The sequence below is a fragment of the Pseudonocardia parietis genome (genome assembly GCF_017876315.1).
Classification (GTDB): domain Bacteria; phylum Actinomycetota; class Actinomycetes; order Mycobacteriales; family Pseudonocardiaceae; genus Pseudonocardia; species Pseudonocardia parietis.
On the sequence record NZ_JAGINU010000001.1, the window covers coordinates 7,172,500 to 7,228,646 of the forward strand.

Below are 56,147 nucleotides of genomic sequence, written 5' to 3' on the forward strand. Positions count from 1 at the left end.
GCCTCGACCTGCAGCTTGTCCCCGACCTGGACCTTCTTGTCCAGGTACTCGGAGAACAGGCCGTCCGAGTAGATCTTGATGACGAACTCGTAGATGCCGTCCCGGTTCGGGGGGTTGGCCATGGAGAACGAGCGCGTCTCCTCGGTCCCCGGGACGACGAAGTCCATGTACTGGCCCGGGAAGAACTTGATCTCGGCCGGCTCCACCAGCTTGACCGTGAGGTGGCGCATGTCGTGGGTGACCGGTTCGTTGGACACGACCTCGACCGTGCCCTTGGTGAGCGGCAGGCCGGACCGGATGATCTCCTCGTCGTAGTTGAGGAGCTCGATCACCAGGTCCTCGTAGGCGTGCGCCCGGCAGAGGAGCGTCGAGCCCTCCTCCTTCTCGTAGTCGGGGAGCGCGAACGTCGAGTAGCTGTCGTACTCGATGTCCTCACCCTCGAGGACGAAGGACTTGCAGGCCGCGCACTGACCCTCCTTGCAGCCGTGCATGAGCTGCACGCCCTGCTCGGCGGCGGCGCGGAGAATGTTCTGGTCCTCGTCGACCTCGATCTCGATGCCGACCGGCTCGAACCGCACGACGTGTTTGTCACCCACGGTCTACGAACCACCTCTCTGACGAAGAGCACCGTGCAACCGGCGCGATAAAAGCGACTTATCGGGCAATCCCGGCCACACGTGTCCCGGATTCAGTGACGGGAGGGCGGGGTGACCCGGCCGGGGAGACGACCCCCCGGCCGGGCCGCGGGAGAAGGGCCCCGTCATGGGATGACGGGAGCCCCTCCCCCTCGCCTGACCCGCGCTCAGGCGTCGGTGGGCGCGGGCCGACCGGCCGGCCCCTGGCGGACGTAGTCCGCCGCGAACGCCGCGCGCTCGGAGTCGCTCATCTCGTTGAGCACCACGTTCGGGCTCGCCAAGGCGGGCATCCGCCGCAAGTGGTCCAGGTTCCACATCTTCTTCGGGTCCAGGTCCAGGTGCGGCTGGGCGGTCAGCGTGTGACCGTCGTCGCGCACGTGGCCCATGTCCTTGACGACGTCGGCCCAGTTCCAGCCGTGGTAGAGCGTCTCCCACTCGCGGTGACCCACGAGCTTGCCCATGTTCGGGGTCTCACGACCCTGGTAGGTGGGCCGGAAAGCCACGGCATCGGTCCAGTGGCACATCTCGTGGCAGTACGTGCGCCACTGGCCGTCCACCTCGTCCATGACCATGTCCTCACGCACCAGACACGGGACCATGCAGGTCCAGCAACGGTGCGGATAGACGTAGTCGACGTCCTCGGCCACGATCGCGTGGTGACCGTTCGGCTTGGCGAGGCGGTTGTAGTTCTCCCACCACTTGCCGTAGCGGTCGTACCAGCCCGGGTACTTGTACTCGAACCACTCGAAGTCGTCGTCGGTCATGCCGTCGATCCGCCAGTAGTTGGCGAGCCAACCGGTGGCGAAGAACTGCGCGACCTCGTGGACGTAGCCCTTGTTCCAGATCTGGTTCCAGGACTCCTCGACCAGATCGTGCGGGATGACCAGGCCGTACTTCTCCAGCGGCAGCAGGTACGAGCGGTAGTAGTCGTCGTAGATCCAGCGACGCCACATCTCCGCGTAGGACTCGCGGTCCTTGCGGCGGTCCTTCGTGCCGTACTCGATGAAGGTACCGACCGCGGCGTCGACCACGCGGTGGTTGTTCCACCACGCGTAGCGCAGGTCGCGCTCGAGCAGCAGCCGGTTGTCCTCGTCGGACAGGGCCATCAGCAGGGTCGCGTAGCCGTTCGAGATGTGGCGCGACTCGTCGGACTGCACCGAGTGGAACACCGTCGGCAGCAGGTAGTCACCGTTCGCGGCGGCCTCCGCCGGCATCGCCACGAACAGCGTGTTGGTGAACGCCGTCTCGGCGACGATGGTCAGGTAGACCGACGCCGCGGTGATCGCGTCACCGGTGATGAACCCCTCGGCGAACTGGCGGCCGATGCTGCCGCAGTAGTCCGTCTGGAAGTTCTTCAGCGAGTTGTTGAAGCCCGCCGGGTCGATGTAGTTGTTCATGTACAGGCGCTTGAGGTTCTGCTGGATCGTGCTGTGCCGAACCTCGTCGATCATCTGGATCGCCTGGCCGTTGTGCAGCTCCGGGTTCGGAACCGCCTGGAACAGCATCGGCATCGAGCGCGCCGCCGAGATCTCCGGCAACGGGATGATCGACAGGAAGAACTTCTGCCACTCCAGCCAGCGCTCCTGCACCTGCCGGAACATGTTGCCGCGGATGGCACCGTCCTGCGCGCCGTAGACGCGGTTGTCCTTCTCTTCCTCCATCGGGAAGTAGGAGCGGAGAACCTGCTTGAGCGGGTCCTTCTTCGCTGCCTTCCGGAAGGTGTAGTCGGTTCCGTACTTCATGTACGGCTCGTGGTACAGCGGCTCCCAGGAGAGTTCTTGGATCTTCTGGTGAGCCTTTGCCAAGCTCTGCCGACTCACGTCGTCTCCTCACGGTGGTGGGTGGTGGTCGGATTCAGCCCAACCGGTCGTGCGTCGTGCGCGGACCCCGGCCGTCGTGCCGCCGGGGGCCACCTCGCCCGACCGCCGGACCACGGGGCGAGCGCGGGTGCCCCGGGTTGGTGATCGGTTGCAGGTCCGATCGGTGCAGCGAAGACGCGCGAGTGGATCCCGCGGCTCCGCCTCCGTCGTTCCGTGCTGGGAATCACACCGGTTGGGCGCGGCGCCGGAGGTCTCAATATGAGACGCTCCCGACCCGTCACGTCTGGTGATCTTGCTCTCACGGCGCGTACCGTCGCCGTCACACCGACATCCGCGGCAGGTCACCGCTGCTCAGGTACCGGATGCGGGGTGTGGTTCCCGATCTCGACGCAGGCGAGGAGGCCGTGTGTGAGACACCTGTCCGACGGTGTGCGGGGCGGCTCCGGGCCGGACGGGCCACCGGGCCCGCGACACCCGGTGGACGGCCCCACCAGCGATCTTCTGACGGGCTCCACCACGTCGACCGCCACGGCGGAGCGGATCGCTGCCGCCCGCGAGGCCTTCCTGCACCGTGACGACGTCACCCCCGAGACCGTCCGCCCGCCGATCCTGGCCTCCTGGATCCGCTCCCGGGACATGGACGTCCCGGCGAACTCGATCGACCTGCCCGAGCTAGAGTGGGAGACCGACAGCCAGCTGGTGCGTGCGGCCGAGCCCATCCTGTCCGAGCTGTGCGACCAGTTCATCACCGAGCCGATGAGCCTGATCCTCTGCGACCACGAGGGCGTCGTGCTGGACCGGCGCACCGGCGACTCCGGGCTGCGCCAGCACCTGGACCGGGTCTGGCTCGCCCCCGGCTTCTCCTACGCCGAGCGGCACGTCGGCACGAACGGCATCGGCACCGCCCTGGAGGGCCGCCGGCCGACCGAGGTGTTCGGGCACGAGCACTTCGTCGAACACCTCGAGGACCTGGCCTGCGCCGGCGCCCCGATCCGGCACCCGGTCACGGGCAAGATCCTCGGCGTCATCGACCTGACCGGCTGGCGGCGGGAGGCGAGCGCGCTGATGATGGCCACCGCGGCGACCACCGCCCGGCGGATCGAGGAGGCGCTGCTGGCGGCGTCCGGCCGGCGCGAGCTGACCCTGTTGCACGACTACCTCGCCGCCGTGCAGCGCGCCGGGAACACCGCGGTGCTCGCCGTCGGCGACGACCTGGTGATGATGAACGACCGGGCACGCGAGCTCATCCCGCCCGGCGACCAGGTCACCCTGCTGTCCGGCGCCGCGGACGCGCTGCGCGCCGGGCGCGGCCGGCAGCTGGTGATGGACCTGCCCAGCGGCTCGACCGCGCGGGTCCAGTGCCGCCCGAGCTGGAACGAGCCCGGGTCCGCGGGCGGCGTGGTGCTGGTGACGCTGACCCATCGCGAGACGGTGGGCCGAACGTTGTCGGCCCCGACGATCACCACCGCGCTCCCCACCGCCGTCGGCTCGGGTGCGCTGTGGACCAAGTGCGCCCAGGTGGTGGACCGGAACTTCCGCAAGAACGAGTGGGTGGTGCTGCAGGGTGAGCCCGGCTCGGGCCGGACCACCCTGGCCAGGGCCACCCACCACCTGCACTCCCCCGCCGGGCACGTGCGGGTGCTGGACTCGGCGGACTTCTGTCCTCGCTGGCTGAGCGAGGTCTCCGACGAGCTGGCCGGCCGCGGCGGGACGCTGATCCTGCGCGACGTCGAGAAGCTCGCCGCGCCGGCCGCGACCGCACTCGCCGACGCCCTGGAACCGATGCGCGAGTCCACCGACCACGAGCGGCCGTGGGTGGTCGCGACCCGGTCGGCGGCACCGGACGGGACGGACCCGCTCGACGCCCCGGAGGTCACGGCGCTGCTGCGTGCGTTCCCGCGCACGATCGAGGTTCCGCCACTGCGGCACCACGTGGAGGACGTCGGCGAGCTCGTGCCGTACCTGCTGGCCCGCCTGACCCGGGGCGACCTGACCTGCTCGCCGGAGGCGCTGCGGGTGCTGATGCGCAACCGCTGGCCGGGCAACGTGGACCAGCTCTACCAGGTGCTCCGCAAGGTCGTGGCCCGCCGCCGGACCGGGATCATCCGGATCGAGGACCTGCCGCCGGAGACCCGGGCACTGACCCGCCGGGTGCTGACGCCGCTGGAGTCGATCGAGTGCGACGCCATCGTCGACGCCCTGCTCGACGCCGACGGCAACAAGGCCGAGGCGGCCCGGCGGCTCGGGATGAGCCGGGCGACGATCTACCGCAAGATCCGCGGCTACGGGATCACGGTGCCGGAGGGATCCGCCGCCTCCGGGTAGCGTGCGGGGCGTGTCCGACCCGGCCCGCCGCACCTGGCTCGTGCGGATGCTGTCGTTCCCGGAGGACATGCCGCGCCCGCTGCTGGTCCTGATCGCGGTGAGCAGCTCGCTGGTCGGGGTGTTCTTCGTACCGCTGCTGCTGCCCGAGGGCTCGCCCGCGTGGGTGCACGCGATCGCCGCCGCGCTCGTGGTCTTCGGGCTGATGGTGGTGACGGCGGCGCTGCTGCGCCGGGCACACGCCCGGGGCCGGGAGCGTCGCTGACCCGTCCGGCGCGCGCCGACCCGGTGCGCCGGGGTGGTGCGGACCGCGGGCCGTCCGCCTACCGTGCCTGCGCATGCCACCGGACACGTCGCCGCCCTGGCCGGACCCGCTGTTCCCGGCCGCCCCGTACCCGGGATCGCGGCCCGGGGCGTCGTTCGTCCACGACGGCGCCGGATCCGGCGGGCTCAGCATGCCCCTCGACGCCGACCGGTCGGCGCCGTCCGGGTGGCGGATCGGCGACCGCTGTCTCGACGACCGGCTGGCCGAGCGGGGTGCGGCCCCGCTGGCGGGCCGGGTGCCGGTGCTGGCGTACGGGTCGAACGCGTGCCCGTCCAAGATCTCCTGGATGCGGGCCGAGCGCGGCCTGACCGGCCCGGTCGTCGTGCTGCGGGTCCGGGTCGAGGGACTGTCCGCGGTGTGGGCGGCGGGTCTGCGGGTGGTGGACGACCAGCGCCCCGCCACCCTGGCCGCCGTCCCCGGCGCGGTCGAGGAGCACGCCGTGTGGCTCGCCGAACCGGGCCAGTTCGCCGCGCTCGACGCCGTCGAGGGCCGCCACACGGACCCGCCCCGCTACCGGCAGGCGCGGGTCGCGACCGGCCGCGTGACCCTGGTCGACGGCGACGGGGTGATCGACCGGCCCTACGCCTACGTCGCGCCCGCCGGGCCCCCCGGTGACGAGCGCACCGACCGCCGCCCGCTCCTGGTCGACGGGGCGCCGGTGCCGTGTGCCTCGCTCGGCCAGGACGCCGCGCGTGCCCTCGCCGGGATCCCGGGCCCCGACGGGCTCGACGTCGAGGCCCGCGACGCCGCCGACGGTGCGCCGCACCCGGACGCCTGGCCGTCGAGGGTGTTCGTCTACGGATCACTGATGCCGGGGCAGCCGGCCTGGCCGCTGATCCGGGAGCACGCCGACCCGCGTGTCCTGCCGCAGCCGGTGTTCCTGCCGGTCGGGACCGTCTCCGACACCGGTGACGGCTACCCGGCGCTGACCCTGGACCCCGGCGGTCGTATCCCGGGACATGACGGGCCGGGACGTGACGGCGTACCGGGCTACGTCGTCGAGCTGGCCGATCCGGTCGCGGCGCTGCCGGCGCTGGATGCCTACGAGGGCCCCGAGTACGAGCGGATCCGGGTCGTCCAGCAGGACGGCGCCATCTGCTGGGCGTGGCTGTGGACGGCGCCGCGGGACGGGCTCACCCCGCTACCCGGCGGCTGGGCCGCCCGCCGCTGATCCACCCCCGCAGACACTGACCGGGCCCGCCTCCACAGCGTGGAGACGGGCCCGGCCGGCGTGCGGCGACGGTCAGGTGCGTGCCTTGGCCGCCAGCTTCGCCTGGTGCTCGGCGAGGCCCGGGATCTGCCTGCCCTTGATCGACACGCCCTTCGTCTCGATGACGAAGTACAGCGCGATCATGCCGATCACACAGGCCCCCATCATGTAGTACGCGGGGAACAGCACGTCCCCGGTCGCCTCGACGACCGCCTCGTTCACCAGCGGCGCGGTCCCGCCGAACGCGGCCGTGGCCACGTTGTAGGAGATCGCCATACCGGCGAACCGGACGTGCGTCGGGAACATCGACGGGAACGTCGCCGAGATCGTGCCCAGCTGCAGCAGGTAGATCAGGCCGAGCACGGTGAATCCGAGGATCGCCCAGCCCAGGCCCTGCGCCATCAGCATGTACATCGGTATCGCCAGCACGAAGATACCGACCAGCGATATCCACCAGCACGGCTTGCGGCCGATCCGGTCGGACAGCGCGCCCGCGAACGGGACGAGCAACATCATGATCACCTGCCCGACGATGGCCAGGGTGTCGGCGGCCGACGACTCCATCCCGATCGTGGTGTTCAGGTAGGTCGGCATGTACGTCAGCAGCGTGTAGTTGATGACGTTCAGCGCGATCACCAGGCCGAACAGCGCCAGGATCGGCTGCCAGTAGCGGACGAGCAGGTCCCTCAGGGCCCCGGTCGCCGCCTGCTCGGACTCGCCGGAGGCCTCCAGCTCCCGGAAGACTGGGGTGTCCTCCAGCTTGGTCCGGATGTAGAGGCCGATCATCGCCATCGGCAGCGCGATCATGAACGGGATACGCCAGCCGTAGTCGAGCATGGCCTGCTCGCCGATCGCGGTCTCCAGGAGGAAGACCACCAGGACCGCCAGGGTGAAGCCGGCGAGGGTGCCGAACTCCAGGAAGCTGCCCCAGAAGCCGCGCTTCTTGTCCGGGGCGTACTCGGCCATGAAGGTCGCGGCGCCGCCGTACTCACCGCCGGTGGAGAAGCCCTGAATGATCCGGAGCAGGAACAGCAGCGCGGGAGCCGCCCAGCCGATCGTCTCGTAGGACGGGATCACGCCGATCAGGAACGTGGCGACACCCATCAGGATGATCGTCATCGAGAGCACCCGCTGGCGCCCGATCCGGTCGCCCAGCGGCCCCCACACGAACCCGCCGAGCGGGCGCAGGACGAAGGAGATCGCGAAACCGAGAAGCGTTCCCAGGTAGCCCAGCTCGCCGGGGAAGAACGCGTTCGTGAGCTCGACCGTCAGGTAGGCGTAGATGCCGTAGTCGAACCATTCAGTGGCATTACCGATCGCCGACGCGGCGACCGCTCTCCGCAGGACCGACGGTTCGACCTCGTCGTCCGCTCCCTGCTGGCCGGAACCGGCCGGGACCGATGTCATTCGGCACACCCCCCATTCGCGCAATGCGACCGCGCAAGCGGTAACGCATTTTCGTTACACGATCGACATTTTCCCCACGCCATTCCGATCAACGGAGCGTACAGAGCACCGCAGCCGACTGCTACCCCGCGCAACGGTCGGTTCCCGGTGCGCAGCACGGGCTCCGTGTAGCGTCGGCCGGGTGCTGGCGATCGAGGGGCTCGCCAAGCGGTTCGGCACCGCGACGGCCCTGGCCGGAGTGACCTTCCAGGTCCGGCCGGGTGAGGTGTTCGGCTTCGTCGGCGGCAACGGGGCAGGCAAGACGACGACGATGCGGATCGTCCTGGGCGTCCTGGACGCCGACGCCGGGACCGTCTCGTGGCGGGGTTCCCCGGTGGACGCCGAGATGCGCCGCCGGATCGGCTACCTGCCCGAGGAGCGCGGGCTCTACCCGAAGATGCGGGTCACCGAACAGCTGGTCTACCTGGCGCGGCTGCACGGGATGTCCCGATCGGCCGCGAACCGGGCGGTGGACCACTGGACCGGGCGGGTCGGGCTCGCCGGGCGCCGGGGCGACGAGGTGCAGAAGCTCTCCCTGGGCAACCAGCAGCGGGTCCAGCTCTGTGCTGCCCTGGCCCACGACCCGGACGTCCTCGTCCTCGACGAGCCGTTCTCCGGGCTGGACCCGACCGCGGTCGACACCATGAGCGAGGTCCTGCGCGAGCGGGCCGCCGCCGGGATCCCGGTGATCTTCTCCTCGCACCAGCTGGAGCTGGTGGAGCGGCTGTGCGACCGGGTGGGGATCATCTCGGCCGGCCGGATGGTCGCCGTCGGGACGGTCGAGGAGCTCCGGGCCGGGTCCGCGGAGCGCTACGACGTCACCGGACCGCCGACCGGCTGGGCCGACGGGCTGCCGGGGGTCCGGGTGCTGGCCACCGACGGCGGGTGGACCCGGGTGGAGCTCGACCCCGGTACCGACGACCAGAAGCTGCTGGCCGCCGCTCTGGCGGCCGGGCCGGTGTACGCCTTCGGACCGCACCGGCCCCCGCTGACCGAGCTGTACCGCGACGCCGTCGCCGACCGTCCCACCGAGGTGACGCCGTGAAGCGGGCGGCCACCACGATCGCACTGGTCGCCCGGCGCGAGGTGACCACCCAGATCCGCTCACGGACCTTCCTCATCGGGCTGCTCCTGATGCTGGTCGTCTTCGGCGGGTACGGCGCGGTGTTCGCGTTCGTGGGGGCGCAGACCTCGGAGTCCTCGCTCGTGCTGGACGGGCAGGCCCGCGAGCTGCGCCCGGCGCTGCAGTCCGCCGCCGACCGCCGCGGCACCGAGCTGACGCTCACCGAGGCCGGCAACCGGGCCACCGCGGAGTCGATGGTCCGCGCCGGCGAGGCGGACGCGCTGCTCACCGGCGGACCCGGCACCTTCCAGCTGATCGGGCGCGACGACGTCGGCGCCGGGCTGCGTTCGCTGGTGACCGAGGTCGTCGAGCAACAGGCGGTGACCGACGCCCTGACCGCGGCCGGTGCCGACCCCGGGCAGGTCAGTGCCCTGTCGGGGGTGGGGATCCGCACCCTCGAACCGGCCGACCCGGAACGCGGGCAACGGGTCGCGCTCGCCCTGGCGGTGACGTTCCTGCTGTTCTTCTCGGTCACCGCCTACGGCGCCGCCGTCGCCCAGGGCGTGGTCGAGGAGAAGTCCGGCCGGGTCGTCGAGCTGCTGTTGTCCACGATCCCGGCGACCCAGCTGCTGGCGGGCAAGATCCTGGGTCTGGGGCTGGTCGGGCTGCTGCAGCTGCTGATCCTCGGCGGGGTGGGGACGGTGGTCGCGCTGGCCACCGGGCTGCTCGCCGTGCCCGCGGTGCTGCTGGGCACGCTGGCCTCGGCGGTCGTCTGGTACCTGGTCGGGTTCTTCCTCTTCGCGACGCTCTACGCCGCGGCCGGTGCGCTGGTGTCCCGGCAGGAGGAGCTGCAGTCGGTGACCGCGCCGGTCGCGGTCCCGCTGCTCGTACCGTTCCTGCTGGCCGTCGCGATCCTGCCGACCGATCCGCGCAACACCGTGACCACGGTGCTGTCGTTCGTGCCGTTCCTCTCCCAGACGCTGATGCCGGCCCGGGTCGCACTCGGCGTCGCGGCCTGGTGGGAGGTGCTGATCGCGCTGGCCCTGGCGCTCGCCGCGCTGGCGGGCATGGTCCTGTTCGCGGCGCGGGTCTACCGGAACTCGGTGCTGCGGACCGGGGCCCGGGTGAGCTGGCGCGAGGCGCTCAGGGGCGACGGGCGCGCTTGACGGCGTCGTAGCGGTCCAGCGCCTCCTGCCGCTCGGTCCTGTGGTCCACCATCGGCTCCGGGTAGCCCTGCGGGATCCCGTCGCGCAGCTTCCACGGCTGGTGCACGGCCTTGCCCGGCACCCCGGCGAGCTCGGGCACCCAGCGCCGCACGTAGTCGCCGCCAGGGTCGAACCGCTCCCCCTGGGTGATCGGGTTGAAGATCCGGAAGTACGGCGACGCGTCGGTGCCGGAGCCGGCCGTCCACTGCCAGCCGTGCTGGTTGGAGGCCAGGTCGCCGTCCACCAGCAGCTCCATGAAGTGCCGCGCACCCCACCACCACGGCAGGTGCAGGTCCTTGACCAGGAACGACGCGACGACCATCCGCAGCCGGTTGTGCATCCAGGCCTCGGCGCGCAGCTGGCGCATGCCGGCGTCGACGATCGGGAAGCCGGTGCGCCCCTGCTTCCAGCGGTCCAGGTCGGCGTAGGCGTCGTCGCCGGTGCGCAGCGGGAGGTGGTCGAAGGCCGTGTCGTAGTTCTCCCGGGCCGAGTCCGGGCGCCGGTACAGGACGTCGGCGTAGAACTCCCGCCAGGCGATCTCGGTGCGGTAGGCCTTGGTCGAGTCCTTGGTCGAGTCCTTGGTCGAGTCACAGTGGCGCCGGGCGATGTCGGCGAGGACGGTGCGCGGGTGGATGCAGCCGTACTTGAGGTATGGCGACATCCCCGAGGTGCCGAGCTTCGCGGGCATGTCGCGGTTCGACCCGTACTCCATGACGCCCTCGTCGAGGAAGTCCTTCCAGCGGCGCAGCGCCGCCTTCTCCCCCGCCTCGGGAAGCTCGGCCTCGACTTCCTCGTCGTCGGGGATCGGTACCGCGCGGGGGCCGCCGTCCTTCGTGGAAGGGTCGATCCAGCTGCAGGTCGACGCGGACGTCCCGGCCGGGGCCCGCCACCCGTGGTCGGCCCAGGCCCGGCTGAACGGGGTGAACACCCGGAACGGGCCGCCCTCGCCCTTCTCGACCCGGCCGGGGGCGACGGCGTACGGCGAGCCGGTCCGGATCAGCTCCGCTCCGGTCGCGGCGAGTCCGGTCGCCACGTTCTCGTCGCGCCGCGATCCGTACGGACCGAAGTCGGCCGCCACGTGCACGGTCCGTGCGCCGACGGCCGTCGCCACCCGTGGCACGACGTCCACCGGGTCGCCCCGCACGACCAGCAACCTTCCGTCGAGCGCCGAGTCGAGCTCACGCAGGCAGCCGTGGAGGAAGGTCTTCCGGGCAGCGCCGGCGGGACCGAGCAGGTGCGGGTCCAGCACGAACAGCGCCAGGGCCCGGTCCGCGGCGTCGGCCGCGGCGAGGAAGGTGGGCTGGTCCGCGACCCGCAGGTCGCGCCGGAACCAGACGACGGCGGTGCTCGGACTCATGTCGCCCGACGCTAACGACGCACTGCACCATCCGCTCGCCGGCTACGTCCGGACGACGGACGGCCCCGCCTTCCGGCGGGGCCGTCGGCGTGCGCGGCTACGCGGCGCTCAGCGCCGGCCCACCGGAACGTACAGCCGCTCGGCGGAGCCGGTGTACAGCTGACGCGGACGGCCGATCTTGTTCTGCGGGTCGTTCATCATCTCGCGCCAGTGCGCGATCCAGCCGGGGAGCCGGCCGAGCGCGAACAGCACGGTGAACATCTTCACCGGGAAGCCCATCGCCCGGTAGATGACGCCGGTGTAGAAGTCGACGTTCGGGTAGAGCTTGCGCTCGACGAAGTAGTCGTCGGCCAGCGCCTTCTCCTCGAGCGTCATGGCGATGTCGAGCAGCGGGTCGTTGACGCCGAGCTTCTTCAGGATCGTCTCGGCCTGTTCCTTGACGATCTTCGCGCGCGGGTCGTAGTTCTTGTAGACCCGGTGCCCGAAGCCCATCAGCTTCGCGCCCTGCTCCTTGTTCTTCACCCGGTCGACGAACGCGTCGACGTTGCCGCCCTCGACGTCCTTGATCCGGGTCAGCATCTCCAGCACGGCCTGGTTGGCGCCGCCGTGCAGCGGGCCGAACAGCGCGTTCACCCCGGCGGAGATCGAGGCGAACAGGTTCGCCTGGCTCGAACCGACGAGCCGCACCGTCGACGTCGAGCAGTTCTGCTCGTGGTCGGCGTGCAGGATCAGCAGGGTGTCGAGCGCCTTGGCCATGTCCGGGTCGATCTCGTAGGGCTCGGCCGGGAACCCGAAGGTCATCCGCAGGAAGTTCTCGACCAGGCCCAGCGAGTTGTCCGGGTACAGGAACGGCTGGCCGACCGACTTCTTGTAGGCATAGGCGGCGATCGTGAAGACCTTCGCCATCAGCCGGACGGTGGAGAGCTCGACGGCCTCCTCGTCGAACGGGTCCAGGGCGTCCTGGTAGAAGGTCGACAGCGCGCTGACCGCGGACGACAGCACCGGCATCGGGTGCGCGTCACGCGGGAAGCCGTCGAAGAAGCGCTTCAGGTCCTCGTGCAGCAGGGTGTGCCGGCTGATCCGGTTGGTGAACCCGTCCAGCTGCTGCTGGGTCGGCAGCTCACCGTAGATGAGCAGGTAGCTGACCTCGAGGAACGTCGAGTTCGTGGCCAGCTGGTCGATCGGGTACCCGCGGTAGCGGAGGATCCCGGCGTCGCCGTCGATGTAGGTGATCGCGGACGAGCAGGCGGCGGTGCTGGTGAAGCCGGGGTCGTAGGTGACCAGGCCGGTCTTGCCGAGCAGCTTGCTGACGTCGACGGCCTGCGACCCCTCGGTCGGGGTGTGCACCGCCATCTCGAACTCGCCACCGGAATGCTTGAGTACGGCGGAGTCGGCTCTGGCGGCGGTCTCGTCGGACATGTGGAGGTTCCCTCTCACAGCTGGAATCAATCGGGTCTCGGGCACACGCTAGCCCGCCGGATCCGATCCGCAGAACGCGGCGACGAGAGTCACCCCGGCGGATGCCCCGCGACCGGCGCCCGGTACCGCAGGAACTCCGGGAACCGCCAGATGACGATCAGCGTGCCGGCGATCACGGCCAGTCCGCCGAGTGTGGTGGTGAGCCCCGGTCCGATCAACTCGGCCGACGGTCCGTGCCACATGTCGGCGAGCCGCGGGCCACCGGCGACGACGACGATGAACACGCCCTGCATCCGGCCGCGCATCTCGTCGGTGGCCACCGTCTGCAGCATCGACGACCGGTACACCGAGCTGACCAGGTCGCCTGCGCCGGCGACGGCCAGCGCCAGTACCGCGAGGAACAGCGAGCCGGTGAGCCCGAATACAGCGATGCCGCCGCCCCACACGCAGATGGCGGCGACGACGGCGACGCCCTGGCGTTGCACCTTCTGCAGCCAGCCCGACAGCACCCCGCCGGCGACCATGCCCAGCGGGATCGCCGCGAACAGCAGACCCTGCTCGATGCCTCCCGCCGCCGATCCGCCGAACGTCGTGGCAGCCATCTCCGGGAACACCACCCGCGGCATCCCGAAGCCCATCGCGATCACGTCGACCAGGAACGAGACCAGCAGGATGCGGTGCATGCCGATGTAGCGGAAGCCGTCGACCACGGCCCGCAGACCGACCTTCTGCTTGCCGCCGTCGCCGGTCCGGGCGGAGCTGGGCAACGACGGCAGCCGCCACGTCGCCCACAGCGTCGCGAGCAGCGCGATCGCGTCCAGCAGGTAGAGCGTGGACAGGCCGATGAGCGGGATCAGTCCTCCCGCGAGCAGCGGCCCGAGCACCGCCCCGACCTGCACGACGGTCATGTTCAGCGCGTTCGCCGCCGGCAACTGCTCGGCGGGGATCAGCCGTGGGATGATGGCGCTGCGGGTCGGCTGGTTCATCGCGAGCATCGCCGACTGGAACGCGAACAACACCAGGATGAACCAGACGTTGCCGGCGCCGGTCGCCGACACCACCCACAGCGCCAGCGAGGTCAGCGCGATGCCGGACCCGGTGAACAGCAGCATCACCCGGCGGTCGACGGCGTCGGCGATCGCGCCGCCCCACAACCCGAACACCACGAGCGGGACCAGGCCGAACAGCCCGGTCAGGCCGACGTACGCCGAGGACCCGGTGAGCTGGTAGATCTGGATCGGGACCGCGACGACCGAGAGCTGGGCCCCGATCACGGTGACGATCCCGGCCGTCCACAACCGCCGGTAGGCGGGCGTGCGCAGCGGGGTCGTGTCGGCGAACGCCGACCGGAACAGACCGGTCACCCGGGATGTCGCCGACCGGGTCCGCGCGGTCGGGGCGCCGGCGGTGCTCTCGTCGGGGACCGGTCGTGTCGGCGACTCCCGGTCCGGGCCCGGCACGGGCTGCGTCGGCCCGTCACCAGGATCGTTGCGCGTGCTCACGGGGCCAGGTGTACACGGCGGGACGGTCCTGTCGCCTCGGGGTTCCCCCTACGGGGCCAGGCGGCGCACCGACCAGTTGTCGTCGCGGCCGGCGTCGAACCGCAGCCGGTCGTGCATCCGGTCCTCCCGGCCCTGCCAGAACTCGACCTGCCACGGCACGACCCGCCAGCCGCCCCAGTGCGGCGGCCGGGGGATCTCATCGACGCCGTCGAACCGGCTCGCGATGCCGGCCAGTGCCTGGTCGAGGACGTTGCGCCCGGCCACGACCGTCGACTGGGCGGACGCCCACGCCCCGAGCTGGGCGCCGCGCGGCCGCAGCGACCAGTAGGCGTCGGACTGGGCGTCGGAGCAGCGCTCCACCCGGCCGGACAGCTGGACCTGGCGGTGCAGGTCGTACCAGGGGAAGGTCGCCGCGGCGACCCGCGTGCGGTTCAGGTCGTGGCTCTTGGACGACGTGTAGTTGGTGTAGAAGACCAGCCCGCCCGCGTCCAGGCCCTTGCAGAGCACCGTGCGCGACGACGGCGCGCCGTCGGGGTCGGCGGTGGCCAGCACCATCGCGTTCGGCTCGGCGAGACCGGCCTCGCGGGCCTCCTCGAGCCACCTGGCGAGTTGCTCGTGCCAGCTCGGGGCGAGGTCCTCGACATCGAACGGCCGACTCGTGTAGTCGGTCCGCATCCTCGCCAGTGCCGGCGCGTCGGTCATGGTTCCCCTTCCGAGCTGGGTATTGCCCCGCCCGACCGTATGCGGCACCCCGTCGGACGTACACCCGCCGAACGGTCGGCGTGGCCCGCCCGGTCCCGGGGCCCGTGACCGATCACACCGGCCGGGCTCGTTGCCCGGTGCGGCCGCCGGGAGCAGGGTGACCTGCGATACCGAGCCGAAGGAGACGCGGTGACCGAATCCCTCGCCCACGAGATCCCTCCGCCCCCGCCGGGCTTCAAGTCCGGACTGGAGGGTCACGTCGCGTTCCGCACCGAGATCGCCGAGCCGGACAAGGACGGCGGCGCGCTGCGCTACCGCGGTGTCGACATCTCCGATCTCGCCGGCACGGTCACCTTCGGCGACGTCTGGGCGCTGCTGGTGGACGGCCGGTTCGGGCAGGGCCTGCCGCCTGCCGAGCCGTTCCCGATCCCGGTGCACACCGGGGACGTCCGGGTCGACGTGCAGGCCGCGCTCGCCATGCTGGCGCCCTACTGGGGCTATCGCCCGCTGCTCGACATCGACGAGGCCGAGGCCCGCGACAACCTCGCCCGCGCGTCGGTGATGGCGCTGTCCTACGTGGCGCAGTCCGCCCGCGGCATCGGCGTCCCGGCCGTGCCGCAGTCCCGGATCGACGAGTCCGCGACGATCACCGAGCGGTTCATGACCCGCTGGCGCGGTGAGCCGGACCCGCGCCACGTCGCCGCCGTCGACGCCTACTGGGTCTCCGCCGCCGAGCACGGTATGAACGCCTCCACCTTCACCGCCCGGGTCATCGCCTCCACCGGGGCGGACGCCGCCGCGTCGCTGTCCGGTGCGATCGGCGCCATGTCCGGCCCGCTGCACGGCGGTGCCCCGGCCCGGGTGCTGCCGATGATCGACGAGGTCGAGCGGACCGGGGACGCCGAGGCGCTGGTGAAGGGCATCCTGGACCGCAAGGAGAAGCTGATGGGCTTCGGCCACCGGGTGTACCGGGCCGAGGACCCGCGGGCCCGCGTGCTGCGCGACACCTGCCGTGCGCTGAACGCGCCGCGTTTCGAGGTCGCCGCCGAGCTGGAGCAGGCGGCGCTGACGGTCCTGCGGGAGCGCCGTCCGGACCGCCCGATCGAGACGAACGTCGAGTTCTGGGCCGCGGTCGTCCTCGACTTCGCCGAGGTGCCGCCGCACATGATGCCCGCGATGTTCACCTCGGCCCGGACCGCGGGCTGGTCGGCGCACGTGCTGGAGCAGAAGCGGGAGGGCAAGCTCGTGCGCCCGTCCGCGCAGTACATCGGGCCGGGCCCGCGCCGCCCCGAGGACGTCGAGGGCTGGGCCACGGTCACGAGCTGAGCGGGCTCCCCGTGGGTGCGTGGGTGCGCCGGATCGCCATCGACAGCCCGGCGGCGACCAGGCACAGCACCGCACCGCCGTACCACGCCGCGTCATAGCTGCCCAGCGCGTCGCGGATCACCCCGGCGGTCAGCGCCGCGAACGCCGCCCCGATCTGGTGCGAGGCGAAGATCCAGCCGAACACCACGGCCGACCGGGTCCCGAACGCCTCGCGGGCCAGCGCCATCGTCGGCGGCACGGTGGCCACCCAGTCCAGGCCGTAGAACACGACGAACGCGAGCATGCTGGCGTTCAGGTCGGTGCCGAACAGCGGCGGCAACGCGAACAGTGACACCCCGCGCAGCGTGTAGTAGGCGCCCAGCAGGTAACGCGGGTCGATCCGGTCGGTGAGCCAGCCGGAGAAGACCGTGCCGACCAGGTCGAAGATCCCGACCACGGCCAGCAGGGACGCGGCCGTCGTCGCGGGCATGCCGTGGTCGTGCGCCGCCGGCACGAAGTGCGACTGGACCAGCCCCGCAGTCGTCGCGCCGCAGATGAAGAATCCGGCGGCGAGCAGCCAGAACGTGCGGGTGCGGGCGGCATCGAGCAGCGCGCGGACGGCGAGCGCGGCGGCCCCCGACCGCCGAGGCACCACGACGTCGGCCTCGCTCCCGCCGTACGGGAGCACCCCGGCGTCGGCCGGATGGTCGCGCAGGAACAGCAGCACCACCGGCACGACGGCGAGCGCCGCCCCCGCCGTGACCAGCGCGGCCGGGCGCCACCCGCCGGACTCGACGACCGCGGCCACCAGTGGGAGGAACACCAGCTGCCCGGTCGCGGTCGCCGCGGTCAGGATCCCGGACACCAGCCCGCGCCGGGCCACGAACCAGCGGTTCACGATCGTCGCGACCAGTGCCATCGCCATCGACCCGGTACCTAGCCCGACGACCACACCCCACAACAGCACCAGCTGCCAGACGGCCGTCATGAACACGGTCGCCCCGGCGCCGACCGCGACGAGCAGCAGCGCGCAGCTCACCACCCGCCGCACGCCGAAGCGTTCCATCAGCGCGGCGGCGAACGGCGCCGTGACCCCGAACAGTGTGAGGTTCACGGCGAGGGCGAACGAGATCGTCCCGATCGACCAGCCGAACTCGGTGTGCAACGGTTCGACCAGGACGCCCGGGGTGGACCGGAACCCGGCCGCCCCGAGCAGCGCGAGGAAGGTCGCCCCGGCTGCCCACCAGGCCGGGTGCACCCGGCGTCCCCGTCCCGCCGCGCGCGGGGGTGCTTGCGTCATGCACCGAGCCTGCACCGGGCCGGCGATCGGTGACAGTGGCCGACAAGCCGATATGTGCAAAAATTCGGCCATGCCCACCGCGCCGCACCGGGTCGGAGTACTCGCCGTCGACGGGGTGATCGCCTTCGAGGCCGCGACCCCGGAGCGGATCCTCGGCACGGCGACAGCGCCCGACGACAGACGGCTCTACGACGTCCGGCTCGCCTCGCTCGACGGCGGGCCGGTCCGTACCAGCTCCGGCTACCGGCTGCTGCCCGAACACGGCCGGGAGGCGCTCGACGACGCGCAGACGCTCGTGGTCCCGGCGGTCGCAGCGGGTGGGCCGGGTCCGGCGGGGCGGCCGGAGCGTGAACCGGACCCGCGGGTGCTCGACCTGGTCCGCGCGGCCGCGTCGCGCGGGAGGGTGGTGGCGATCTGCACCGGGGCGTTCGTGCTCGCCGCCGCCGGGGTGCTCGACGGTCGCCGCGCGACCACCCACTGGGCGCACGCGAACCGCTTCCGGCGGAGGTTCCCGCAGGTCGTGCTCGAACCCGACGTCCTGTTCGTCGACGAGGGTGACGTGCTGACCTCGGCCGGTGTCGCCGCCGGGATCGACCTGTGCCTGCACCTGGTGCGCCGCGACCACGGCGCGGAGATCGCCGCCGCCACCGCGCGGCGCAACGTCGTCGCGCCGTGGCGGGAGGGCGGGCAGGCCCAGTTCGTCGAACACCGGCTGCCGGAGCCGCCCGGACCGGCCACCGCCACGGTCCGGGCCTGGGCCGTGGCACACCTCGATCGCCCGCTCGGCGTGGAGGAGCTGGCCGGACGGGCGTCGATGAGCGTCCGGACGTTCACCCGCAGGTTCCGCTCCGAGACCGGGACCAGCCCCGGCCGCTGGCTCACCGCGCGGCGGCTCGACCTCGTGCGACGGCTCCTGGAGGCCACCGATCTGCCGGTCGAGCAGGTCGCCGCCCGGTCCGGGTTCGGCACCACCGCGGCGCTGCGGCAGCGGTTGCACGCCGAGATCGGGATGGCCCCGCTGGCGTACCGGCGTTCGCACCGCGCCCCACGTCCCGAGGTGTGGCCCGGGGCACCGTCGGGTCCGCGGTGACCGGCCGTGCTGCGACACTGGGCGCCGTGACCTCTTCTGCCGACCTGAAGATTCCCGCTGATCTCCTGCCGTCGGACGGCCGCTTCGGATGCGGCCCCTCCAAGGTGCGCACCGAGCAGCTCTCCGCCCTCGCGGCGACCGGCGACTCGCTGCTGGGCACCTCGCACCGGCAGAAGCCGGTGAAGAACCTGGTGGGACGCGTGCGGGCCGGCCTCTCCGAGCTGTTCTCGCTGCCCGAGGGCTACGAGGTCGTCCTGGGCAACGGCGGATCCACCGCCTTCTGGGACGCTGCGGCGTTCGGGCTGGTCCGGGAGCGTTCGCTGCACCTGACCTACGGCGAGTTCTCGCAGAAGTTCGCCGACACCACGAAGGGCGCGCCGTTCCTGGCCGACCCGGTGGTCGTCTCCGCCGAGCCGGGCAGCGCGCCGGCCCCGGTGACCGACCCGTCCGTGGACGCGATCGCGTGGGCGCACAACGAGACCTCGACCGGCGTCGCGGTGCCGGTGGACCGGCCGGCGGGCACGACCGGGGACCAGCTCGTCCTGATCGACGCGACCTCCGGGGCCGGCGGCCTGCCGGTCGACGTGTCGCAGTCCGACGTCTACTACTTCGCCCCGCAGAAGGGCTTCGCCTCCGACGGCGGCCTGTTCATCGCCCTGATGAGCCCGAAGGCCCTGGAGCGGGTCGCGGAGCTGAACGCCTCCGACCGCTGGATCCCGCCGTTCCTGTCCCTGGCCACCGCCGTCGACAACTCGGCGAAGGACCAGACGTACAACACCCCGTCGCTGGCCACCCTGTTCCTGCTCGCCGACCAGATCGACTGGATGAACGGGCTCGGCGGGCTGGACGGCTGTGTCGCGCGCACCCGCGACTCGTCGGAGCGGCTGTACTCGTGGGCGGAGAAGAGCTCGTTCGCGCGGCCGTTCGTGACCGACCCGGCGCACCGCAGCCTGGTCGTCGGCACGGTCGACTTCGACGACACCGTGGACGCCGCCGCCGTCGCGAAGGTGCTGCGGGCGAACGGGATCGTCGACACCGACCCGTACCGGAAGCTGGGCCGCAACCAGCTGCGGGTCGGGATGTTCCCGGCGGTCGAGCCGGCCGACGTCTCGGCGCTGACCGCGAGCATCGACTGGGTCGTGGAGCAGCTCGCGACCTGAGTCCTCGTCGCCCCCGACGGCCGGGCCCGCCTACCCGCGGGCCCGGCCGTCGTGCGTTCGGCACCTGTTCCCCGGCGTGGGTTGCTTTCCGTTCCGTTGTTGTTGCGTGATTGGTAGCAACTTTTCGTAGTCACAGCAGTAACATCAGCCCCAGCTCTCCCTTGAGAAACGATTTGTGCGATCCTGCGCACGGTGAGTGACGTCGCTCGCGCGTCCCACAGCCAGGTGGCACTCACCGACCAGGCGGAACTCGCCCGGCGCGCCTCACCCGAGACGCCGCCGCGGGGATCTACCGTCACCCGGACGGGGACGACAGCAGGAGGATTGATCGATGCGCGCGTTGCGGGTCGTGGGGGTGACCGGGGACGGCTCGGTCGTCCTCGAGGACTCGGGACGTCGAGAGCGCTACACCGTGCCGGCCGACGAGCAGCTACGCGCTGCGGCGCGTGGTGACGTGACCCGGCTCGGCCAGATCGCGATCGAGTTGGAGAGCCAGTTGCGCCCACGCGAGATCCAGGCCCGCATCCGGGGCGGCGCATCGGTGGACGAGGTCGCCGCCGCGGCCGGCGTGCCGACCCAGAAGATCGAGCGCTTCGCCTATCCGGTCCTCCTCGAACGCTCCCGCACCGCCGAGCTCGCCCAGAGCGCGCACCCGCAGCGGGCCGACGGCCCCGACATGCGCACGCTCGGCGAGACCGTCGCGCACACCTTCGGGCTGCGCAGCCAGGACTACACGAGCGCCGGGTGGGACTCCTGGAAGGGCGAGGACGGCAAGTGGGTCGTCGTCCTCACCTGGCAGACCGGGCGCTCCGACAACGCCGCGCACTGGGCGTTCCAGCCCGGTGCCCACGGCGGCACCGTCGTCCCGCTGGACGAGCACGCCTCCGACCTGGTCGAAGGCCTGCCCGCGCGGCCGTTGCGCCCGCTCGGCGCCGTCGTCGACATGGCCCGGGACGACGATCAGACCCCCTCCGAGCCCGCCGCCGCGGCCCCCGCCCGGGCCGTCGCCGGTGGCCAGGCACCCTCGTCCGCCGAGTCGTGGGCCGGGCGCGGGATCACTCCCGAGCAGCGCCGGTCGAGCCCGTCGCGACCGCGAGTGGAGCCGCCCGCCCGCGGGCCGATGTCGCGCCCCGAGGAGACCCGTGCGCCGGCCGCCGACGCGCCCGTGATCCCGCGGGTGGCGAAGCCCGTCGAGGACCCGGTCGACGAGGCAGCAGACGAGGTCGTGGATGCCGCGGTGACCGACATGCCGGCGAGCGATCGGGACCCGGTCGACGCAGGGCGTGCGTCCGGCTCGGGCACCGACACCGCACCGGACATCGACTCCGCACCGGGTATCGGCTCCGCACCGGGCACCGTCGAGCTGCCGGAGACCGGCACCGCGGCGACCTCGGGGACGGTGTCGGACATCGGCGCCGCGTCGAGCGCCGGAACCGCGTCGGGCACCGGGACCGCATCGAGCACCGGGACCGCGCGGGACAACGGCAGCACGTCGAGCACGGGCACCGCATCGGACGGCCGGCCGGCATCGGACAGCGCCCCGGCCGCGGGGAGCAGCACGGCATCCGGTGGTACCTCGGTCGCCGGCGCCACGCCGGACGGTGGCCCGGACCCCGGCGCCACGTCCGGCGGCGATGCCGCAGCGACCACGGACGCCACACCGGCCACGGGCGTCGGGACCGACACCGCCCCGGAGCAGCGCACGTCCCCGCAACGTGACGGCGGCGGCGCCGCAGCATCGGGCGGGAGCACCGAGCAGATCGGGAACACTGAGCAGGCCGGGAGCACGACCCCGGCCGCGGCGACCGAGACGTCCACAGATGCGGGCACGGCAGGTCGCACCGCGAGCCACGCCGGCCAGGACGGCTCCGGGACGACGGACAGGGCGGCGACCGCACCTGCCCCGGCGGACGGAACCAGCGCCGAGCCGGCCGACACCGACGAGGACGACCCCGCCCGCCCGGCATCCTCGACCCCGGACGAGTCGTCGAAGCAGGATGCGGACGAGCCCGCCACACGCCAGCGCGGGAGCGCCGCATCCCGGCGGACGAAGAAGGGCAAGCCGGTGATGCCGTCCTGGGACGAGGTCCTGCTCGGCGTCCGCGGCCAACGCTGACCCGGTCTGTCCGGCCGTCGGCGCGTACCCCGTCAGAATCCTGGCCCCGCACCGCGTTCGAGGCCCGGTCCCGTGCGGTACCTCGGACCTCGTGCGGGAACGGGGGGTCGTCAGCCGCCGCCGGTCACGGCGTGGAAAGCAACCGCGGCTGCCGTGGCTACGTTCAGCGAGTCCACGCCCGTCGCCATCGGGATCCGCACCCGCCGGTCGGCGGCGGCCAGGGCCTCCTCGGTGAGGCCGGGGCCCTCTGCCCCGAGCAACAGTGCGACCTTCTCCCCCGCCAGGCCCGCCGTGGCCAGCGGCTCGGCGTCCGCCGCCGGCGTCAACGCGACCACGGTGAACCCCTCGTCACGCAGCGTGTCCAGCGACGCGGGCCAGGGACCGTCCAGCCGGGTGAACGGCACCCGCAGCACATGCCCCATCGAGACCCGGACGCTGCGCCGGTAGAGCGGATCGGAACAGCCCGGCCCCAGCAGGAGCCCGTCCATCCTCAGGGCCGCCGCGTTGCGGAACAACGAACCGAGGTTCTCGTGGTCACCGACCCCCTCGCACACCACGACGGCGCGGGCACCTGCGAGGAGTCCCGCGACGTCGGGCGCGGCGGCCCGGTCGGCCACCGCGAGCACACCCCGGTTGAGGTGGAAACCCACCGCACGGGCCATGGTGTCGGCGTCGGTGGAGTAGGCGGGCACGTCCAGCCGGACCAGGTCGTCCGAGAGCTCGTCGAGGCGCCGCGGCACCCCCAGCAGCGACCGAACCGGGTACGCCGACTCCAGCAGCCGCCGTACGACGACGACACCCTCCGCGATCACCAGCCCGCGCCCGCCCGGGCGGTCCGGACGGCGATCGGCGGTGGTGAGATCCCGGAAGTCGTCGATGCGGGGGTCATTCGGGTCGTCGACCGCGGTGAGGATGGCCACGACCACCGATCGTCCCATGTCACTGACCGTTCAACGCTCCTGGTCGCCCTTTCAGCCGGTACCGCCCGGACCGGGGATATGACACCGTGTATTGCCGCCCTCCGATCAGGCCCCCCGGCCGGGTGAGGAGGCGCTCCCCGTTTGATGGAGGTCGGTTCTCGCATGGGTCAGGTTGTCGACCGGACGACGTTCACCCGGCGCGACCGCCAGCGGTACCGGATCAAGGTGCAACGATGCCTGGACTCGTTCGAGGACCTGCTCCGCAGCTACCCGTTCCCGGACACCGAGCCGATGACCGGTATGGAGATCGAGTTCAACCTCGTCGACCCGAAGCTGGCGCCCTCCCTCAACGGTCACGACGTCCTGGAGACGATCAACCGGGGCGAGTGGCAGTCCGAGCTCGGGCGCTGGAACCTGGAGCTGAACCTCCCACCGCGGCCGCTGCCGGGAGACCAGTGGCGCCAGCTCGAGCACGAGTTGCTGGATCTCCTCGCCGGAGCCGGGGCGAAGGCAGGTGACCTGCACACCCAGCTGGCGATGATCGGGATCCTGCCGACCCTGGACGTCGGCCACATGGTCGGTGAGGCGATCTCCCCGGAGGAGCGCTACCACGCGCTCAACGACCAGATGCTCAACGCCCGCGGCGAGCCGATCCGGGTCGACATCAGCGGCTGCGATCCGGACGAGCGGGTCAACGCCGACTTCGAGTCGATCATCCCGGAGGCGGCCTGCACCTCGATGCAGCTGCATCTGCAGGTCGCGCCGTCGGAGTTCGGCCGGTACTGGAACGCCGCCCAGTGCCTCGCCGGCGTCCAGCTCGGGCTGGGGGCGAACTCGCCGTTCCTGCTGGGCTCGCAGCTGTGGGCGGAGACCCGGGTGCCGCTGTTCGAGCAGTCCTGTGACGTCCGGACGCCCGAGCTCCACAACCAGGGCGTCCGGCCCCGGGTCTGGTTCGGCGAGCGCTGGATCGACTCCGCGCTGGACCTGTTCTCCGAGAACGCCCGCTACTTCCCCGCCCTGATGCCGCTCACCACCGACATCGACCCGGTCGCCCAGATGCGTGAGCAGGGGTTCCCGGAGCTGCCGGAGCTGACCCTGCACAACGGCACGATCTGGCGCTGGAACCGGCCGATCTACGACAGCACCGGACGGACCCCGCACGTCCGGCTGGAGAACCGGGTGCTGCCCGCGGGCCCGACCACCGTCGACATGGTCGCCAACGCACTGTTCTTCTACGGCCTGCTGCGCACCCTCGTGGAGTCGGACGAGGAGCTGTGGCGGTCGGTGTCGTTCGAGGCGGCCCGGGAGAACTTCCGGACCGCCGCCCGGCACGGTATGAACGCACCTCTCTACTGGCCCGGCACCGGGTGGGTCCGGCCCGACGAGCTCACGTTGCGCAAGCTGCTGCCGCTGGCGCACGAGGGACTCGCCCGCTGGGGCGTCAGCAGCGCCGTCTGCGACCGCTACCTGACGGTCATCGAACGGCGCTGCGTGACCCGGCAGACCGGGGCGTCCTGGCAGATCGACGCGGTCGCCGCCCTGGAAGAGCGCGGAGCGGACCGGCTCTCGGCGCTGCACGGGATGCTCGAGCGCTACCTCTGCCAGTCCGCCGCCAACCAGCCGGTGCACTCCTGGGAGCTGCCCTCCTGACGCCCGGCCGGCCTCGTCCCCACCGCGTACACGGTGAACGGTGCGCCGGGGCAGCACACCGGGCGGGGTCGATGGGGCCCGCGGTGTCACGGAAGGGTGCGACCGGGCGCTGAGCCGCCGGCCTCGGCTGATGCCGTTGGGTGATCATCGGACGAGTGCCGATCGGTGCCAACCATGGCACCGATCCGCACTGAAGAAATGATCACAGGCGGTACAAGCCAGCCACCAGCCAGATGATGACGAACGCGAGCCGGCCCGCCCAGCACAATCGGCGCCGGCCGCGTGAGGTGTCCTCGAGGCGCGGCTGCCCGTGCCGATCCGGCTTCGCCATCGCGAAGCCGCTCGCCCGACCTCCCCCGGCGGGCCGTCCACGTTCCTACCGTCCCGTTCGCGTGACCCGCCCCGGGCACGCGGTCCGGACGGAGGGACATGTCCGCGCAGCAGTACCGCACCGACCCGGCCGGTGACCCCGGTCCGCGGCGATGACGCGGGCGGTGGCGATGTCCCCGTTCCGCCTGTTCGGGCGACCGGCCCGGCCGGTCGCCGACGAACCCGACCCGTGGCTGGACGACCCGGCCCCCGCTCCGGCCGCTCCCGCACCCGCCCGGCATCCCGAGCAGCACCCCGCTGACCTGCCCACGGGCACACCTGTCGCTGGTGCGGGGCCCGCGACCGCGGCTGCCCGGCCGTCGTTGTGGACGGCGCACCGGCCGCCGCAGGTGGAGCCCGCCGAGCCGGAGCCGGTCACGGATCCGTTCGGGTTCGCGCCGGTCCGCCCGCCCGTGAGTCGCGCCGACACCTCGGCGGACCGCGCGTGGGCGCCGGACGGCGGCGGGGCCCGAACGGCCGGGATTCCGTTCCCGCAGGCCGTCGCGGACCCACCGGTCGCGCCGGCTCCGCCGGCCGCACCGGATCCACATCCGCCGGACGCATCGAATCCGCAGGTCTCGTCGGCCGCGCCGGTCGCATCGGTCGCGTCGGTCGCGCCGGTCACGTCGGCCGCGTCGGCCGCGTCGGCCGCGCCGGCCGCGCCGGCCGCGCCGGTCGCGCCGGGCCCCCCGGTCGCGCCGGACCCGCCGGCCAGCCGGGTCGAGACGGTCCCGCCGTCGACGAGCCGGGACCCCCGGGCCGACCGTCTCCCGGCACCGAACGGGTTGGACCCGGCCGCGGCGTCCGCGCTGGCCGGCGCCTTCGCCGCGGACCTCCTGTCCTGGGACGAGGACGATCCCGCCCGCCGGGGCCGGGCGCTCGGCGCGCACCTGACGTCGCCGGAGGGGGCCGCGCTGCTCGGCTGGACGGGCACCGGCCGGCAGCGCGCCGACCTCGTCCTGCCCGGGCGTGTCCGGACCGACGGGGAGCGGGTGCACGTCGACGTCCGGGTACGGGTCGTCCCGTACCGCCGGGTCGACGCCCGTGCGCCGGGCGCCCCCGAGCCCGACCCCGAGTCCCCGCTGGGTGAGCCCGCCGCCGCACCGGCGGCGTCGGCGCGCGGCTGGCGCGGGCTGGCCGCGCAATGGGTGCGGCTCGAGGTGGCCGTCGTGCGGGCAGGCGACCGGCTCGTCGTCGACGCCGGCCCCGCGAACGGGACGCCCGACCGGCCGTCCCCGGCGGATCTCGCCGCTCGGGGACGGTCCCGGTGACCCCGTCCCGGCGGATCCCGGCGGTCGGCGGACTGGCCGGCGGTGTCGGTACGACGACCGTCGCGCGCGCCCTGCGCGGCCACGACCTCGGCGTCGTGGCCGGCTCAGACCTGCTGCCGGACGTGCTGCTGTGCCGGGACACCGCGGCCGGGCTGGCCGCGGCGGCCCGGGTCGCGCCGGGTGCGGGCCGGGGTGGCCCCGTCCTGGCCGTGCACCCGGTCTCGGCGGAACCGGACGGCGTCGACTCCGGCGCCGCGGGCGAGGGCTGGGCCGCCGTCATCGCGCTCCCGCTCGTCCCGGGGTGGGCCCGCGCGATCGACCCGTGGTCGGACGCCGCCACGGTGCTGTGCCGGTCCACGACCTCCGCGCCGGTACGCCACTACGCCGAGGCCCTCCGCCGCGTCGTCACCGTGCTGAGCAACGGGTCCCGGCTGGACAAGCCGCTCGTTCCGCGGCACCCCGGGCCGCTGCGCCCGCTGCGGGGTGTGGTGCTGCGGCCCGGACGGGGGCGGTGAGCCGTGCGCATCGTGCTCGTCGTGCTGGCCGTCGTCGCAGTGCTGGTCGCCGCGCCACCCGCGGCCGGCGCGATCGCGAAACCGTCCGATGTGGACGAGACAATGGTTCCCGACGCGGCCCGCCCGCACCTGCCCCTGATCGCCGACCTGACCACGGACGGCTGCCCCGAGCTGCCGCCCGCCTGGGTGGTCGCGCAGGTGCAGGCCGAGTCGGGCTGGGACCCCGGCCTGCGCACCGGACACGCCGCCGGGCTGCTGCAGGTCTCGGAGCGGACCTGGGTCGCGGCCGGAGGTGCGTCGTGGCCGGATCCCGCGCTGACCGATCCGGCGGCGCACTTGCGGGTCGTCGTGCCGTGGCTGTGCTCGACCCTGCGCGCCGCCGCGGGCCATCTGGCGACGACGCCGAAGGACGTCACGGTGCTCGACGCGATGCTGGTCTGCCACGTCGCCGGCTGCCGGCGGGTGACCGGCTCGACGTCCGGAGTGCCGGCGCCGGGCGAGGCGGACTGCGCGCAGGCCTGCGCCGCGGCCGTCCGGCGCTACCTCGACGCGGTGCACGATCTCGTCGGCCGGTACGGGCCAGGAACACCACCCGTCGACGACCGGGAACGCGCCCACGACCGCGTCCCGGCGGCGGAGCCCGCGGCACCGGGCGCCCCGCAGCCCGAGCCCGCGGCCCCTGGGGCCCCGCAGTCCGAGCCGGTAGCGCCCGCCGCTCCACCGGCCGATCCGGCCGCGGCACCGGCACCGGCCTGGACCGGTGGGGCGACCGGCTGCGTCCGACCCGACCCGGTCCGGTCCGGCGGCTGCCTCACCGGTGCCACGGCACACGGGCTCGCCGCGGCCGAGGCGGTCTTCGATCCCGTCATCGAGAACGTCGGCTGCTGGGACGAGCACGTTCAGAACCCGAGTTCGGACCATCCGAAGGGACGCGCATGCGACCTGTTCACCGGCCCGGCCGGCCACTTCGCCGACGGCGCGGACCTCGACGAGGGCTGGCGGATCGCCCACTGGTTCGCCGCCAACTCCGAACCGCTCGGGGTGCGCTACCTGATCTGGCAGGGCCGCTACTGGGACCCGTCGGTCCGCGACGACGGCACCGGCTGGGGCCGGCGCTACACCGGCGGCGGGGTCTACGACACGTCCGATCCGACCGGCGGGCACTACGACCACGTGCACGTCAGCTTCGCGGAGTGACGGCATGAGACGCGCACTCCCGCTGCTGGTGCTCGCCGTGGTCCTCGTGGCACCGCTCGCGCTGCTGGTACCGGTCTTCCTGCCCGGGGAGCCGTCGGCCGCCGTGCTGACGTCGGCGGACCGGGCGGCGATCGGCGACCCGGGGATCGGGCGCGGTGCGGACCCGGTGCCGCCGCGGACGCTCCCGTCGTCGCCCTCCGCGGTCGCCCGGGCCTACCTGCGGGCCGCACACGCGGCCGGTCCGGACGACGCGGGCCGCAGCCGTCGGGACGCGGTCCCCTACGCGCAGTCGGGCAGCCCGGCCGCCACCGGCACACCGGTGCTCGACCCGCCGCGCCCCGGCGAGCGCCGGATCGCCGAGGTCGACGTGCTCGCCCCGGCCGGAAGCGACCCGGTTCGCGGCCGCACGGCGTTCGTCGCCGGCATCCGTACGACCACCGCGGCCCCCGGCGGCGCGCCACGCACCGAGCGGTGGCGGACCCGGGTGGTGCTGCACCACGGCCCGGACGGCCGCTGGCTCGTGACCGGCGACACCCCGATCACCCCGGACACGCCCGACGTGGACGACTGACCTTCGAGGAGCGGGCGATGACCGTCGACGAGCTGGAACAACTGATCAGGAAGCTGGTGGCCCAGGGGGTGACGGTGCTGCTGTTCGTCCTCGGCCCCGGCGGGGAGCTGGTCGACGTGACTCCGGGGGACGAGGCGGCGCGGCCCTCCGCGCGGTCCTCCGTGCAGTCCCCCGGTGAGGACACAGCACCACCCGACGCTCCGCCGCTCGCTCTCGCCCCCACCGACCCGCCCGCCACGGGCGACCCGGCACCATCGGACGACGGCACGACCGCGGGAGGAGAACCTGTGACGACCGACGGCACCACCGCCGCCGCGGCGCTCGGCTGGGGAGAGCCCGTCCGCACCGACGACTTCACGGACGGCACTTCCGGCTGGAACATCTACGACGGTCCCGGCCACGACGGGAACGGCCGCCGCACACCGGACGCGGTGAGCGTGCAGGACGGCGTCCTGACGATCACCGGGGACGGCGAGGGCAACACCGCCGGGATGGCCTGGACCGAGGGCAGCCAGCAGTACGGCCGCTGGGAGGGGCGGGTGAAGGCACCGGCCTCGGACCCGTCGTACAACGCGCTGCTGCTGCTCTGGCCGACCGCGGAGAACTTCCCGGTGGGCGGCGAGATCGACTTCATGGAGATGATGGACCCGTCCCGGCAGACGACCGACATCTTCGTGCACTACGGGGCGGACAACTCGCAGATCGACGGGTCGGTCGACATCGACGGCACCGAGTGGCACAACTGGGCCGTCGAGTGGACCCCGGACCGGATCACCGCCTACGTCGACGGTGAGCAGTGGTTCGAGACCACCGACCCGACGGTCCAGCCGCCCGGTCCGATGCACCTGTGCATCCAGCTCGACTGGTTCCCGCAGGGCGGGTCGGTGCAGGAGTCGACGATGCAGGTCGACTGGGTCCGCCAGTACACCCTCGACGGCGGGACGAGCTGACGCCGCCTCTCAGCTCCGCCACAGGCTCGTCCTTCTAGCGTCCCACCTGATTGCGAGGGAAGAGGAGGACGAGCGTGCACCAGCAGGCTCCCGACCGGGTCCGGCAGCCGGACCACGAGGACCCGGAGGCGCCGAGGCGTCGTCGCTGGCCGACGATCCTGGGGTCCGTGGTCGCCGTCGGGGCGCTGGCCGGGATGGTCGGGCTGGCCGCGAACGCCGATCTGCTCGGCGGCGGACCGGACAGCGCGCCGCCGGCCCCGCAGCCGAGTGCCGCGCCGCCCGCGCCCGCGCCGGGCGGGATGCGCGACCAGGAGCGACCCGACCAGGTCGCGGTGCTGGACCCGGCGTCGCGTTCGGACGCCGAGGCCGCCGTCCGCAAAGGCTGGCAGCTGGTCGCCGGCGACGAGTTCGACGGCGCAGCGCTCGACCCGGCCCGGTGGGCGGCCTACACCGGGGACACCACCGGCGGTGTCGGACGGCACCGGGCCGAGAACCTCTCGGTCCGGGACGGCCAGCTGATCCTCACCAGCCGTGGGCTGACCTCGGCCGGCCTGCACTGGAAGGGCGGCATGCAGTACGGCCGCTGGGAGATCCGGGCGAAGACCAACCCCGGGACCGGGTACGGCGACGTCGCGCTGCTCTGGCCGGTCGCCGAGGACTGGCCCGAGGGCGGCGAGCTCAACTTCATGGAGATCCCGAAGGGCGACCGCTCCGAGACGCACACGATCGTGCACTACGGCGAGGACAACAGCCAGGTCGGCAAGTCGATCCGGGGCGACTTCACGCAGTGGCACAACTACGCCGTCGAGTGGCTGCCGGACCGGGTCGTGTTCTACATCGACGGCCAGGAGGTCTTCCGGACCACCGACCTGGAGAAGATCCCGCCGCGCCCGATGCACCTGGCGATGCAGCAGGACATCGGCCCGTACGGCAAGGACTGGATCCCACCGCTCGACGAGACCTCGCCCGAGACGCTCGACTTCCAGGTGGACTGGGTGCGGATCTACGCACCGTGAGGACGGGTCACCTCGTCCCTGCTCGGCGGCGGGCCGGGGTGACCGACGCAAAGAAGAGGGCCCCGGCTCCTGTAGGAGCCGGGGCCTTCTCCTGTCCCGAACTGACGCGCCGCTCCCACCACGAAGCGACGAGTAGAAGTTAGCTCAGGCTTGCCTTACTACGCAAGCCCTTCACCTAACCGAGCAGCTCCCGCAGCGGCCCCACACCGAAGTACCCGACGAACAACGCCGCGACCACCCACATCAGCGGGTGCACCTGCTTGGCCCGCCCGGTCGCCGCGGCGAGCACCACGTAGCTGATGAAGCCGGCGCCGATGCCGTTCGCGATCGAGTACGTGAACGGCATGATGGTCACGGTCAGGAACACCGGGATCGCGGTCTGCAGCTCGTCGATCCTGATCGAGGTGATCTGCCGGAACATCAGTGCGCCCACGACGACGAGCGCGGGGGCGGCCGCCTCGACCGGCACGATCGCGTACAGCGGCGTGAAGAACATCGCCAGCAGGAACAGCACGCCGGTCAGCACGTTCGCCAGGCCGGTCCGGGCACCCTCGGCGATACCCGCGGCGGACTCCACGAACAGCGTGTTCGACGACGCGGACCCGGCACCGCCCGCGACCGCGCCCGCCCCCTCGACCACCAGCGCCTTCCCGACGTTCGGGAGTTTGCCGTCGTCGTCGGTCAGCCCGGCCTGCTTGCCGAGTCCGGTCAGCGTGCCCATGGCGTCGAAGAAGTTCGCGAGCACCAGGGTGAAGATCAGCAGGACGACGGTGATCAGGTCGAGCCGGGCGAAGGCCCCGAACGAGACCTGGCCGACCAGGGAGAGGTCCGGCAGTCCGACGACCTGGTCGGGCAGCGTCGGGACGGCGAGCGACCAGCCCCTCGGGTTGTCCGGCCCGGACGACCCGACCTGGGCGAACGCCTCGATGACGATCGCGATGATCGTGTTGATCACGACGCCGATCAGGATCCCGGCCCGCACCCCGCGCGCCACCAGCACACCGACGATCAGCAGCCCGAGGACGAACACGAACGTCGGCCAGGACGCGATGGAGCCGTCGATGCCCAGCCCGACCGGCACGGTGGTGTTGGCCGCGTCCGGCAGCCGGCGGACGAACCCGGAGTCCACGAGGCCGATCATCGCGATGAAGGCGCCGATGCCGACCGCGATCGCCGTCTTCAGTTCCCCGGGTACGGCGTTGAACACCGCCGTCCGGAAGCCGGTGACGGCGAGGAGCACGATGATGATGCCGTCGATGACGACCAGGCCCATCGCCTCCGGCCAGGTCATCATCGGGGCGATGGTCACCGCGAGCAGCGTGTTGATCCCCAGGCCGGTGGCGATCGCGAACGGGTAGTTCGCCAGCACCCCGAACAGGATCGTCATCACGCCCGCGACCAGGGCGGTCACGGCGGCGACCTGGGCCACCGGCAGGATCCCGCCGAGCGCGTCGGTCTTCGCCGACGGGTCGGTCGCGGTGACGCTGCCGAGGATCAGCGGGTTCAGCACGATGATGTAGGCCATCGCCATGAAGGTGACGAGGCCTCCGCGAAGCTCCCGGGGGATGGTGGAGCCGCGTTCGGAGACACGGAAGAAACGCTCGATCACGGCGACACCCTAGACGTGGCGCAACGATGGGCTTGCCGCCCGTGCACCGGTTAGGCTATGGAGCCGTGACGGCACCCGGACCCGACGACCCCCCACCTCCGCCGCCACTCCGGCCACGGTTCTACGAGGCGCCGCCGGTGATCGTCGGCGGGATGCTGCTGTGGGCGGCCGCCGCGGGGATCGCCCTGCTCGTCGCGGTCCTGAACGGGAACCCACCGGGAGAGCTGTTCTGGACCTGCGTCGCGGGCACCGGTGTCGGACTGCTCGGCGCCCTGCTCTTCACCGCCCAGCGGGCCGCCGCCCGCCGGGGCGACCGATCGGCACAGCGAGGCGTGGAACCGGGCCGGCGCCTGTCGTGAGACACCCGTCCGGCGCGGCCTAGGCTGGGCGACCATGACCGCCGCGAACGACCGTCCGACCGCCGTCGTCACCGGGGCCTCCTCCGGGATCGGTGCCGCCACCGCCCGTCACCTGGGCGCCGCCGGGTTCCATGTCGTCCTCGGGGCCCGCCGGGTCGAGCGCTGCGCGGAGATCGCCGCGGAGATCGGCGGCACCGCACTGCCGCTCGACGTCACCGACGCCGGCTCCGTACGGGCCTTCGACGAGGCGGTCCCGCAGGCGAAGCTGCTGGTCAACAACGCCGGCGGGGCCAAGGGCCTGCAGCCCGTCGCGGAGGCCGACGAGGACGACTGGCGCTGGATGTGGGAGACGAACGTCCTCGGGACGCTGCGCCTGACCAAGGCGTTCCTGCCGAAGCTGGAGGCCTCCGGGGACGGGCACGTCGTCACCGTCACCTCGATCGCCGCGCTCGACTTCTACGACAACGGAGCCGGCTACACCGCGGCCAAGCACGCCCAGGCGATGCTGCACCGCACGCTGCGCGGCGAGCTGCTGGGCCGACCGATCCGGATCACCGAGATCGCCCCGGGCATGGTGGAGACGGAGTTCTCCGAGGTCCGGTTCGGTGGCGACGCCGAGCGGGCGGCGAAGGTCTACGAGGGACTGACCCCGCTGACCGCCGACGACGTCGCGGACACCATCACCTTCGCCGCCACCCGACCGGCGCACGTCAACATCGACCAGATCGTGCTGAAGCCCCGCGACCAGGCGTCCGGGACGCGGCGGCACCGGCGCTAGAGGGTCTCCTCGGACCGGCGGCGCTGGTCGGCGTCGTCGGCCGGTTCGTCGCCGGCCAGCGCGCCGGCGATCCGCTGCTCGGACTCGAACAGGATCTCCTCCGCGTCGGGGTCGGTGCCGCGCTCCTCCGGGAGCGGCGTGCGGGTCCGGGCGCCGTCGGCGGGTACGTCGGGGTTCTCGGGAGCGGTCATGCCGCCGGGATACCCGTTTGGTTCCGTCCCCACGCGGGGGCCGTCAGAGGTGGCAGTTCACCAGGACGGGCTCGGGGCGCAGCACGACACCGAACCGGTCCGCGACGCCGTCGCGCACCTCCCGGGCCAGCGCCAGCAGGTCCGCGGTCGTGCCGCCCCCGCGATGGGTCAGGGCGAGCACGTGCCGGGTCGACAGCGACACCCGCCCGCCCGGTCCGGTGTGCCCGCGGGCGAAGCCGGCGTTCTGGATCAGTCCGGCGGCCGACAGCTTGACCCGGTCCGCGCCGGCGGGCCAGGCGGCCAGCCCGTCGATCACGGGGGCGTCGGCGGCGGGCAGGATCGGGTTGGTGAAGAACGAGCCGGCCGACCAGGTGTCGTGGTCGGCCGCGTCGAGGACCATGCCCTTGCCACGGCGCAGGCCCAGTACCGCCTCCCGCGCGGCCGCCGGGTCGACCCGCGACTCCGGTGTGACGCCGAGGGTGCGGGCCAGTTCGGCGTAGCGGATCGGGGCGGAGCCGCCGTCGGCGCGCAGGGCGAACCGGACGCGCAGCACGATCGCGTCGTCGTTGCCCTTGAGGACGCTGGTCCGGTAGGCCAGCCCCAGCTCGGACGCGGGCACGTGCTCGCGGACGATGCCGGCGCGGCGGTCGTAGAGGTCGACGTCGACGAGCAGGTCGGCCACCTCGACGCCGTAGGCACCGACGTTCTGCACCGGCGTCGCACCGGTCCGCCCCGGGATCCCGGACAGGCACTCCAGCCCGCCCAGGCCCTCCGCGACGGTCGCGGCGACGGCGTCGTCCCAGTCCTCGCCGGCGTCGACCGTCACCACGACGGCGTCCCCGGCACGCTCGTACGACAGGCCCCGGCCCGCGAGGAGGACGGCGGTGCCGTCGAACCCGTCGTCCGCGACGACCAGGTTGGAACCGCCGCCGACCAGCAGCACCGGCTCACCGGCGGCATCGGCGGAACCGACGGCGTCGACCACCTCGTCCGCGCCCTCGGCGCGCAGGACCCGGCCCGCCGGCCCACCCAACCGCAGGGTCGTGTGGACACTCAGCCGGGGATCGGTGGTCGTCGCCGCAGCACGCACACCGCCAACGGTAACCTGCGCCCATGCCGCGCTCGCTCGACTACCGCGCCACGTCCCCGCACCCCGCCGAGAAGGTCTATGCGGCGATGGTGGACCGGGACCTGCTCGAACAGCAGCTGCGGCACCTGGGCGGGCCCGGCGCGGGGGTCACCGAGTACGAGACCACCGCGGACGGCGTGCGCTACACCCTGCGGCACGGCATTCCGGCCGAGCACCTGCCGTCGGTCGTCACGTCGTTCGTGCCGGGCGGCAACCTGAAGATCGACCGCACCGAGCAGTGGCGGGCGGGTGACGCCGGTGTCTACGACGGCACCGGGACGGTGCAGGTCGTCGGCACCCCCGCGACGGCACGGTCGGTGATGCGGATCGCCGACGTCGAGGGTGGCTCCGAGGTGCGGATCAAGGCGGAGGTCACGGTGAAGGTGCCGCTGGTCGGCGCGAAGATCGAGGAGGCGGTCGCCGGGCAGATCGAGCAGCTGCTCGAGGCCGAGACCCAGTTCACCCTGAGCCACGTCTCATGAGCTCCGGCCGCCACTACGTCATCACCCTGTCCTGCCCGGACCGCACCGGCATCGTCGCGCGCCTCGGCGCGTTCCTCGCCGAGCTCGGTGCCTCGATCACCGAGGCCGCCTACCACGCCGACGTCGAGGCCGGGGTGTTCTGCACCCGCCAGGTCGTGGACGCCGCGTCGGTGCCCTGCGACGTCGACGAGCTCCGTGAGCGGTTCGCCCCGGTCGCCGAGGAGCTCGGTGGCGAGCACCGGATCTCCGACACGGGTGTGCGCAAACGCGCGGTGCTGCTGGTGACGAAGGACCAGCACTGCCTGCACGACCTGCTCGGCCGCGTGTGGACCGGCGAGCTCCCGGTGGAGATCACCAAGGTGATCGGCAACCACGCCTCGCTGGAGCCGATCGTGACCGCGCACGGCGTGGAGTTCGCGCACGTGCCGTTCCCCGCCGCCGGGGATCCCCACCGCGAGCAGGGCAAGGTCACCGCGTTCGAGGAGATCCGCAAGCTGGTCGACGCCGACTCCCCGGACGCGATCGTGCTGGCCCGGTTCATGCAGATCCTGCCCGCGCACCTGTGCGAGGCCTGGGCCGGGCGGGCGATCAACATCCACCACAGCTTCCTGCCGTCGTTCGCCGGGGCGCGGCCCTACCACCAGGCGTTCCGGCGCGGGGTGAAGCTGATCGGCGCGACCTGCCACTACGCCACCGCCGACCTGGACGCCGGTCCGATCATCGAGCAGGACGTCATCCGGGTCGACCACGGCGACGCCGCCGCCGACATGGTGCGACGGGGCCGGGACATCGAACGCCTGGTCCTGGCCCGGGGCCTGCGCTGGCACCTGGAGGACCGGGTCCTGATCCAGGGCAACCGGACCGTCGTCTTCCGCTGACCCGGCCCGCCGCCGCGCCGTGCTCCGCTGGGCCCTCCCCCGGGCCCTTCCCCCGCACCCCGCCGGGCCCTCCGCCACACCCGGCCGTGCCGTGCCTCCCCGCAGCACCCGTCCGTGCCGTGCCTTCCCCACCGCACCCGTCCCGCGCCCCGTCCCCTCCCGCACCCCGCCTCGCCGCGCGTTCCCGCCGAGATGCGGATCAGGGCGATTTGTCGATCTCTCCCGAGCCCTGAGCTGCATCTCGACGGGATGCTGAGCGATTCGCGATGGGGACGGGACCGTGCGACTCCGCCGTGCCCCGGACCGCCGTGGCGCAACATCGGCGGATGACGGTTCCGGGCTGGCCCGAGGTGTTCCGCGGAACGCAGGCGATCGCCGCGGGACTCGTGACCCGCGGGCGGCTGCGCGGTCCGGAGTTCCAACGTCTACTGCCCGACACGTACGCCCCGGCCGGACCTGTCGATCTTCGACTGCGGTCGCTCGCGGCGTACCTGTGGGCCGGCCCGGGTGCCGTGCTGTGCGGATATTCGGCCGCCGAGCTCCTGGGGGCGTCGTGTGCCTCGATCGGAGCGCCGGCCGAGGTCGTCGTGACGGCCGGACGCGCCGGAGCACGGTCGAGGCAGGGGGTCATCGTGCGGCGCGACGTCCTGCACCCGGGTGAGATCACCGAGGTGGACGGGGTCCGGGTCACCAGCCGGATGCGCACGGCGTTCGACCTGGCTCGGTGGCGGTCGCCGACCGAGGGCATCGTCGCGGTGGACGCGCTCGCCCGCGGGGCGTTCGCACCGGACCTGCTGCTGAACTTCACGGTCCGCTATGCCGGGCTGCGTGGCGTGCGGAAGATTCTCGATGCCCTGACCTGGGCCGACGCCCGCTCCGGATCCCCACCGGAGACCCGATTGCGGCTACTCCTGGTGCGTGCCGGACTGCCCCGCCCGGTCCCGCAGCACCCGGTTCTCGACGACGAGCGGCGCCGCGCGCTCTGGCTCGACCTCGCCTGGCCGGAGCACCGGCTCGCCGTCGAGTACGACGGTGATGACCATTTCGCGACTCCGGAGAAGGCGCGCGCCGACGCGCAGCGCCACACCCGGCTCGTCGCCGCCGGCTGGCGGGTCCTGCGTTATACCGCCCACGAGATGCGGCACGAGCCGGACCGCATCGTCGCCGAGGTCCGCCGCGCCCTCGGCCTTCCTCGCCGAGATGCACGTCAGCGGGATTTGTCGATCTCTCACGACCCCTGAGCCGCATCTCGACGAGGACGATCCGTGCCCGGACGGATCTTCGGCGGGCGGACCAGGCGGGGGCCGGACGGCACCGAGCGCCCGCCCCACGGTGTACGGGACGGGCGCTCGGACGGGCGGGACGGGCGGACCCGGCGGGTCAGGCGGCGGAACCGTGCTCCACCGCGACCGGCTCCAGGGCGATCTCCAGGACCTCGGCGACGTCGGCGACCGGGTGCACCCGCAGCTCGCCGCGGACGGACTCCGGCACCTCGTCGAGGTCGGGCTCATTGCGCTTCGGGATGACGACGTCGGTCAACCCGGCCCGGTGCGCTGCGAGCAGCTTCTGCTTGACACCACCGATCGGCAGAACCTTGCCCTGCAGCGTCACCTCACCCGTCATGCCGACGCTCGACCGCACCGGCCGTCCCGAGGCCAGCGACGCCAGCGCCGTCGTCATCGTCACCCCCGCGCTCGGTCCGTCCTTCGGGACCGCGCCCGCCGGGACGTGCACGTGCAGCTTGCGCTGCGCCAGGTCCCCTGCCAGGCCCTTCGACCGCAGGTAGGACAGGGCGATCGAGACCGACTCGGTCATCACCTCGCCCAGCTGCCCGGTGATCTGCAGGCCCGGGTCGCCGTCCATCGCGGTGGCCTCGATGAACAGGACGTCCCCGCCGGCGCCGGTGACCGCCAGCCCGGTCGCGACGCCCGGGACCGACGTCCGCTCCGCCGTCTCCGGCGTGAACTTCGGCCGCCCGAGGTAGGTGACCAGGGCCGTCGCGTCGACGTGCACCGGGCGCTCGGCCTCTGGACCGCGCGCAGCGCCGATGGAGCGCGCATCGGTGCTGTCCGCAGCGCCGGCGGAGCGCGCATCAGCACCGTCGAGCTGCACCGCGACCTTGCGGAGTACCTTCGCCAGCCCGCGCTCGAGCTGACGCACCCCGGCCTCCCGGGTGTACTCCGCGGCGATCATCGACAGGGCGACGTCGGTGAACTCGACGTCGTCCGGCTCCAGCCCGGTCTTCTCGATCTGCCGGGGAAGCAGGTGGTCGCGGGCGATCGCGACCTTCTCCGGCTCGGTGTAGCCGTCGAGTGTCACGACCTCCATCCGGTCCGCGAGGGGTCCGGGGATCGACGCGCCGTCGTTGGCCGTCGCCAGGAACAGCACGTTCGACAGGTCGAGGTCGACCTCCAGGTAGTGGTCGCGGAACGTGTGGTTCTGCGCCGGGTCCAGCACCTCCAGCAGCGCCGCGGTCGGGTCGCCGCGGAAGTCCGAGCCGACCTTGTCGATCTCGTCGAGCAGCACCACCGGGTTCATCGATCCGGACTCGCGGATCGCGCGGACGATGCGCCCGGGCAGCGCGCCGACGTAGGTGCGCCGGTGCCCGCGGATCTCGGCCTCGTCCCGGACGCCGCCCAGCGCGACCCGCACGAAGTTGCGGCCCAGCGCGCGGGCGACCGACTCCCCCAGCGACGTCTTGCCGACGCCGGGCGGCCCGACCAACGACAGCACGGCACCCGAGCCGCGGCCGCCGACGCTGTCCAGGCCCTTGCGGTTCCGCCGCGAGCGGACGGCCAGGAACTCGATCAGCCGCTCCTTCACGTCGTCCAGGCCGGCGTGGTCGGCGTCCAGGATCCGCCGGGCCTCGACGAGATCGTCGGTGTCGACGGTGGTCTCGTGCCAGGGGATGTCCAGGATCGTGTCCAGCCAGGTCCGGATCCAGCCGCCCTCGGGACTCTGGTCGGACGAGCGCTCCAGCTTGCCGACCTCGGTCAGCGCGGCCTTGCGGACGTGCTCCGGGAGGTCGGCGTTCTCGACCTTGGTCCGGTAGTCGTCCTCGGACTCCTCGCCGTCACCCCCGCCGAGCTCCTTGCGGATCGCGGCGAGCTGCTGGCGCAGCAGGAACTCCCGCTGCTGGCGCTCCATGCCCTCGCGGACGTCGTTCGAGATCTTCTCCGAGACCTCCTGCTCGGCCACGTGCTCCCGGGTCCACACCAGGAGCTTCTCCAGCCGGGCGGTCACGTCGATCTCGGCGAGCAGCTCGGCCTTGTGCGCGACGTCCAGCCAGGTCGCCCAGCCGGCCAGGTCGGCGAGCTGCCCGGGGTCGGACGTCTGCTGCACCGAGTCGATCACCTGCCAGGCGCCCCGCTGCTGCAGGATACCGACGACCAGGGCCTTGTACTCCTTGGCCAGCTCGTGGGTGCGGCCGGTCGGCGGGTCGGAGGTGATCGGCTCGGCCTCCACCCACAGCGCGGCACCGGGCCCGGTGACCCCGCTGCCGATCCGGGCACGACCCTCGCCGCGCAGGACCGCGGCCCGGTCGCCGTCCGGCAGCCTGCCGATCTGTTCCAGGACCGCGACGACGCCGATCGCGCCGTAGTGGCCGTCGAGACGGGGGACGACGAGCACCCGCCCCCCGATGTCGTCGTCGCCGTTCTCCGACTCCCGGTCGACCGCGGACGCCGCGTCGATCGCGGCCCGGGTCTCGGGAGCGTCCAGGCGGACCGGAACCACCATGCCGGGCAGCACGACGGCGTCGTCGAGGGGCAGGACGGGGAGCTTGCGCAGGTCACTCATATCCGCTGCAACAGTGGTGAGCCGGCCCGACTTCCCTAAGTTGAGTCCTGTCCGCTCAGGGCGAACAGGCTCGCTCAGCGGGCGAGGTCGTCGACCACGCCGGCGTTCGGGAGTGCTGCCAGGAGATCGCCGGGGACGGCGAGCTTTCCGTGGCGCGTCCCGCTCCCGATGACGACCGCGCTCGCCTGCGCGACGCCGGGCGCGATCCACAGCGGCCAGTCCGCGGGCAGCCCGATCGGGGTGATCCCGCCGTAGGCCATTCCGGTGACGGCGACGGCATCGTCCATCGGCGCGAACGAGGCCTTGCGAACGTCGAGCCGCCGCTTGACGACGCCGTTGACGTCGGCACGGGTCGTCGCGAGCACGACGCACGCGGCGTAGCGGAGGACCCCGGCCCGCTTTCCCGCGACGACGACGCAGTTCGCCGACTTCTCGAGCGGGGAGTCGTAGGTCTCGCAGAACGCGGCGGTGTCGGCCAGGTCCGGATCGATCTCGGCGACGCCGACCCGGTCGGCATCCAGCTCCTTCAGCGCGACGGCGACGGGCTCGGCGAGCAGGTCGGGCCGGTCGAGGGCGGGGACGGCGTGCAGCGTCCCGAGGACTCCCCAGTCGGGCCGGCTCACCAGCGCGGACCGCCGCCCTGGACCTCCATCACCGCGGGTTTCACGTCGACGATGTAGACGAGCACGGCGACCATCGCGGCCAGCCAGAACATCGCCCCGCCGTACATCGGGCCGCTGGTGATGACCAGCAGAAGCAGGCCGACGCCGGTGATGCCCATCCAGGCGTTCTTGGTCAGTTTCCCGGCCGCGGTGAAGGCGTCGGCCCGCTGGCGGATTGCGTGCAGGAACGCGTAGCCACCCACCGGGAGCGCGAGGATCTTCAGTCCGAGGACGATCCACTGGTCGAGGACGTACAGCAGCTCCACGTGGCCAGAGTACGGGCAGACCGGTCACCGGTCACGCCGCCTCCGACGATGCCACAGCACGCAGGCCCCGCCACCGGCACACGACGAGCGCCCCCGCCGGCGGGAGGCCGGCGGGGGCGCTGCGGAGTATCCACCGGGCGGCACGCCCGGCGGGGCTCACTTCTTCGTTGCGGAAGTGCTGGTGGTGCTGGTGCGGCGGGTGGCCGACTTGCGGGCCGGGGTGGCCTTGGCACCGGTGGCGGTCTTCGGGTCGGTCTTGGAGGCCGCCTTGCGGGCGGTGGACCGCGTGGTGGACGCAGCCTCGTCACCGGCCTCGGTGATCGCCTCGGCGGCGTCCTTCGACGCCTCGGTCACGGCGTCGGCGGTCTCGCCGGCCGCGGTCTGGGCGCGGCGGGCGACCTTCTCCCCGACCGAGCGGGTCTGGGTGGTGACCGTGTCGAGTGCCTTCGTCGCGGCGACGTGGGTGTCGTCCACGAAACCGTCGACGCGGGCGTCGAACTTCTCGGTCAGGTCCTCGACCGTCGTGATGGCCTGCTCGACCTGCGGCTGCTTGCGGATCCGGCCCCAGGCCTTCTCGCCGCGCCGGGCGAAGCCGACGTAGACGCCCTCGACCTCGGAGCGGAACTCGTCCACCTGCTTGCGCAGGTTGTCCGAGGACAGCTTGCCGCGCAGCTCCTTGAGCTCGTCGGGGAGCTCGGAGACGCGGGTCTGGACGTCCTCGACACGCTGCGTCGCGGTGACCCGGGCGTCGGTGACGACCTTGGACACGGTGGTGTAGGCGTAGTCGCCGGCGCCGAGGACGGCGAGCAGCGGGGTACGGACGACCTCGGCCTGCTCGGCGGTCTGCTCGCGCAGCTTCTTCACGTCGGTACTGGTCGGGAGGTTCACGGCCATGGTGATCACTTCCTCGTCTCGTTCGGGGTGTCGGCGGCGCTGACAGCGAGGCCGTTCTCGCGGCGGAACGACTCGTACACGTCGAGCAGCACGCGCTTCTGCCGCTCGTTGAGGGTCGGATCGGTGAGCACCGCGTCGGTCACCTTGCCCGCGGGGCGTTCCTCGAGGATCCCGGCGCGGACGTAGAGCGCCTCCGCCGAGATCTGCAGGCCCTTGGCGATCTGCTGCAGGATCTCGGCCGACGGCTTGCGCAGCCCACGCTCGACCTGGCTCAGGTAGGGGTTACTCACCCCGGCCGTCCGGGCCAGCTGTCGCATGGAGACCTGGGCGGCCTCCCGCTGGGTGCGGATGTAGGACCCGATGTCTCCGACCGCGTGCTCGACGGCCTGCTGGGCCTGGCCGACGACCTGGCCGACGTGCTCGACGGCCTGACCGACTCGCTCGGTGGGCTCGACGGAGTGCTTCTCACCGCGACCGGGCCTCGGCTCGGTGGCCATCCGTCTCACTCCGATCGATCTGTTCCTCACTGACAGCATCGACCGTACGCCCGAGCGCTAGCTGTTGCAAGCACCGTGCTAGCGCTGGTCACGTGGCATGCGCCACGTTCCTCATCCGATGAGCAGCTCCCCCACGGTGTGGATGACCAGACCGGCGAGCGCCCCCACGACGGTGCCGTTGATCCGGATCCACTGCAGGTCGCGGCCGACCTGCAGCTCGATCTTGCGTGAGGTCTCCTCCGCGTCCCACCGGGCGACCGTCTCGGTGATCAGCGTGGTGATCTGGTGCCGGTAGTGGCGGACGACGTAGCACGCGGCGTCGATCATCCAGCCGTCGATCTTGGCGGTGAGCTCGCGATCCCGGCCGAGCCGGCGGCCGAACGCCATCAGCCCGTCCTGCACCCGCACCCGCAGATCGTGGGACGGGTCGTCCGCGGCGTCGAGCACCATGCTCTTCACGACCGTCCAGGCCCGCCCGATGAAGTGCTGCACCTCGGGGTGCTCGACCATCTGGCGCTTGACCTGCTCCGCCCGGTCCCGGGTCTGTGCGTCGTGCTGCAGGTCCTGCGCGAACTCGGCCAGGTAGCGGTCCACGGCGTGCCGGAGCGGGTGCTCCGGGTCGGTCTTGACCGCCCAGGCATAGCCGCGGATCTCGGCGAACAGCTTGTCCGCGACCATGTCGTCGACGAACCGCGGAGTCCAGGACGGCGCCCGCTCGTGCACCACCCGCAGCACCATCTCCTGGTTGTCGGCGACCCAGTCGTAAGCACGGTCACAGACGAGGTCGACCAGGCGCCGGTGCGCGCCGTCGGCCAGGACACCCTCGAGGGCCTTGCCCAACGGCGGCCCGACCGGGATCTCCAGGAGCTTCCGGACGGCGACCGACTCGATGACGTTCTGGACGTCCTCGTCGCGCAGCACGGTGACGAGCGCGCGGGCGGCGGTGACCAGCTCCGTGGTGACCCACTTGGCGTTGGCCTCCTGGCCGAGCCAGTGGCCGACCTGCTCGCTGACGGCGACCCGCTCCAGCTTGTCCCGGATGACGGCCTCGGACAGGAAGTTCTCCCCGACGAAGTCGCCGAGGCTGTCCCCGATCGTGTCCTTCTTGCGGGGGATGATCGCCGTGTGCGGGATCGGGATCCGCAGCGGGTGCCGGAACAACGCGGTGACCGCGAACCAGTCCGCCAGGGCGCCGACCATGCCGGCCTCGGCAGCCGCCCGGACATAGGCCGCCCAGGAAAGCCCCTGGACGACCTCCAGGTACTTGGCGATCAGGAAGACGATCGTGGCCCCGACCAGGAACCCGGTCGCGACGATCTTCATCCGGCGCAGGTCACGCCGCTTCTGTTCGTCGCCGGGACCGAAGCCGCCGAGCGGCACGGAGGGGACGGAGCCGACGGTCCGGTCCCGCTGCGGGGTCGGTGCCGGGCGCTCCGGCGCGCGGGAGGTCTGCACGCCTCCATAGTGCCTCGCGACACCGACGGTGGGCCTCGGGGTAGGTGCCGGGTGATGTCCGGGCATCCCCCGAGGCCGACCGTGCGGTGGGCGCGGTCAGCGCCCCAGCGCGACGACCTCGGCGTCCGACATCTCGCTCGCGGGGGTCGCGTGCCGGTTCCGGACGGCGTCGCAGACCGCGTCCACGATGACCGCGGCCTCGGGGACGCGGTACCCGACCCGGGACGGGGCGACCCGCCACTGCACCCAGCCGTCGGGCCGTTCGGTCGGCGGCGCGACGATCCCGATGCCGTCGGTGTGCAGCACGACGTCGGTGTGCAGGCTGAGCTCGGCGGGCAGCGCGTGCCGCGGGGTCATCGGGAACCACCAGGTGCCCTGCGGGGTCGCGGCCACAGGGACGACCTCGCCTGCCTCCCGCAGCGTCCGGCAGACCTGGCGGCCGATCGCGGCGGGCACCTCGACGACGTCGAGCACGTCGCCCGTTGCCAGCATCACCTCGGATCCGGGGCCGGGCACGAGCTTCCATCCGTGATCGGCGTACTCGTGTGCGGCCGCCCGCAGCTCCGCGCCGTAGACGACTCGGTAGCTGTCCCACCAGGACATCGGGATCCACTTCCTTTCACCTGCGCCGGCGCCACCGTGGCGCCGCTTCTGTGAAGTGCAACACCAGCATGCGTCAGTGGTCACGGGTTTGCGAGTGATCGGCGACGAGGACACGCGGCGGCGAGACGAGCGGGATCGGCCGACCGCACGGCGCCGTCACCACCGGTGAACGGCAGGTGACCGGACGGAGCGACCGGACGACCGGTGGCAACCTCCACGGCCCTCCGGGACCCGCCGGTCGTCGCACCGCTCGACATGCCCTCGTTCTCCGACCTTCTTTATGATCGAGCTAGTTCCCGATCCGCAGGAGGCAATGGCATGACAACGATCCGGAGCGCCGGGCCGACGACCCGCGCCGACACGGTCAGGTGCTGGGTGGTGCTCGCCGCCGCGGTACTGCAGACGGTGGCGGGCTCGCTCGGCGGCAGCGGGCTGTTCGGGGAGTCGCAGCGGGTGCTGTCCGATCGCTACCCGTCCGTGCTGGCGCCCGCCACGATCGCGTTCTCCGTCTGGTCGGTGATCTACCTCGGCCTGCTGCTGTACGCGGTGTACCAGTCCTTGCCGGGCCAGCGGTCCCGGCCGGTGCACCGGACGACCGGCTGGCTGTTCGTCGCGACGGCGGCACTCAACGCCGGCTGGATCGTGATCTTCTCGCAGGAGCTCCTGGGCACGGCCCAGCTGGTGATCGCGGCACTACTGGTGACCCTCGCGACGATGCTGTGGCGGCTCGCCGCGGTGCCGGCCGACGGCGTGGCCGACCGGGTGCTGGTCCACGGGCCGATGGCGTTCTACGCCGGGCGGGTCTCGCTGGCGACGGTGGCCGGGTTCTCGGTGACGCTGACCTACTGGGGCGCCGCGCTCGGCCCGGTGACGGGCGCGCTGCTGCTGCTCCTGGCCGTCGTCGTGGTCGGGTACGCGACGCTCCGGACGGTGAGCGCGCTGCCGTACGCCGCGACGGCGGTGTGGGCGTTGTTCTGGATCACCGTGGAGGCACCCGGCCCGGTGGCGGTGGTCGCCGGGATCGGTGCGGTCGCGGTGGTGGTCGCCGCGGTGCTGCGGGCCCGCCGGGGGATGCGACCCGCGTTCGGCTGAAGGCGCCCGCACCCGTCGGGCCGGAAAAGACGACCGGCGCCGCCTCTCCCCTCGGGGAGCGACGACGCCGGTCGTACACGCGGGGTCATGCCCCGCGGGAAGTCAGATCACGCGGACCGTGTCGGCCTGCGGGCCCTTCTTGCCCTGGCTGGCCTGGAAGTCGACCCGCTGGTTCTCCTCCAGGGTACGGAAGCCGTTCGACTCGATGGCGGAGTAGTGGACGAAAACGTCCGGTCCCTCGTCGTCGGTGGCGATGAAGCCGAAACCCTTTTCGGCGTTGAACCACTTGACGGTGCCCTGCGGCATAGCTTGTGTCCTTCTCAGATGGAGCGGTCCCGGCCCTCACAGCAAGAGCCGGCGGTCGCGCGGGCGGCGTCGGTGACACGACCGCATCACCGGCGAAGCCCACCGTCACAACTTCACACGGACGCTTCACGGCGATCGAGAGAAGAACGACTGCAACCGGCTCGGACGCTACCACGGCCGAGTCCGGCATGGACGGGCTCACCGGACTGCCGCCCAGCAGCGTTCCGGCGACCCCCTGCTCCCCTGCGTTCCCCGCGCTCCCGTCGCCCTCCCGTCGCCCTCTCGTCCGCTCGATCCGGCATCACGGACCGTGAGATATCGGCCGCTGACCAGGTACTGCCGGTCACCGACTACACCGACAGGTGAACGCGGATCCGATTCCACGCCGTCGAGTGAGCGACCGCGACCGGATACCCCCGGATCGGGTGGCGAAACCGCTTCGGCCCGGGCTCCGGCCCCGGCACGCCCCCTGACGAGGTACCCCGTTCCGGGGGTCCGGCGACCCGGACCGCTCGCTGAGTGACCGGTGGGGCACCCGTGACGGCGACGACCACGATCGGGTCCCTGGTGGATAACCGCTGGTGACCGCAAGCTCTGCGCCGTCCGTCACCACGTGCAGCAGCCCCGCGAACTGGAGAGACCGTGCGATCCCGAGTCACCACTTCCGTCGCCCTGACCCTCATGATCGGCACGCTGGGTGTGTGCGGTGCCGGCGTGGCCGGCGCGGCCGAGCCCGCGCACGCCTCTGCTGAGCCCGCCGCGCACTCGGCACCCACCCAGTCCACGGAGGACGGTCCGCTGGACCGGCTGTTCGAGACCCTGTTCGGGAACGGGGCTCCGGCCGACGACCCGGCAGACCTCGACGCCGGCGCCGCCCCCGACGCACCGGTCGCTCCGGGCGTGCCGCAGGTTCCGGCGGTCCCCGGTCAGCCGGCGGTCGGGGCCGCCGACGACCCGGACGTTCCCGGCGCACCCGCCGTGCCCGGTGTTCCCGCTGCGCCCGGCGTTCCGTCTGCTCCCGGTGTCCCGGCCGCTCCCGGTGTTCCGTCTGCCCCCGGCGTTCCGGCTGCGCCCGGCGTTCCGGCGGTTCCGGGGGCGCCTGCGGTTCCGGGCGCTCCGGCGGTTCCCGCTGCTCCGGCTACGCCGACGGTTCCGGCTGCTCCCGGTGTACCGGCTGCTCCGGCGGTTCCCGGTGCACCAGCGGTTCCGGCTGCTCCGGCAGTTCCCGGTGCACCGGCAGCGCCCGGCGCAGTGGCGGCGCCCGCGGTCCCGGAGGCGCCTGCGGTCCCGGGCGTGCCCGCCGCTCCGGCCGTGCAGGCTGCTCCGGCCGTGCCCGCCGTCCCGGCGGCAGCGGCACCGGCCGACCCCGCGCTCGCGGGCGTCGCACCGGTCACTCCGGCGGTGCAGCAGGCGCCGGCCGAAGCAGGTGCCCAGGCCGCGCCGGAGCCGCCGGTCGCGCCCCAGCCCCCTGGCGTTTCGCAGGTGCCCGCGGCCCCCGCCGTCCCGTCGGTCCCCGCCCCGCAGGCTCCCGCCGTCCCCCAGGCGCCTGCCGTCCCCGCGGCGCCGCAGGCACCGGCGGTCCCCGGCGTGCCCCAGGTCCCGGCCGACGCCCCGCAGGCGCCTGCCCTCCCGGGCGCACCCGCTGTCCCGGGCACACCCGCCGTTCCGAGCACACCCGCCGTTCCGAGCGCGCCCGCTGTTCCGGGGGCGCCCGTTGTTCCGGCGGCTCCCGCTGTTCCGGCGGCTCCCGCTGTTCCAGGGGCACCGGCGGTCGCCGCTCCGGCCGTTCCGCAGGCCTCGACCGCCCCAGGCGAGGCCGCTACCGACCCCGCTGAGGCGCAGGCCCCCGAGACGCCCGCCGAGCCGAGCAAGCCGAGCCTCTGGGAGCGGATGTTCGGCACCACCCGCTGACCGGATCGTCCACCGCGGCGGCGCCCCGTCTCCCACGGAGCGCCGCCGCCCCATGCGACCCCACGCCGCACCGCCCCCGTCGCCCACGCTCCCGCCCCGTTCGCACAGGCCGCCTCGCAACCGAATCCGCCCGCACGGGTCCACCTCGCAACCGAATCCACCTCCGCAGGGCGACCTCGCAACCGAATCCGCGACCTCGCAGCATTCGTAGCGGCTGCGACGCCAGGAAGTGGGCTGCGAGATACGGGTGGTGAGCGGGCGGGCCCGGCCCGGCCCGGGCCGGGCCGGGCCGGGCCGAGCGGGGCGGGGCGGGGCCGGGTGGGGCCGAGCGGGGCGGGGCCGAGCGGGCGGGCGGCGGGGGCGGTGCGGCGGAGCCGGGTCAGGGCGGGTCGGTGGTCCACCCTTGTTCGAGCAGGCGGAAGACGTGGTCGAGGAGGTCGGCGAGCTCGAGGGCCTCGTCGGTCAGCCAGCGTTCGTAGGCCGCGAGGCACACGCCGAGGCAGGCGTGCCCGAGGCTCTGTGGGACCAGTCCCGAGGCGGGCTCGCCGCGCCGCTCGGCGACGAAGTCCGCGACGACCTGGCGCCAGGCGGCGTACCGGAGTGTGGAATGGGCCTGCAGGGCAGGTGTCTGCAGGAGCAGCCGCAGCCGCCGGCGGTGCCAGGGCTGTTCCTCGGGCTCGACATGGTTGAACTCGAGCACCGCCCGCCGGAGGCACTCGACGACCGGCAGCTCGGCCGGCTGGGCGGCGAGCACCGCGCGCATCCGGACCAGCTGCTCGTCGAAGGCGCCCCAGGCGACGTCGTTCTTGGAGGCGTAGTAGCGGAAGAAGGTGCGCCGGCCGATTCCGGCGGCATGCGCGATGTCGTCGACGGTCGTGTTCTCGAAACCCTGCTCGCTGAACATCTCCAGCGCGATGTGCTCGATCTCGAACCGGGTGGTCACGGGGCGCCGGCCGGCTCTGCGCACTCCGGAGGTCCGGTCGGGGTCGTCGGTGTCGTTCCGGGCCGTCGTCGACATCGTCGTGTCTCCGCGCCTCCCGGCCCCACCGCGAGCAGCTCGGCGCGCCGGGAGGCCGTGCGGGCGCCGCGCCCCGATCATCCCACGGCGCACCGCCGAACGGCGCCGGCCACCGTCCGTGAGCCCCGGGAGCCGTCCGTTCACCGGAAAGAACTCCACATTGTCGGGGGTGCGCGGCACACTCGCGCTCACGAACGGGACCTGCCCCGGGTCACTCGATCCGGGGGCGTCGCGAGGGGGAACATCATGAGTGCACCTGCCCGTACCGGTGGCGGCCTCGCCGAGGCCGACGACCGCCCGCTGGACCTGCAGATCGAGGACTACCGCCGCGAGCTGACCGGGTACTGCTACCGGATGCTCGGATCGGCGTTCGAGGCCGAGGACGCGGTGCAGGACACCATGATCCGCGCGTGGAAGGGACTCGCGAAGTTCGACGGCCGGTCCTCGCTGCGGTCGTGGCTGTACCGGATCGCCACGAACGTCTGCATCGATGCGCTGAACGGACGCAAGCGCCGCGCGGTGCCGATGGACATCGGTGGGCCGGGGGCCCCCGTCGCGGAGTCGCTGCGCGAGCCGCTGCCCGACGCCGAGTGGCTGGAGCCGATGCCGGACGCGCGGGTCTCCACGCCTGCCGGGGATCCCGCCGAGAAGGCGATCGCGAAGGAGACGATCCGGCTCGCGTTCATCGCCGCCCTGCAGCACCTGCCCGCCCGCCAGCGAGCCGTGCTGATCCTGCGTGAGGTCCTGTGCTGGAAGGCGGCCGAGGTCGCCGAGCTCCTCGAGAGCACGGTGGCGTCGGTGAACAGCGCGCTGCAGCGGGCCCGGGCCACCCTCCAGGAGCACGGTGTCACCGAGACCGCCCCCGGCACGACACCGGCGATGGACCCGGCGCAGACCGAGCTGCTGATGCGGTACATGGCCGCGTTCGAGGCGTTCGACATGGAGGCGCTGACCGCGCTGCTGCACGAGGACGTCGAGCAGAACATGCCGCCGCTCGAGCTGTGGTTCCGCGGTCGCGAGGACGTCATCGCCTGGATGGCGACCGGCCCGGGTCAGGGCTGCCGCGGCTCGCGGGTCGCGCCGGTGGAGATCAACGGAACGGTCGGCTTCGCGCAGTGGAAGCCCTCCGGCCCGGACGGCGAGTTCGAGGCCTGGGGCATCCAGGCCCTGCGGATCGAGGACGGCCGGGTCACCGGGCTGAGCATCTTCCTCAACAAGGACCTGTTCGAGTACTTCGGACTGCCGCTGAAGCTGGCGGACAAGCCGGAGCTGTGGGAACCGAAGATCGCCTGATCACCGTCGGCGAACCGGGTCCGCCGACGGCGAACGCACAGGTGAAAGGGGTGATACCCGGTCTAGCGTCGGTGCGGCGAACATCGATGAACGGAGGCCGGAGATGCCCGTCCTGTCCACCACGTCCGAGCTCGCCGACCGGCTCCTCGGCGAGCGGATCGTGCTGCTCTCCCGGGAGCTGGACGACGACGTCGCGGCCGAGACCTGCGCCCGCCTGCTCCTGCTCGCCGCCGAGGACACCCACCGCGAGGTGACCCTGCAGATCGCCTCCCCGGGAGGTTCACCGGTGGCGGCGATGGTCGTGCACGACACGGTCCGCACCCTGGGCGTCGACGTCGCCACCGTCGCAATCGGGTCACTGGCGGGCCCGGTGCCGTTCCTGGTCGCGTCCGGCACCGCGGGGAAACGGTTCGCCCTGCCGCACGCCGCATTCCTCCCGTCCGCGGACGGCCAGGTCCGTGGCGCCCATCCCGGCGACGTCCGGGTGCGTGCCGATCACCTGGCCCGGCGGCGCGACGAGATCGAGGCGCTCACCGCCCGGTACTGCGGCGGCCCGCTGCCGGCCGAGGCCCGGGAGCGGTGGCTGTCGGCCGACGAAGCGGTGGCGTGCGGACTCGCCGATCGAATCCGCGGAGTGGATAGCTAGCCTCTCCGAGGTGCGAGTATCCGAGCTGTCCCGGTCGTCCGATGTCCCGGTGGCGACGATCAAGTACTACCTGCGCGAGGGGTTGCTGCACCGCGGGGAGGCGACGTCGCCGAACCAGGCCCGGTACGACGACACCCACCTGCGCCGTCTCCGGCTGATCCGGGCGCTGGTCGAGGTCGGGGGGCTCCCGATCACCGTCGTCAAGGACGTGCTCGCCGCCGTCGACGATCCGGACATCGGCATGCACCACGTCCTCGGCCGCGCCGCCTACGCCGTCACCGGCACCGGCGACGACGGGGGTGAGTTCGCCGATGCCGCCGAGGCCGACGTCCGGGCCATCACCGCGCACACCGGCTGGCGTGTCGCCGAGACGGCACCGGCCCTGGCCGGGGCCCGCAGCGTGCTGGCCCGGATGCACGAGCTCGGCCACGCGCCCGGGGACGACACGCTGCTGTCGTGGGCCGAGGCCGCCGACCGGGCCGCCGAGGGCGACCTGAAGGCGATCGCCCGCAACGAGAATCGCGAGGACGCCGCGGAGACGGCGGTGGTCGGGACGGTGCTCGGTGACGCCCTGCTCGCCGCACTGCGCCGGATCGCGCAGGAGAGCCACTCCGCCGCCCGCTACCCGTCGGACTGTCGACCTCCGTCGTGACCGCCAAGATTTACATGGACACCGCAACTATCCGATAGCTACAGTATCCGCATGAAGATGCGTGATGCCGTCTCCTGGCACCGCCCGTTGATGATCGTCGGTCTCGGGTGTGCCGTGCTCGTGCCCGTCGGTGCGGTCGCCGTCCTCGCCGACCCGCGCACGCTGCTCGGCGCCCCGATCTGGCTGAAGCCGACCAAGTTCGCCGTCTCGATCACGATCTTCTGCATCACCTGGGCGTGGCTGTACGGGCAGCTACGCGCCCGGTCCGGCCGGATCCGCGGCGTGCACGCGGCCGGCACGGTCGCGGCGGTGACGGTCGCGATCGAGCTGGTGGCGATCGCGTTCCAGGCCGGGCGGGGCACGACCAGCCACTACAACGTGTCCACACTCCTGGACGGCACCCTGTGGACGATCATGGCGGTGTCTATCGTGGTCGCCTGGCTGGGGACGCTGTGGCTCAGCGGCGCGCTCTTCGCGGTGCGGGGCCTCGACCCGGCCCGGTCGCTGGCGATCCGGGCGGGCGCGGTGCTCGCGCTGGCCGGGATGGCCCTGGGCTTCCTGATGACGAGCCCGACCCCGGACCAGCTCGCCGACTTCCGGGGCATCGCCGGGGCCCACTCCGTCGGGCTGCCCGACGGCGGCCCGGGGCTCGCCGTCGTCGGCTGGAGCACGGTCGGCGGCGATCTGCGGGTCCCGCATTTCGTCGGCATGCACGCCCTGCAGCTGTTGCCGCTGTTGCTCATCGGGCTGGAGCTGGCGGCGTCGCGGGTCAGCGCCCTTGCCAGGCCCCGGGTGCGCCGGGACCTGGTCGCGGTGGCGGTCGCCGGCTACGCGGGCCTGCTGGGTCTGGTGACCTGGCAGGCGCTGCGTGGCCAACCGCTGCTGTCACCGGACCCGTGGACGGCGGCGGCGGCCGGCGTGCTGGTCCTGACCGTCGCCGGCGGGGCGGTGCTCACACTGCGCCGGTCCCGTTCCGAGCGCGCTGCAAGGATGCCGGACGGCGGCGGACATGATCGAGCGGAGACTCCGCCCTGATTCGGAGGTGCGCATGCCCTCGCGTTCCCGAGTGCTGGGCGCGGTGGCGGCCGGGGGCGTACTCGGCGCCGAGGCCCGCTACCTGCTGGGTGCCGCCTTCCCCGCCGCTCCCGGCTCCTGGCCGTGGACGACCTTCTGGATCAACATCACCGGCTGCCTGCTGATCGGCGTCCTGACCACGGTGCTGACCGAACTCCTCGCCAGACCACATCCGCTCCTGCGGGCGCTGCTGGGTGTCGGCGTGCTCGGTGGCTACACGACGTTCTCGACCTGGTCGGTCGAGACGGTGCAGCTGGTCGAGCACGGCAGCTACGGCGCGGCGCTGGGGTACGCCCTGGTCTCACCGGTCGCCGCGATCCTGGCGTGCGCGTTCGCCGTGGCGGCCACCCGCCGGATCGGCAGGCCGGTATGACCGGGTGGACGATCCTGCTGGTCGGGCTGGGTGCGGCGATCGGCGCACCGTTGCGGTACCTGGCCGACACGGCGGCGCGGTCCCGGTTCGGCACGGCGTTCCCGTGGGGCACGTTCGCGGTCAACATCACCGGGTCGCTGGTGCTGGGTGCGCTCCTGGGCGCGACGCCGGTGCTGCCGCTCGCCGTCCAGTCCGCGGTCGGGACCGGCTTCTGCGGGGCGTTGACGACCTACAGCACGTTCAGCCACGAGGTCGTCGCGCTGACCGAACGCCGGGCGACGCCGACGGCGTGCGGGTACCTGCTCGCGAGCGTCGTGCTCGGGGTGCTGGCAGCCACCGCCGGGTGGGCGCTGACCCGCTGGGCGATCTGAGGTCGGCGAACGACGGCGGCACGGACCGGAGCCACACAGGGTGCCGGTCACGGCCGGGGCGTCTCCACCGTGTCGAGCCGGGCCCACCCCGGCCCGGCCTGCGACCAGGAACCGGTCCCCGACAGCACGGCGATCGAGGAGGTCCGCAGCTCGCACGGGGACCCGGTCAGTTCCTCGACGAGGTCCTCGAGACCGGGGTTGTGGCCGACGAACAGCACCGTCTGCGCCGTGTCCGGGAGCTCGCGCGCGACCGCGATCAGGTCCCGCGCCGAGGCGGCGTAGACGCGGTCGTCGAATCGTGCTCGCGGCGGCGGGTCGAACCCGGCGGCCACCAGCCTCCACGTCTGCCGGGCACGCACCGCCGAGGAGCACACCACGAGATCGATCTCCCCCAGGAGTTCGACGAGCCGGCGCCCGGCCAGTGGCGCCTCCCGCCGACCCCGGCCCGCGAGCGGGCGATCGTGGTCGGCGACCCCGCCCGGCCACGCGGACTTCGCATGACGCAGGACGACCAGCCGACGACGCATCCGTCCATTCTCGCCCACCACGGGCCGCGTCGGGGGCACGGCTGCGCGGAATCGCCTGTCCGGTTGCCGGCCGGATGACTGATCTCGCGTCCGATGTCGATGTCATGGTGGAATCGGAGATCGCGACCGTGAGGAGCGCCACGGATGGATCTGGACGTCGACGGTGTCCATCAGGCCGTCAGCACCGGCGCCGTCCCCGGGCCGACGCACACCGACACGGTGCTCGCCCGCGCGTTCGAGCGGGCCACCGGGCACCGTGAGGGCGCCGTGGCGGACTACATCCCGGCCCTGGCCGAGGCCGACGCCGACGCGTTCGGCCTGTGCATCGCCGACGTCGAGGGCGGGCTGCACGAGCTCGGGGACACCCGCACCGCGTTCTCCATCCAGTCGATCTCGAAGGTGTTCGTCTTCGCGCTGCTCTGCGACACGATCGGGCACGAGCGGGTCCTCGACGTGGTCGGGGCGAACAACACCGGGCTGGCGTTCAACTCCGTCGTCGCGATCGAGCTGAACGACGGCCATCCGATGAACCCCATGGTCAATGCCGGGGCGCTCGCGACCACGGCCCTCGTGCCCGGCAGCACCACCGAGGACCGGTGGACGACCATCCACGAGGGACTGTCGCGGTTCGCCGGGCGCCCGCTCGAGGTCGACGACGAGGTGTACCGCTCGGAGTCCGCGACCAACCACCGCAACCGGGCGATCGCCCAGCTGCTGGAGAGCTACGGCCGGATCGAGTGCGACCCGGCCGCCGTCGTCGACGTCTACACCCGTCAGTGCGCGTTGCGGGTCGACGCGCGCGACCTGGCCGTCATGGGCGCGACCCTGGCCGACGGTGGGGTCAACCCGGTCACGGGTGAGCGGGTCGTCTCGGCAGAGGTGTGCCGGGACTCGCTGGCCGTGCTCGCCGGCAGCGGCCTGTACGAGCGGTCCGGGGAGTGGCTGTTCGAGATCGGGTTGCCCGGCAAGTCCGGTGTGTCCGGCGGCCTGGTGACCGTGGCCCCCGGCAAGGTCGGCATCGGGGCGTTCGCACCGCCGCTGGACACGGCGGGCAACAGCGTGCGCGGCCAGATCGCGACGGCCTACCTGTCGAGAGCGCTCGGGTTGAACGTGTTCGCGTCCGATCCGCACGTCGAGGAGAAGAAGGGACGACCGTGACCGACACCGCCGCCGCGGAGGAGACACGAGCCTCCTGGCTCCCGATGGTCGGGCTGTTCCTCGCCCAGGTCCTGATGTCCTACAACGTCTCGGCCCTGCCGGTGACGCTGGGCGGGATGGTGGACGACTTCGGCGTGCCGCCCACCGACATCAGCACCGCGATCGTCACCTACGGCCTCGTCGTCGCCGCGCTGGTGATGGTCGGCGCGAAGATCGGCCAGCGGATCGGCTGGGCGATCGTGTTCCGGACGGTCGTCGTGGTGTTCGCGCTCTCGGCACTGACCATGATCTTCGCGCCGTCGGTGGGCTGGGTGATCTTCGCCCAGGCACTCGCCGGGGCCTCGGCGGCGATCATCGTGCCGTCGCTCGTCGCGTTGATCGCGGAGAACTACCACGGTGCCCAGCAGGCGACGGCGATCGGCTCACTCGGTTCGGCGCGCGCCCTCGCCGGTGTGAGCGCGTTCCTGATCGGGGGCACGCTGGCGACCTACGTCGGCTGGCGGCAGGTCTTCGTCGTCGTGCTCGTGATCGCCGTCGCGGTGCTCGTGCTGAGCTTCCGGCTGCGTTCCGACGCCGGGAACGCGGACATCTCGATCGACGTCGTCGCGGCCGTGCTGATCGGTGCGGCCATCGCGATGCTGACGCTCGGCGTGAACAACCTCAACAGCTGGGGTCTGCTGCTCCCCGATCCCGCCGCGCCCTTCACCGTGCTCGGCCTCTCCCCCGCACCGGTGATGATCGCGCTGGGCATCGTGCTCGTGCAACTGTTCTTCGTCCGGACCCGCAGGCGCGCCGCCGCCGGTGGGGTGCCTCTGGTCAGTCTGTCGGTCTTCGGTTCCGCCCGGGAGCGAGCCGCGATCTACGCCATGTTCGTGGTCGTCGCCCTGGAGGCGGCGCTCAACTTCACGGTGCCGCTCTACATCCAGATCGTGCAGGGCCGTACGGCGTTCGACACCTCGCTGGCGATGTTGCCGTTCAACCTGACGGTGTTCGTGACGGCGCTGCTGGTCGTGCGCGTCTACGACCGGTTCACCCCGCGGACGATCGGCATGTTCTCCTTCGGGCTCACGACCGTGGCCCTGGTCTGGCTGTCGCTGGTCGTGACGAACAACTGGGAGACCCTGCCGACGATCCTCGGCCTGTTCGTCTTCGGTGTGGGCCAGGGCGCGCTCGTGACGCTGGTGTTCAACGTGCTCGTCACCGCGTCCCCGAAGGAACTCGCCGGCGACGTCGGGTCGGTACGCGGGACCGTGCAGAACCTGGCCTCGGCCGTGGGGACGGCAGTGGCCGGGGCCCTGCTGGTCGGCATCCTGAGCACGAACGTGTCCCTGGCCGTCGCGAGCAACGTGGAGCTTCCCCCCGAGCTCGTCGCCCAGGTCGACCTGGACAACACGAACTTCGTCAGCAACGACCGGCTGCGCGAGATCCTCGCCGGGACCGACGCGACACCCACGCAGGTCGATGCCGCGGTCGCGCTCAACGAGGAGGCCCGGTTGCGGGCGCTCCGCCTCGGGCTCCTGGTGCTCGCCGGGATCAGCGCGCTGGCCGTCGTCCCGGCGAGCCGGCTCCCGGACTACCGCCCGGGTGAGATCCCCGAGTCGGTCGCCACGGGTGACGGCGCGCCGGCACCGGTGCCCGGTGGGAGGTCGTGAGTCTCAGCGCGCGGTCGCGGCCAGGGAGTACATCAGG

53 protein-coding genes (2 of these 53 only partly in view) are annotated in these 56,147 nt (G+C 72.6%); 30 read left to right on the top strand and 23 right to left on the bottom strand.

The genetic code is table 11. The features are described from left to right. Nucleotides 1-596, bottom strand: partial view of an FAD-binding oxidoreductase gene (locus tag JOF36_RS33905; RefSeq protein ID WP_210034843.1) — the 5' portion only. It extends 466 nt beyond the left edge of the window; only the first 596 of its 1,062 coding nucleotides appear in the window; the start codon lies at nt 594-596; the stop codon falls past the left edge of the window. A 206-nt stretch (nt 597-802) separates the two neighbouring features. After that, entirely contained in the window at nt 803-2,440 is a 1,638-nt protein-coding gene (locus JOF36_RS33910) for a ferritin family protein (RefSeq protein ID WP_210036428.1), read from the bottom strand. 423 nt (nt 2,441-2,863) lie between these two features. Here JOF36_RS33910 and JOF36_RS33915 point away from each other — a divergent pair, with 423 nt between their 5' ends. From JOF36_RS33915 to JOF36_RS33925, 3 genes are all read left to right on the top strand, one after another. Next, on the top strand, nt 2,864-4,780 hold the full coding sequence (locus JOF36_RS33915; RefSeq protein ID WP_307862725.1) for a sigma-54-dependent Fis family transcriptional regulator: 1,917 nt from the start codon (nt 2,864-2,866) through the stop codon (nt 4,778-4,780). Between the two features lie 10 nt (nt 4,781-4,790). Continuing rightward, complete coding sequence (locus tag JOF36_RS33920) at nt 4,791-5,042, top strand: hypothetical protein (protein ID WP_210034845.1); 252 nt, start codon at nt 4,791-4,793, stop codon at nt 5,040-5,042. 73 nt (nt 5,043-5,115) lie between these two features. Beyond that, nucleotides 5,116-6,273, top strand: coding sequence for a gamma-glutamylcyclotransferase family protein (locus tag JOF36_RS33925; protein ID WP_210034847.1), 1,158 nt, complete (start codon nt 5,116-5,118; stop codon nt 6,271-6,273). Nucleotides 6,274-6,345: 72 nt separating this feature from the next. On the opposite strand, the gene JOF36_RS33930 is transcribed toward JOF36_RS33925, so the two are convergent. After that, nucleotides 6,346-7,719: an MFS transporter gene (locus JOF36_RS33930; protein WP_210034849.1), complete on the bottom strand. Its 1,374-nt coding sequence runs from the start codon at nt 7,717-7,719 to the stop codon at nt 6,346-6,348. A 181-nt stretch (nt 7,720-7,900) separates the two neighbouring features. Between JOF36_RS33930 and JOF36_RS33935 the strand changes: the two genes are divergently transcribed. Together JOF36_RS33935 and JOF36_RS33940 are read left to right on the top strand one after the other, a co-directional pair. Further along, on the top strand, nt 7,901-8,803 hold the full coding sequence (locus JOF36_RS33935) for an ABC transporter ATP-binding protein (protein WP_210034850.1): 903 nt from the start codon (nt 7,901-7,903) through the stop codon (nt 8,801-8,803). After that, a complete protein-coding gene (locus JOF36_RS33940) occupies nt 8,800-9,987 on the top strand; it encodes an ABC transporter permease (protein ID WP_210034852.1) in 1,188 nt (395 codons plus the stop codon). Before JOF36_RS33935 ends, JOF36_RS33940 begins: the two co-directional genes overlap by 4 nt. Here JOF36_RS33940 and JOF36_RS33945 read toward each other — a convergent pair. From JOF36_RS33945 to pdxH, 4 genes are all read right to left on the bottom strand, one after another. Continuing rightward, nucleotides 9,965-11,383, bottom strand: a complete 1,419-nt coding sequence (locus tag JOF36_RS33945; protein ID WP_210034854.1) for a cryptochrome/photolyase family protein — start codon at nt 11,381-11,383, stop codon at nt 9,965-9,967. The two genes, JOF36_RS33940 and JOF36_RS33945, sit on opposite strands and share 23 nt — an antisense overlap. A gap of 108 nt (nt 11,384-11,491) precedes the next feature. Further along, nucleotides 11,492-12,802, bottom strand: coding sequence for a citrate synthase (locus JOF36_RS33950; protein WP_210034855.1), 1,311 nt, complete (start codon nt 12,800-12,802; stop codon nt 11,492-11,494). 89 nt (nt 12,803-12,891) lie between these two features. After that, nucleotides 12,892-14,304: an MFS transporter gene (locus tag JOF36_RS33955; RefSeq protein ID WP_307862726.1), complete on the bottom strand. Its 1,413-nt coding sequence runs from the start codon at nt 14,302-14,304 to the stop codon at nt 12,892-12,894. Between the two features lie 48 nt (nt 14,305-14,352). Continuing rightward, a complete protein-coding gene (pdxH, locus tag JOF36_RS33960; RefSeq protein ID WP_210034856.1) occupies nt 14,353-15,006 on the bottom strand; it encodes a pyridoxamine 5'-phosphate oxidase in 654 nt (217 codons plus the stop codon). 189 nt (nt 15,007-15,195) lie between these two features. Here pdxH and JOF36_RS33965 point away from each other — a divergent pair, with 189 nt between their 5' ends. Then, on the top strand, nt 15,196-16,332 hold the full coding sequence (locus JOF36_RS33965) for a citrate synthase 2 (RefSeq protein WP_210034857.1): 1,137 nt from the start codon (nt 15,196-15,198) through the stop codon (nt 16,330-16,332). Here the strand turns inward: JOF36_RS33965 and JOF36_RS33970 are convergent. Next, nucleotides 16,322-17,611 (bottom strand): MFS transporter, encoded by a 1,290-nt coding sequence (locus tag JOF36_RS33970; RefSeq protein ID WP_210034861.1) that lies wholly within the window; start codon nt 17,609-17,611, stop codon nt 16,322-16,324. The two genes, JOF36_RS33965 and JOF36_RS33970, sit on opposite strands and share 11 nt — an antisense overlap. Nucleotides 17,612-17,681: 70 nt before the next feature. On the opposite strand from JOF36_RS33970, the gene JOF36_RS33975 reads away from it, so the two are divergent. From JOF36_RS33975 to sepH, 3 genes are all read left to right on the top strand, one after another. Further along, nucleotides 17,682-18,701: a GlxA family transcriptional regulator gene (locus JOF36_RS33975; protein WP_210034862.1), complete on the top strand. Its 1,020-nt coding sequence runs from the start codon at nt 17,682-17,684 to the stop codon at nt 18,699-18,701. Nucleotides 18,702-18,727: 26 nt separating this feature from the next. After that, the gene (serC, locus tag JOF36_RS33980; RefSeq protein ID WP_210034863.1) at nt 18,728-19,861 is read left to right on the top strand and encodes a phosphoserine transaminase; all 1,134 of its coding nucleotides are present in this window, start codon (nt 18,728-18,730) and stop codon (nt 19,859-19,861) included. Nucleotides 19,862-20,192: 331 nt separating this feature from the next. After that, complete coding sequence (gene sepH, locus JOF36_RS33985) at nt 20,193-21,977, top strand: septation protein SepH (protein WP_210034864.1); 1,785 nt, start codon at nt 20,193-20,195, stop codon at nt 21,975-21,977. A gap of 110 nt (nt 21,978-22,087) precedes the next feature. On the opposite strand, the gene JOF36_RS33990 is transcribed toward sepH, so the two are convergent. Beyond that, nucleotides 22,088-22,915 carry a TrmH family RNA methyltransferase gene (locus JOF36_RS33990; protein ID WP_210034865.1) on the bottom strand — a complete coding sequence of 276 codons (828 nt, stop codon included), beginning with the start codon at nt 22,913-22,915 and terminating at the stop codon, nt 22,088-22,090. A 144-nt stretch (nt 22,916-23,059) separates the two neighbouring features. Here JOF36_RS33990 and JOF36_RS33995 point away from each other — a divergent pair, with 144 nt between their 5' ends. From JOF36_RS33995 to JOF36_RS34025, 7 genes are all read left to right on the top strand, one after another. After that, entirely contained in the window at nt 23,060-24,547 is a 1,488-nt protein-coding gene (locus tag JOF36_RS33995) for a glutamate-cysteine ligase family protein (RefSeq protein ID WP_210034867.1), read from the top strand. A gap of 500 nt (nt 24,548-25,047) precedes the next feature. Next, complete coding sequence (locus JOF36_RS34000; protein ID WP_210034869.1) at nt 25,048-26,187, top strand: hypothetical protein; 1,140 nt, start codon at nt 25,048-25,050, stop codon at nt 26,185-26,187. After that, nucleotides 26,184-26,702 (top strand): hypothetical protein, encoded by a 519-nt coding sequence (locus tag JOF36_RS34005; RefSeq protein ID WP_210034870.1) that lies wholly within the window; start codon nt 26,184-26,186, stop codon nt 26,700-26,702. The genes JOF36_RS34000 and JOF36_RS34005 overlap by 4 nt, the downstream gene beginning before the upstream one ends. A gap of 3 nt (nt 26,703-26,705) precedes the next feature. Next, nucleotides 26,706-27,899, top strand: a complete 1,194-nt coding sequence (locus JOF36_RS34010; protein ID WP_210034871.1) for a VldE C-terminal domain-containing protein — start codon at nt 26,706-26,708, stop codon at nt 27,897-27,899. A 4-nt stretch (nt 27,900-27,903) separates the two neighbouring features. Continuing rightward, nucleotides 27,904-28,470 (top strand): hypothetical protein, encoded by a 567-nt coding sequence (locus tag JOF36_RS34015; RefSeq protein ID WP_210034872.1) that lies wholly within the window; start codon nt 27,904-27,906, stop codon nt 28,468-28,470. A 17-nt stretch (nt 28,471-28,487) separates the two neighbouring features. Next, nucleotides 28,488-29,420 (top strand): glycoside hydrolase family 16 protein, encoded by a 933-nt coding sequence (locus tag JOF36_RS34020; RefSeq protein ID WP_210034873.1) that lies wholly within the window; start codon nt 28,488-28,490, stop codon nt 29,418-29,420. 74 nt (nt 29,421-29,494) lie between these two features. Next, nucleotides 29,495-30,436, top strand: coding sequence for a glycoside hydrolase family 16 protein (locus JOF36_RS34025; protein WP_210034874.1), 942 nt, complete (start codon nt 29,495-29,497; stop codon nt 30,434-30,436). Between the two features lie 175 nt (nt 30,437-30,611). Here JOF36_RS34025 and JOF36_RS34030 read toward each other — a convergent pair whose 3' ends face one another. Continuing rightward, nucleotides 30,612-32,045: an NCS2 family permease gene (locus JOF36_RS34030; protein ID WP_210034876.1), complete on the bottom strand. Its 1,434-nt coding sequence runs from the start codon at nt 32,043-32,045 to the stop codon at nt 30,612-30,614. 65 nt (nt 32,046-32,110) lie between these two features. Between JOF36_RS34030 and JOF36_RS40475 the strand changes: the two genes are divergently transcribed. Together JOF36_RS40475 and JOF36_RS34040 are read left to right on the top strand one after the other, a co-directional pair. Continuing rightward, nucleotides 32,111-32,404, top strand: coding sequence for a DUF2530 domain-containing protein (locus tag JOF36_RS40475; protein ID WP_307862727.1), 294 nt, complete (start codon nt 32,111-32,113; stop codon nt 32,402-32,404). 34 nt (nt 32,405-32,438) lie between these two features. Continuing rightward, entirely contained in the window at nt 32,439-33,182 is a 744-nt protein-coding gene (locus JOF36_RS34040) for an SDR family NAD(P)-dependent oxidoreductase (protein ID WP_210034880.1), read from the top strand. Here the strand turns inward: JOF36_RS34040 and JOF36_RS34045 are convergent. Both JOF36_RS34045 and JOF36_RS34050 read right to left on the bottom strand, forming a co-directional pair. Continuing rightward, nucleotides 33,179-33,373, bottom strand: coding sequence for a hypothetical protein (locus JOF36_RS34045; protein WP_210034881.1), 195 nt, complete (start codon nt 33,371-33,373; stop codon nt 33,179-33,181). The two genes, JOF36_RS34040 and JOF36_RS34045, sit on opposite strands and share 4 nt — an antisense overlap. Nucleotides 33,374-33,416: 43 nt before the next feature. Then, nucleotides 33,417-34,463 carry a UDP-N-acetylmuramate dehydrogenase gene (locus JOF36_RS34050; protein WP_210034883.1) on the bottom strand — a complete coding sequence of 349 codons (1,047 nt, stop codon included), beginning with the start codon at nt 34,461-34,463 and terminating at the stop codon, nt 33,417-33,419. A gap of 23 nt (nt 34,464-34,486) precedes the next feature. Here JOF36_RS34050 and JOF36_RS34055 point away from each other — a divergent pair, with 23 nt between their 5' ends. The 3 genes from JOF36_RS34055 (at nt 34,487) to JOF36_RS34065 (ending at nt 37,103) form a co-directional block, all read left to right on the top strand. Next, nucleotides 34,487-34,984, top strand: a complete 498-nt coding sequence (locus JOF36_RS34055; RefSeq protein WP_210034885.1) for a DUF2505 domain-containing protein — start codon at nt 34,487-34,489, stop codon at nt 34,982-34,984. Continuing rightward, nucleotides 34,981-35,862, top strand: a complete 882-nt coding sequence (gene purU / locus JOF36_RS34060) for a formyltetrahydrofolate deformylase (protein WP_210034888.1) — start codon at nt 34,981-34,983, stop codon at nt 35,860-35,862. Before JOF36_RS34055 ends, purU begins: the two co-directional genes overlap by 4 nt. Before the next feature lie 326 nt (nt 35,863-36,188). Then, nucleotides 36,189-37,103, top strand: coding sequence for a DUF559 domain-containing protein (locus tag JOF36_RS34065; RefSeq protein WP_210034891.1), 915 nt, complete (start codon nt 36,189-36,191; stop codon nt 37,101-37,103). Nucleotides 37,104-37,242: 139 nt separating this feature from the next. Here the strand turns inward: JOF36_RS34065 and lon are convergent, their stop codons facing one another. The 7 genes from lon to JOF36_RS34100 form a co-directional block, all read right to left on the bottom strand. Then, nucleotides 37,243-39,660: an endopeptidase La gene (gene lon, locus JOF36_RS34070; protein ID WP_210034894.1), complete on the bottom strand. Its 2,418-nt coding sequence runs from the start codon at nt 39,658-39,660 to the stop codon at nt 37,243-37,245. Between the two features lie 74 nt (nt 39,661-39,734). Next, nucleotides 39,735-40,283: a YbaK/EbsC family protein gene (locus JOF36_RS34075; RefSeq protein ID WP_210034896.1), complete on the bottom strand. Its 549-nt coding sequence runs from the start codon at nt 40,281-40,283 to the stop codon at nt 39,735-39,737. Then, a complete protein-coding gene (locus tag JOF36_RS34080; protein WP_210034897.1) occupies nt 40,280-40,588 on the bottom strand; it encodes a DUF2516 family protein in 309 nt (102 codons plus the stop codon). The genes JOF36_RS34075 and JOF36_RS34080 overlap by 4 nt, the downstream gene beginning before the upstream one ends. 156 nt (nt 40,589-40,744) lie before the next feature. After that, nucleotides 40,745-41,482 carry a hypothetical protein gene (locus JOF36_RS34085; RefSeq protein WP_210034898.1) on the bottom strand — a complete coding sequence of 246 codons (738 nt, stop codon included), beginning with the start codon at nt 41,480-41,482 and terminating at the stop codon, nt 40,745-40,747. Between the two features lie 5 nt (nt 41,483-41,487). Further along, the gene (locus JOF36_RS34090; RefSeq protein WP_210034899.1) at nt 41,488-41,979 is read right to left on the bottom strand and encodes a helix-turn-helix domain-containing protein; all 492 of its coding nucleotides are present in this window, start codon (nt 41,977-41,979) and stop codon (nt 41,488-41,490) included. A 111-nt stretch (nt 41,980-42,090) separates the two neighbouring features. After that, a complete protein-coding gene (locus tag JOF36_RS34095; RefSeq protein ID WP_210036431.1) occupies nt 42,091-43,359 on the bottom strand; it encodes a DUF445 domain-containing protein in 1,269 nt (422 codons plus the stop codon). Between the two features lie 171 nt (nt 43,360-43,530). Beyond that, nucleotides 43,531-44,037 (bottom strand): bifunctional DNA primase/polymerase, encoded by a 507-nt coding sequence (locus JOF36_RS34100; protein WP_210034901.1) that lies wholly within the window; start codon nt 44,035-44,037, stop codon nt 43,531-43,533. A gap of 318 nt (nt 44,038-44,355) precedes the next feature. Between JOF36_RS34100 and JOF36_RS34105 the strand changes: the two genes are divergently transcribed. Then, nucleotides 44,356-45,129, top strand: a complete 774-nt coding sequence (locus JOF36_RS34105) for a TspO-related membrane protein (RefSeq protein WP_210034903.1) — start codon at nt 44,356-44,358, stop codon at nt 45,127-45,129. A 102-nt stretch (nt 45,130-45,231) separates the two neighbouring features. On the opposite strand, the gene JOF36_RS34110 is transcribed toward JOF36_RS34105, so the two are convergent. After that, nucleotides 45,232-45,435, bottom strand: a complete 204-nt coding sequence (locus JOF36_RS34110) for a cold-shock protein (protein ID WP_210034904.1) — start codon at nt 45,433-45,435, stop codon at nt 45,232-45,234. Between the two features lie 2,290 nt (nt 45,436-47,725). After that, nucleotides 47,726-48,364: a mycofactocin system transcriptional regulator MftR gene (mftR, locus tag JOF36_RS34120; protein WP_210034908.1), complete on the bottom strand. Its 639-nt coding sequence runs from the start codon at nt 48,362-48,364 to the stop codon at nt 47,726-47,728. A 246-nt stretch (nt 48,365-48,610) separates the two neighbouring features. Between mftR and JOF36_RS34125 the strand changes: the two genes are divergently transcribed. From JOF36_RS34125 to crcB (JOF36_RS34150), 6 genes are all read left to right on the top strand, one after another. Further along, nucleotides 48,611-49,657 (top strand): sigma-70 family RNA polymerase sigma factor, encoded by a 1,047-nt coding sequence (locus JOF36_RS34125; protein ID WP_210034909.1) that lies wholly within the window; start codon nt 48,611-48,613, stop codon nt 49,655-49,657. Nucleotides 49,658-49,760: 103 nt separating this feature from the next. Further along, entirely contained in the window at nt 49,761-50,303 is a 543-nt protein-coding gene (locus JOF36_RS34130) for an ATP-dependent Clp protease proteolytic subunit (protein ID WP_210034911.1), read from the top strand. Between the two features lie 10 nt (nt 50,304-50,313). Beyond that, complete coding sequence (locus JOF36_RS34135; protein WP_210034913.1) at nt 50,314-50,955, top strand: MerR family transcriptional regulator; 642 nt, start codon at nt 50,314-50,316, stop codon at nt 50,953-50,955. Between the two features lie 51 nt (nt 50,956-51,006). Beyond that, nucleotides 51,007-51,990: a hypothetical protein gene (locus JOF36_RS34140; protein WP_210034915.1), complete on the top strand. Its 984-nt coding sequence runs from the start codon at nt 51,007-51,009 to the stop codon at nt 51,988-51,990. A gap of 13 nt (nt 51,991-52,003) precedes the next feature. Then, nucleotides 52,004-52,402 carry a fluoride efflux transporter CrcB gene (gene crcB, locus JOF36_RS34145; protein WP_245351070.1) on the top strand — a complete coding sequence of 133 codons (399 nt, stop codon included), beginning with the start codon at nt 52,004-52,006 and terminating at the stop codon, nt 52,400-52,402. Beyond that, on the top strand, nt 52,399-52,773 hold the full coding sequence (gene crcB / locus JOF36_RS34150) for a fluoride efflux transporter CrcB (RefSeq protein ID WP_210034917.1): 375 nt from the start codon (nt 52,399-52,401) through the stop codon (nt 52,771-52,773). The genes crcB (JOF36_RS34145) and crcB (JOF36_RS34150) overlap by 4 nt, the downstream gene beginning before the upstream one ends. 47 nt (nt 52,774-52,820) lie before the next feature. Here the strand turns inward: crcB (JOF36_RS34150) and JOF36_RS34155 are convergent, their stop codons facing one another. Continuing rightward, on the bottom strand, nt 52,821-53,300 hold the full coding sequence (locus JOF36_RS34155) for a SixA phosphatase family protein (protein WP_210034919.1): 480 nt from the start codon (nt 53,298-53,300) through the stop codon (nt 52,821-52,823). A gap of 144 nt (nt 53,301-53,444) precedes the next feature. Here JOF36_RS34155 and glsA point away from each other — a divergent pair, with 144 nt between their 5' ends. Then, entirely contained in the window at nt 53,445-54,458 is a 1,014-nt protein-coding gene (glsA, locus tag JOF36_RS34160) for a glutaminase A (protein WP_210034920.1), read from the top strand. Then, complete coding sequence (locus tag JOF36_RS34165; RefSeq protein WP_210034923.1) at nt 54,455-56,110, top strand: MFS transporter; 1,656 nt, start codon at nt 54,455-54,457, stop codon at nt 56,108-56,110. The genes glsA and JOF36_RS34165 overlap by 4 nt, the downstream gene beginning before the upstream one ends. Nucleotides 56,111-56,113: 3 nt before the next feature. Here the strand turns inward: JOF36_RS34165 and JOF36_RS34170 are convergent, their stop codons facing one another. Then, nucleotides 56,114-56,147, bottom strand: the 3' portion of a protein-coding gene (locus JOF36_RS34170) for a hypothetical protein (protein WP_210034925.1). Its footprint extends 173 nt past the window's final position; only the last 34 of its 207 coding nucleotides appear in the window; its start codon lies off the right edge, out of view — the gene reads right to left on this strand; its stop codon occupies nt 56,114-56,116.

What these genes read in the sequence shown, in the direction of transcription:
- JOF36_RS33995 (WP_210034867.1), top strand. Translation starts at nt 23,060, where the DNA reads ATGGGTCAGGTTGTCGACCGGACGACGTTCACCCGGCGCGACCGCCAG.
- JOF36_RS34000 (WP_210034869.1), top strand. Translation starts at nt 25,048, where the DNA reads ATGTCCCCGTTCCGCCTGTTCGGGCGACCGGCCCGGCCGGTCGCCGAC.
- JOF36_RS34125 (WP_210034909.1), top strand. Translation starts at nt 48,611, where the DNA reads ATGAGTGCACCTGCCCGTACCGGTGGCGGCCTCGCCGAGGCCGACGAC.
- lon (WP_210034894.1), bottom strand. Translation starts at nt 39,660, where the DNA reads ATGAGTGACCTGCGCAAGCTCCCCGTCCTGCCCCTCGACGACGCCGTC.
- JOF36_RS34100 (WP_210034901.1), bottom strand. Translation starts at nt 44,037, where the DNA reads ATGTCCTGGTGGGACAGCTACCGAGTCGTCTACGGCGCGGAGCTGCGG.
- mftR (WP_210034908.1), bottom strand. Translation starts at nt 48,364, where the DNA reads ATGTCGACGACGGCCCGGAACGACACCGACGACCCCGACCGGACCTCC.
- JOF36_RS33925 (WP_210034847.1), top strand. Translation starts at nt 5,116, where the DNA reads ATGCCACCGGACACGTCGCCGCCCTGGCCGGACCCGCTGTTCCCGGCC.
- JOF36_RS34085 (WP_210034898.1), bottom strand. Translation starts at nt 41,482, where the DNA reads ATGGCCGTGAACCTCCCGACCAGTACCGACGTGAAGAAGCTGCGCGAG.
- JOF36_RS34140 (WP_210034915.1), top strand. Translation starts at nt 51,007, where the DNA reads ATGAAGATGCGTGATGCCGTCTCCTGGCACCGCCCGTTGATGATCGTC.
- purU (WP_210034888.1), top strand. Translation starts at nt 34,981, where the DNA reads ATGAGCTCCGGCCGCCACTACGTCATCACCCTGTCCTGCCCGGACCGC.
- crcB (WP_210034917.1), top strand. Translation starts at nt 52,399, where the DNA reads ATGACCGGGTGGACGATCCTGCTGGTCGGGCTGGGTGCGGCGATCGGC.
- JOF36_RS34110 (WP_210034904.1), bottom strand. Translation starts at nt 45,435, where the DNA reads ATGCCGCAGGGCACCGTCAAGTGGTTCAACGCCGAAAAGGGTTTCGGC.
- sepH (WP_210034864.1), top strand. Translation starts at nt 20,193, where the DNA reads ATGCGCGCGTTGCGGGTCGTGGGGGTGACCGGGGACGGCTCGGTCGTC.
- JOF36_RS33990 (WP_210034865.1), bottom strand. Translation starts at nt 22,915, where the DNA reads ATGGGACGATCGGTGGTCGTGGCCATCCTCACCGCGGTCGACGACCCG.
- JOF36_RS34055 (WP_210034885.1), top strand. Translation starts at nt 34,487, where the DNA reads ATGCCGCGCTCGCTCGACTACCGCGCCACGTCCCCGCACCCCGCCGAG.
- JOF36_RS33950 (WP_210034855.1), bottom strand. Translation starts at nt 12,802, where the DNA reads ATGTCCGACGAGACCGCCGCCAGAGCCGACTCCGCCGTACTCAAGCAT.
- JOF36_RS34020 (WP_210034873.1), top strand. Translation starts at nt 28,488, where the DNA reads ATGACCGTCGACGAGCTGGAACAACTGATCAGGAAGCTGGTGGCCCAG.
- JOF36_RS34130 (WP_210034911.1), top strand. Translation starts at nt 49,761, where the DNA reads ATGCCCGTCCTGTCCACCACGTCCGAGCTCGCCGACCGGCTCCTCGGC.
- JOF36_RS33975 (WP_210034862.1), top strand. Translation starts at nt 17,682, where the DNA reads ATGCCCACCGCGCCGCACCGGGTCGGAGTACTCGCCGTCGACGGGGTG.
- JOF36_RS33930 (WP_210034849.1), bottom strand. Translation starts at nt 7,719, where the DNA reads ATGACATCGGTCCCGGCCGGTTCCGGCCAGCAGGGAGCGGACGACGAG.
- JOF36_RS34040 (WP_210034880.1), top strand. Translation starts at nt 32,439, where the DNA reads ATGACCGCCGCGAACGACCGTCCGACCGCCGTCGTCACCGGGGCCTCC.
- JOF36_RS33945 (WP_210034854.1), bottom strand. Translation starts at nt 11,383, where the DNA reads ATGAGTCCGAGCACCGCCGTCGTCTGGTTCCGGCGCGACCTGCGGGTC.
- JOF36_RS34090 (WP_210034899.1), bottom strand. Translation starts at nt 41,979, where the DNA reads ATGGCCACCGAGCCGAGGCCCGGTCGCGGTGAGAAGCACTCCGTCGAG.
- JOF36_RS34065 (WP_210034891.1), top strand. Translation starts at nt 36,189, where the DNA reads ATGACGGTTCCGGGCTGGCCCGAGGTGTTCCGCGGAACGCAGGCGATC.
- JOF36_RS34155 (WP_210034919.1), bottom strand. Translation starts at nt 53,300, where the DNA reads ATGCGTCGTCGGCTGGTCGTCCTGCGTCATGCGAAGTCCGCGTGGCCG.
- JOF36_RS34015 (WP_210034872.1), top strand. Translation starts at nt 27,904, where the DNA reads ATGAGACGCGCACTCCCGCTGCTGGTGCTCGCCGTGGTCCTCGTGGCA.
- JOF36_RS34105 (WP_210034903.1), top strand. Translation starts at nt 44,356, where the DNA reads ATGACAACGATCCGGAGCGCCGGGCCGACGACCCGCGCCGACACGGTC.
- crcB (WP_245351070.1), top strand. Translation starts at nt 52,004, where the DNA reads ATGCCCTCGCGTTCCCGAGTGCTGGGCGCGGTGGCGGCCGGGGGCGTA.
- JOF36_RS34045 (WP_210034881.1), bottom strand. Translation starts at nt 33,373, where the DNA reads ATGACCGCTCCCGAGAACCCCGACGTACCCGCCGACGGCGCCCGGACC.
- JOF36_RS33970 (WP_210034861.1), bottom strand. Translation starts at nt 17,611, where the DNA reads ATGACGCAAGCACCCCCGCGCGCGGCGGGACGGGGACGCCGGGTGCAC.
- glsA (WP_210034920.1), top strand. Translation starts at nt 53,445, where the DNA reads ATGGATCTGGACGTCGACGGTGTCCATCAGGCCGTCAGCACCGGCGCC.
- pdxH (WP_210034856.1), bottom strand. Translation starts at nt 15,006, where the DNA reads ATGACCGACGCGCCGGCACTGGCGAGGATGCGGACCGACTACACGAGT.